This is a genomic window from Hymenobacter psychrotolerans DSM 18569 (assembly GCF_900142395.1).
GTDB classification, from domain to species: Bacteria; Bacteroidota; Bacteroidia; order Cytophagales; family Hymenobacteraceae; genus Hymenobacter; species Hymenobacter psychrotolerans.
Map to the genome: position 1 here is coordinate 1 of NZ_FRAS01000021.1, position 57,396 is coordinate 57,396.

Below are 57,396 nucleotides of genomic sequence, written 5' to 3' on the forward strand. Positions count from 1 at the left end.
ACCCGCTCTGCCTGCCGCCAGGCAGTGTACTGCGTCAGGACCTGGGTCTGGTGGGCCATACCCCGGCCGGCGTGGTGGTGGAGATGCCCCACAAGAAGCCGCCGAAGCGGGAGTTGACCTTCGCTCAGCAGCTGTACAACCACTTGCTGAGCCCCTTACGCGTGGTCATCGAGCATGCCCACCGGAATGAAGCGCTTGCGCATGGTACAGGACACGCTGCGCTTGCGCGGCCAGTGGCGGCGCGACACGGTCATCGTGGTCGCCTGCGGGCTGCACAACCTACGCGTGCGCAGTCCCCTGCGCCTCTACGCGCCCGATAAATTCCCCAAACTGTCCGAATAAGGTTTACTGTTCATTTAATTTTACTCACCTCAATGTCTGTATCGCCCGAGCAAATTCACAAAGCGTTTGAGTACGCTAAAAAAACATATGCCAATGAAATGTCAGCTTCTGAGGCAGCGAAATACTTAGCTAACCACTATAAGCTAAAAGAGTCAACTGCATATGCATTCGTTTATGCATTCCTTAAAATGATGAGTGGACAAGTGTACAAGAGAGGCCTCAGTGTATATGCTACAAATTATTTTCTAGAGGGAATATCAGCTGATTTCGGTGCTGATAAGCTACAAAATGCGTTATCTGCTCTTATGCAGCATATAATCTATTACGAGGACGGCCATAAAACTAACATGCATAAACTGCGTGGTGTACATCGAAGCCTGACAAAAGAAATAGCTAGTATGTAGCCAAAAGGCCGAGCGCCTGCGCCGCGTGCTCACCACCGACCCCGGCATGGGGGTCTTCCGCCACGCCGACGCCGGCTACGAGCTGGCCCAGCAGGTAGCCCAGGAGCGCGGAGCGAAGATTCCGGGACGGGCGTAATAAAAAATAGTGTAAAGATTACGCTTGGTACTTAAAAAGTAAACATGATGAACATCTACATATCTTATAACCATGAGGATGCTGAATTTGCTCGTGAAATTGCTGACCGACTAAAAAATAACGGGCATGATATCACTTTTGATGTAGAGAGCTTAGCGCCAGGCCAGGATTGGAGAAAAATTCTTTCAGATGGCCTTAAGATGGCTGATGCATTTGTTGCTCTCATATCAAAAAGTGCGGTTAACTCCTCATATGTATTAAGTGAAATCGGTGCTGCCAGAGCTTTTGCTCAATTAAATGGTAAAATGTTAGTAATTCCTATTTTACTTGATAATATTGATATTCCGCCAGTATTACGTGATATCATGGTGGCTAGATCTGACGATAGGAATGTAGATCATACTATTTTTGAAATTGAAAGAGCAATTACTGCATTTACTGGCGCAAGAGCTGCTGTCGAACAGAATGAGAGCGAAGTTGCTCAGAAGATAGAATATAATGCTCCAAAATATATAGATGAAGCTATAAGTACATTGAAATCGGCAGAAAGTAGAAATCGTAATTTGGGAATAGGCTGGTATGTTGTTGGTTTTATATCTCTGGTTGGTGGTGCAGTTGCAGCATTTTTTACTATAGCTGAAGTTAGTTCTATGGCGAGTATAGAATGGGTTAGATTTGCATTGCTGACATTGAAAAATATTATTGTAATAGGTCTTTTAGGTGCTTGTGCAAAATATGCTTTTACTTTAGGTAGATCTTATGTTTCTGAAGAATTGAAATGTTCGGATAGACTTCATGCTATTTCATTCGGTAAATTTTTTCTACAGGTATATGGAGCAAAAGCAACATGGCCTGACCTAAAGGAAGCTTTTCAGCATTGGAATATAGATCGAAGTTCTTCGTTTAGTTCGCTAGATACATCTAGCTTTGATCCTAAAGTTTTAGAGTCATTTTTAGAAGTGGCAAAATTGGTTGCGAACAAAAAGGATGGGAAATAACATCATTAAAACTGCATAAACTAAGGTCATGACTTCAACATACTACTACTCGCAAGTAGCAAAACTGGAAAAAGAAAGTGCTGAGTTGCAGAAGAAGATTGCAGACGAAACCAAGAGAGATATTGATAAACAAAAGGAAATAGAGTCAATAAATAGATCTATTACATCAACCACTTCTATTTCAACTTTACAAAGTAAGCAGAGTCAAATACGTAGTAAGCAAAATGATCTAGTAAGTATAAGGACAAGAATTGCTGATCATCATAGGAAGCTTGCTGAGAAGTCTGCCGCTATTGCAACTAATAGACAGCTAGCTATAAAGGAACAGCAAGCAGAACGTAAAAAGCAACAGGATGCCGAAAAGAGGGAGATTGATAAGCAAAGCAAAATACAACAATCAGAGCGGGAGAAGTTAAAAAGAGAACAAGATGATTATAGAAGGAGTTTGCAATTTGATATTGATGAGCAGAAGAGGTTGCTGAATCAACTTGTAGAAGCCAGTTACACTCCTAATGATAGTTTTATTTCATTAAATGATGAGGTTAAACAGTACGACTTGTTTATATCTCATGCTTCAGAAGATAAAGAAGAGTTTGTAAGACCACTGGCTGAAAAGCTAACTGCATCAGGAATTGAAGTCTGGTACGACGAATATTCTATGAGGATTGGTGATAGTTTGCGCAGAAAAATAGATGAAGGGCTGAAAAGCTCTAGGTTTGGCCTAGTTATCTTGTCGTCTAATTTTTTTAAGAAAAATTGGCCTCAGCACGAACTAGATGGGCTTGTTGCAAGAGAAATGCGTGGGACAAAGGTGATTCTTCCAATCTGGCATAAAGTCACTAGAGACGAAGTTGTAGCACAAAGCCCAACTCTTGCAGACAAAGTCGCATTAAATTCATCTATACATAGTTTAGACGATATAGTAAAAGAGCTGAAGACATTGTTGGATAATTGACATCTCAACTGGTGCGAGTCTGTTGCTCTTGCCCTTGTTACCCCATTGCATCTTACTCAACAAACTAATACAACGCCGCCCGAGCCCCGCTCCGGTGGCGTTGCTCGTTCTAACCCCCCAACAACAAAAAAGCAAAACCCCCACTTCCGTTGTTTATCACCCTGCACCGGCACATCACCGGCGCGCGAACCAAACAACGCAACTTATGAACATCGGAATCATCGGCGCCGGCCACATCGGCAGCGCCCTCGCCGGGCGGCTCACCAGCCTCGGCCATTCGGTTTACATTGCCAATTCCCGCGGCCCCGAGACGCTGCAGGACCTGGCCCGGAAAACGGGCGCTACGCCCGTCACGACTGAGGAAGCGGCCCAGCGCGGCACCGACCTTATCGTGGTGACCATCCCGCTCAAGAAAATTCCCGACCTGCCTAAAGACCTCTTCAAAGATGTGCCGGCCGAGACGCCCATCATCGATACCAGCAACTACTACCCCATGCTGCGCGACGGCCAGCTGCCGGAGCTGGAAACCGGCGACCTGACCGAAAGCGGCTGGGTGCAGCAGCACCTGGGCCGCCCCGTCGTGAAGGTGTTCAACAACATCCTCGCCGACCACCTTGCCCAGCCCGGGAAGCCCGCCGGCACGCCCGGCCGCGTTGCCCTGCCCGTGGCCTCGGATGATGCCGCCGCCAAGCGAAAGGTAATGCAGCTGGTAGAGGAGCTGGGCTACGACGCCATCGACGCGGGCACGTTGCGCGAATCGTGGCGGCAGCAGCCCGGTGGCCCCATCTACTGCAACGATTTGCCCGCCGACAAGCTGCGTGAGCAGCTGGCCAGCCTCGGCACCGAGCGCACGCCGGAGCAGCACGCCGGGTTCCTGGCTAACCAGGCCAAGCAGGAGCAGGCCATGGCCGCGCAGGGCATCAAGCTGTAGCAGCTGCCAGCCGGAAAGACCGGCAATAGTAAAGGCCGTCATGCCGAGCTTGCCGAAGCATCTCTACCTCTGGCTAATCAACAGGCCTGGCACAGCTCCGAAGCGGTAGAGACGCTTCGACAAGTTCAGCATGACGGCCTTTGTTGGTCCGCCACTGCCGCACCAGCGGCAACCCGATACTGCGCCGCCCCGGGAAACCAGGGCGGCGCTTTCGTTTCAGGCAGCTGCCCCAAAGCCCCAGCCTCAAACAGCCTCGGCCGAAGCTGTAGCGCACCCGTCATTGCCTGTCGCGGGAGTGTCAACGGCCATAGCGCAGGCGGCAAACCCTATTGCGCATCTGGCAATGGCCGTTGTGCACCTGACATTGCCTGTTGCGCTGGTGGCAATGCTCATTGTACAAGTGGCAAAGCGTATTGCCTTGGTGGCAAAGCGTTTTGCAGAGGTGGCAATGCGTACGGTAGGCCTGACAATGCACATGGCAGAGGTGACAATGAGCATGGCAGGGGTGACAATGCACATGGCACAGGTGGCAATGCCTATTGCGCACCTGACAAGGCCTGTTGCATGCGTGCCGGGCTGATGTCGTAACAACGTTTCCCGATATCCCGCCAGTTAATCCTGAACCGAGGCCGGCAGCCTTGGCGTATCCTGCATATCGGGCTGATTGGGTTGCTGAACCGCTATGTGTTCGGTCCCTCCGATACCAGGCTGCTCGTCGGCTCGTTCGGGGCCTCGTCGGTGCTGCTGGGCGTGCTGCTACTGCTGGCCGTGGTGCTGGTCTTCAGCAACATCACCGCCACCCGCAGCTATTCTGCCAACAGGCACTGGTACAACGTGTGGCGGCGGTATTCGTGGCAGAGCTGCTTCCGGCTGCTCTGCGGCGTTCCGAAGCGGAATAACGGCCTGGGCCCATACGTGCTGGCGGCACCTTAGCGGCCGCTAGCACGTATGCCGGGCTATGCATCCTATTGTACCCTGGCTTCCGCTGTTGTTTGTACCTGCTTTCGGGGCGTTCTGGTGTTTGGTCGTCTTCCTGATTTCCCGCATGGGCTGGAGCCGCCTGGCCAGTATGTATGCCGTGGCCGGAGTGCCCGCCACCGTAGACCGGGAAACCCTTACTTACCTGCTGATTGGTACGGCGAACTACAAAAACGCCGCCCGGGCCGGGATTACCCCGCAGGGTCTGTACCTGACTACCTGGGCGATATTCTTTGTGGGGCACCCGCCGCTGTTGCTGCCGTGGTCGGCATTTGGGCCGGTGCAGGAGCACACGTTTCTGTGGTCTACTCCCTACACCACCGCCATTCGCTGCGGGACTGTTACTGTCAGTTTCCGCTTCAGCAGCAAGCGGCTGCGGGCGGCACTGGCTTCCCTGGAGCCCGTGCCGCCGCAGCCCGGCTCGTAGGCTATAGTCCGCGCTTTTCGGCCAGCAGCTCCCGCACCGTGGTGTAGCGAATATCCGGGTAGCGCGCGTTGTCCAGGGCTTCCAGCTTGGCCTGCCCGCTGAGCATATTGTGCAGGTACTGCATGCCCTGCCACGGCGGAAACACCTCCGTAGGGGAGGGGGCCAGGGTTTTGGTCAGCTTGATCATGGTGCCCAAAAAGCCCAGGCTGCCGACCCGCAGCAATTTAAACGGCTGCCCGGTAGCTGCCGAAACGCTGGCCTGCAGGCCCCGGATACTTTGCACATCACCGGCCACGCGCAGGTAGCGGGGCGTGGTCGGGTCGAGGGCGGCGGCGGCAGTGAAGGCGGCCGTATCTACCATGGTGGTGAAGTCGAGCAGCTGGTCGGCGTCGCCCCAGTACACGATGCGCCCGATTCCGGGCTGCACCAGCGGCGCCTGGCCTTTCAGCAGCTCCATAAACATGCCGTTCAGGATGGAAGTAGCCTGAATCGGAGCCTGATCGAGCCGCCGGTGAAACTCGCGGCGCAAATCGAAGTTGCGGTTGGCGCCTTCGGGCAGGCGGGTGAAGTCGGCGGAGAAGTCTGACGGAATGAAGCGGGGCACGCCTGCTGCCACGGCCGCTTCCAGCAGCTGGGTCTGGGCGTCCACAATCACCGCCCGCAACCCCGACAGCGCCGAAACCACGCAGCTGGCGCCGGTGCAGGCCTGGGTTAGCTGGGCTTTGTTGTCGTACTCCACTTCCACTACCTCCACGCCCTGCAGCTGCAGCGAAGCGGCTTCGGCCTTGCCGCGGGCGCCGGGGCGCACCAGAGCCCGCACGGCGGCTCCGCGCAGGCGCAGGTGGTGCGCAATCAACAGGCCGAGCGCGCCGGTGGCGCCGGCCAGTACAATAGTAGCGGGTGCAGAATGTATGGTGCCCGTGGGCTGGCTATGGGGTTCTATCGACATCAGCGAAGAGGGTGTACGTAGTTCCGGTGCGCCTTGCAGAGGGGAAGGATTGCCGGCGGATGGCAGTAGTACCGGCAACAGCGCCCGAATGTTGTCACCACCCCAGCTTGTCAGTTTCCAGCTACTCCGCGGCGCGGCGAAGACGCTGTAGGCGCTGCCTCACTAGTGTCAGTCAAATGGGGGATATAGTGGTATATGTTTCAATAAATTATAAATAAAAGACAATTGCGATTGACAATGATGTCTGATAACGGTATCTTCCTGTTCTTTTTCAGGTAGTGCCTGCCGGCACTTGCTCAACTGAAAACGCTGCCCGCACCTCCTCTGCTCCGCTGCAGAAGCATTCCTTGTCTGGTGCCTCTGTCTGCCACCGCCACCACCGGCCCCCTCACCTTCTATGGACGCAACGCCCATTCCTCTCCGCTTTGGCATTATGTGCCGGGGCAGAACGCTGGCTGCCTGGCAGCGGCAGGCAGTAGAAATGCTGCTGGCGCTACCCAACGTGACGCTGGCCCTGCTTATTCTGGAAGATGCCGGAGCAAAAGGGAAGGGGCAGCCGCGGCTACCGCTGCAGCAGGTGCTATGGAGCAGCTACCGCCGGATGCTGCGCAAACCCGCCGCTACCCGCCGGGTTTGCATCGGCGACTGGGCCAGCCAGGTTCCGTGCTTTACGTGTGCCCCGCAGCGGGGCTGGTCGGCCGCAGACCTGCACCTAGCCGAGCAGGACGTGCGGGCCATTGCGGCCTACGAACTCGACTTTGTGCTGCAATTCGCCTTCAAAGGGGTGCGGGGCCGCATCCTCGATACGCCTCGCTACGGTATCTGGGCCTTCCACCACACCGATGTGAGCCGGCTGCGGGAGGCGCCGTCGGGTTTCTGGGAAATCTACCACCGCGAGCCGGTCACCGGAGCCGCCCTGCAGCGGCTTACCAACGGCCCGGAACGGGCAGTGCCACTGAAAAAGGGCTACTTCCGCACCAAGTTTCATAGCTACCGCGGCAACATCGATATGGTGTATGGCGAAAGTGCCTACTGGCCGGCTGCCCTGTGCCAGCAGCTGCGCCTGGATGCCGGGCAGTTGAAATACCCGCCAGCCGGTGCCGCCAGGGCAGGCGTTGCGGAGCCGCAGCTGCCCGCGCCGTGGCAGTTGCTGGTGTTCGGCTGGAAAATGATGTCTAGCAACATGCAGCGGGTTTATGGCGCCTTGTTTCTGCAGGCCGAGTTCTGGAATATCGGCGTTATCGAGCAACCGATTCAGGCGTTTCTGCAGCCCCAGCTGCTGCAGGGAGTGGCCATCAATACGGCGCCGCTGCGCAACCGCCACGTCTTCTACGCCGACTGCTTTGGCCGGGAGGAGAACGGCCAGACCCAGATTTATTTTGAGCGCTACGACTACCGGACCGGGCAGGGAACCATTGCGCGGCTCAGCTACCCGTGGCAGCCCGACGAGCAGCCCGCCCCGGTCTTCGACCTGCCGTATCATCTGTCGTATCCGTACCTGTACGGGCCGTACTGTATCCCGGAATCGTCGGAGGCGGAGCAGGTGGCGCGCTACGACCTGCGCCAGCAGCCGGCCCCGCCGGCCCAGCCGCTGCTGCCGGGCGTACCGGGCGTCGATTCGACGCTGTTTGAGCACGAAGGCCGCTACTGGATGATGTACACCCGCCTCGACCGGGACCCCAACCTCAATCTGTTCATTGCCTACGCCGACCAGCCGGAGGGCCCCTGGCAGGAGCACGCCCAGAATCCGGTGCTGACGGATGTGCGCTGTGCCCGGCCCGGCGGTACGCCGTTCCGGCACGAGGGCCGCCTGTACCGCCCCGCCCAGAACTACTCCCGCGGCTACGGCAGCAGTCTGGTCATCAACGAAATAGTGGAGCTGACCCCGACCACTTACGTGGAGCGCCCCGCCGCCGAGCTGACGTCGTTGCACCCCGAGTATTCGGCTGGTATGCACACGGTGGCCGCCATTGGCCCCAACCGCACGGCTATCGACTTCAAGCGCCACGGTTTCAGCCCGAGTGCCCTGCAGCACAACCTGCGGCGCCTGCTGAAACGCTGGCACCCCTGAGCGGCCGGCCGGCACCACGGTCCGTTGTTTTCGGCAGAACTGAACCTTTCAGCCGGTTGGCCCGTTGGCAGCTCGTAATCTGACCGCTCACTATTCTAAAGTTGCTCTACTAGCAGAGCATCCCGAAAATAAGACGTACGTTTACAGCATTAAAGGCAAGTTGCCTCGTGTCACTACCATTGATTCACGCATTTTGAATAATAGTAGAGTTTCGCTGCCAGTTGCTTCGTATTCACCCTTTTTCCTAGCAATCATGCAGACAGGAACCGTAAAATTCTTCAATGAGACCAAAGGCTTTGGTTTCATCAACAACAGCGCCACCGGCCAGGACGTATTCGTTCACGTAACCGGTCTGATCGACGAAATCCGCGACAACGATAAAGTTGAGTTCGAGGTAGAAGAAGGCCGTAAAGGCCTGAGCGCCGTAAAAGTACGTCGCGCTTAGTCTCCTTTCTCTCCTGAAAGAAGCAAAGGAGCATGCCAGCCGGCATGCTCCTTTTTTTGTGCCTGCCACGGTGGCCAGGCCAGTATAGCGGGCCGGCAGCAACTGCAAGCGCGCAATGCCGTAGCGTAGCTATGCACCACATTGTTTATCAAAGCTCCGCAGTAGGGCAGCCCACGGTGGCCGAGCTACGGTACCTGTTGCTGCAGTCGCGCTCCAACAACCTGCGGCTGGGCATTACGGGGCTGCTGCTTTATGGCAATGCAAGCTTTATGCAGGTGCTGGAAGGGGAGGCGGAGCCGGTGCAGCAGGTGTATGCCAGCATCGTAGCGGACCCGCGCCACACGGCGGTGCTCAAGCTCGCCGATGGGCCGATTGAAAAGCAGGTGTTTGCCGACTGGTCTATGGGGTTTCAGCAGCTGTCGGGCCCCGATTTTATGCGCCTGGCCGGGTACATCGACCCATACCGCTCGCGGTTTCTAAATGCGCCCTTGCCGGAGATAGAGGAAGGTATGCTGGTGCTGCTCAAGTCGTTTGTGGTGGATGGCGACGCCCGGCTCTGACGAGTGTGCCGCGCTAGAGCTTCTCGCCGCAGTGCCAGCAATACTCGGCATCGGGGCGGTGGTCGGTGGCCTGGCAGACGTGGCATACCACCTGCTTGAAGGCCGGCGCACTCACCCGCGAGCCCGCCATCTGGGCCGATACAATGCCGGTGGGAACCGCAATAATGGCGTAGCCGAGAATCATCAGGATGGAAGCCAGCGTCTGGCCCAGCACCGTCACGGGCGAAATGTCGCCGTAGCCGACCGTGGTGACGGTGACTACGGCCCAGTAGATGCTCTTCGGAATGCTCGTGAAGCCGTTGTTGCCGCCTTCTACCACGTACAGCAGCGTGCCTACTACCGTTACCAGGGTGAGCACGGCCGTCAGGAATACCATTATCTTAAAGCGGCTGGCCTTCAGAGCCGTCACGATAAACTCGCCTTCGCCCATGAACCGGCCCAGCTTGAAGATGCGGAACACGCGCAGCAGGCGCAGCGTCCGGATAACAAGCAAGTAGCGGCTTCCGGCGAAGATGAGCGTGGCCAGCGTAGGCACAATGGCCATAAAATCGATGATGCCCAGCAGGCTGAAGGCGTAAGCCAGAGGGCGCCGGACCACCACCAGCCGGGCAATGTACTCGAGCAGGAAAACGCCCGTAAAAAACCACTCTATTGCCCGCAGAGCCGTGCCGTACCGCAGGTTGATGCTTTGCACGCTCTCCAGCATCACGGCCACTACGCTGAGCACAATGGCGACGAGCACCGCAATATCGAATGTGCGGCCGGCCGGGGTGTCGGCTTCAAAAATAACGCTATAGGCAGTGCGGCGCCAGCCAGAGGCGGAGCCAGGGGGGCGGATGTCCATACGGATGCAAAGGAACGAGCTACTGGGTAAGTTGCCGCAAGATGCGCCGGATTAGTTATGGGCCAGCAGCCATTCCTGGGCCGCCAGCTCGTCTACAAACAATTCTGCCCGGAAAGGCAGCTTGTCGTAGTCGCCCGGAACCGGCAGATTGCCCTGGTTTTCCAGCTCTGCCAGCAGCATCGGCGACACCAGATAGGCCAGGTACGTGAGCTTGCCGGGCTGGTCGCCGGGCTGCGGAAAAAACGTAGTGAGCAGCTCGGGCCGGAAGCTGATGTCGCGGCGCAAATCAATAAGCCAGTACTGGCAGCCGTGGTCTTTGGCCGCGTCCAGCATCAGGGCATAGGCTTTCTGCGCTTCCGTGGAAGCCAGTGGCCGCAGAATGCGGTTGATGATAAAGTAGACGTCGTCGCGGGAGCTCAGGTCCAGATAGTCCCAGGCAGGAAGAGGGTGATACACTACAGTAGGATGGAGGCGGAAGTCAACTTTACGGCAGGCATGGCGCTTAGTTGGCCCGCAACTCATTCCAACTGCCGGCCAGGTTGTTTCTTTGCCGGCACATTCTCACCTTTGCCATGCAATCTGCCAGCACAGTTCTTCTGGTTCGCCCCGCCCGGTTTGCCTTCAACCCGGAAACGGCCGCGTCCAACTCCTTTCAGCAGCACATACAGGGGCTGGATGCTGCCAGCGTGCAGGCGCAGGCGTTTGCCGAGTTCGATGCCCTGGCCGTGCGCCTGCGCAGCCGGGGCGTGCAGGTGCTGGTAGTGGCTGACACGCCAACGCCCGCCAAGCCCGATGCTGTGTTTCCTAATAACTGGGTGACGTTTCATGCTGATGGGCGCGTGCTGCTATACCCGATGTGCGCCCCCAGCCGCCGGGCCGAGCGCCGGCCCGATATTCTGGAAGCTCTTGCGCACGACTTCCGCATCTCGCAGGTGCTGGATATTTCCGGCAGCGAGCAGCACGGGCGGTATCTGGAAGGAACCGGCAGCATCGTTTTCGACCATGTGCACCGCGTAGCCTACGCCTGCCTCTCCGCCCGCACCGATGCCGGGCTGCTTGAAGAAGTGTGCGCGCAGCTGCAGTACCGGCCCGTGGCGTTTCGGGCGCAGGATGCACAGGGGCACGCCATCTACCACACCAACGTGATGCTGTGCGTCGGGACGCGGTTTGCAGTAGTGTGCCTCGAAAGTATTGCCGATGCCTCGGAGCGCGCTCTGGTACAGGACTCATTGGAGCGCAGCGGGCACGAAATAGTGACTGTTTCGCTGGCGCAGGTAGCGCGGTTTGCCGGCAACATGCTGGAGCTGCAGCCGACTGGCAGCCCCACACTGCTGGCCCTATCGCAGAGCGCCCACGACGCCCTGACGCCGGAGCAGCGCCACGTGCTGAGTTGCTACGCCGACCTATTGCCGCTATCCATCCCGACCATCGAAACTATTGGGGGCGGCAGTGTCCGGTGTATGCTGGCCGAGGTGTTTCTGCCGAAAAAGTAGCCGTGACGGAGTGCCTGGGCAAGTAAAAACGCCAGGCTGCGCGCAGCCTGACGTTTTTGTTTTCTGCCGATATGTAAGCAGCTAGTGCCGGAGCATGGCGGCTTATTCCACTTCCTTCACGAGGCCCAGCACCGCAGAAGTGCGCGCCCGTACCTCTGCCACCAACCCGGGCTTGGTTGCCAACGACTGGCCGAACGATGGAATCATCTCGTGGAACTTGGCTTGCCAGGCTGGCGAAGCTGCCTGCTGCGGAAAGCACTTCTGAATGAGGCTCAGCATAATACTGACGGCCGTGGAAGCACCCGGCGAAGCGCCCAGCAGCGCCGCAATGGAGCCATCGGAGGCCGTTACCATCTCCGTCCCGAACTCCAGTACGCCGCCCTGCTTTTCGTCTTTTTTGATGACCTGCACGCGCTGCCCGGCCACGGCCAGCTCCCAGTCTTGCGGCTGTGCCTCGGGCATATACTCCCGCAGCGCCGCCACCCGGTCCTGCGGCGACTGGCGTACCTGCTGAATCAGGTACTTGGTGAGGGGCAGGTTTTTGAGGCCGGCCATAATCATGGGCCGCAGGTTGTTAAGCTGAATGGAAGCCGGCAAATCGAGGTAGGAGCCCGTTTTGAGGAACTTGGTGCTGAAGCCCGCGTAGGGCCCGAACAGCAGCTCTTTGCGGCCATCAATCATGCGCGTATCCAGGTGCGGCACCGACATGGGGGGCGAGCCGACTGCGGCCTTGCCATATACTTTAGCCTCGTGGCGCGCTATAACGGCCGGGTTGGTGCATTTCAGCCACTGTCCGCTCACCGGAAAGCCCCCGAAACCATCGGCTTCCGGAATGCCGGATTTCTCCAGTAGCGGCAACGAGCCGCCGCCGGCCCCAATGAAAACGAACCGGGCCCGCACCTTCACATCCTGGCCGGTGTTCCGGTCTTTGGCCTTCACGCCCCACGTCCCATCGAACTTGTGGCGGAGCTTGTCTACTTCGTGATGGAAGTGGAACGTGACGCCGGGCTTCTCCTGCAGCAGCCGGAACATGCCGCGGGTCAGGGAGCCGAAATTGACGTCGGTGCCCAGGTCCATGCGGGTGGCGGCCACGGGCTGCTGCGGGTCGCGGCCTTCCATCACCAGCGGCATCCACTGCTGCAGGCGGGCGCGGTCTTCGCTGTATTCCATGCCCTCAAACAGCGCCGACTGGGTGAGGGCGGCGTGGCGCTTGCGCAGGTATTCCACGTTCTCGGGGCCCCACACAAAGCTCATGTGCGGAATGTGGTTGATGAAGCGCTGAATCTCCTTCACGTTGTACTGTTCCGTGAGGTAGGCCCAGAACTGCTTGCTCTCCTCAAACTGCTCGGCTATTTTGAGTGCCTTACTGATGTCGATGGTGCCATCGGGCTTTTCGGGCGTGTAATTCAGCTCGCAGAAGGCCGAGTGCCCGGTGCCGGCGTTGTTCCAGGCGTCGGAGCTTTCGGCGGCGGCCACATCCAGCCGCTCGAAAATGGTGATGGTCAGGCTGGGGTCCAACTCTTTGAGCATCAGCCCCAGAGTTGCACTCATAATTCCGGCTCCAATCAGCACCACGTCGGTGGTGAGGGGAGCTGCGCTGTCGGTCGTGCTCATGGATAGTTCAGAAAATGACTTTGGCAGTACGCGGGAAAGTTGAAAAGGTAGCTTCCTGAAGCAAGAAATACGCGCCCAAAACTTTGGCTGCCCCCGTTACAGCCTGTTGGTGCGGTTGCAGCTGCCTGGCTCTGCAACCGCACCAACAGGCTGTAACGGGGGCAGGCCAACCAAAAAACCGCTTGGCCGGTACAGCACACATAGGCTTGCCACACCACGCACACGCACCATGAAACTCGAAGGAAATACGGTACTGATTACGGGCGGCGCGTCCGGTATCGGCCTGGCACTGGCCGAGCGGTTTGTGAAAGCCGGCAGCAAAGTAATTGCGGTAGGCCGGCGCGAAGACAAGCTGCGCGAGGCGCAGCGCCACCTGCCCGGCCTCCACATCTGGGTTTGCGACGTGGGCCGGGCTACCGAGCGGCTGGCATTACTAGCCTGGGTGCAGCAGGAATTTCCGCGCCTGAATGTGCTGGTGAACAATGCGGGCATTCAGCGCCGCGTGCGGCTCACCGAGCCCAGCGACTGGGAAACGCAGCAGCAGGAGCTGGCCATCAACCTGGAAGCGCCTATTCACCTGAGCACGCTGTTTGTTCCGCATCTGCGGGAGCAGCGGCAGCCGGCCATTATCAACGTCACGTCGGGGCTGGCGTTTGCGCCGCTGGTGGCGGCTCCGGTGTATAGCGCCACCAAGGCGGCGCTGCATTCGTTTACGCTGTCGTTGCGGCAGCAGCTGGCCGCTACGCCGGTGCGGGTGCTGGAAATCGTGCCGCCGGCCGTCAATACCGACCTGGGCGGCCCCGGCCTGCACACCTTCGGCGTGCCCGTCCATGACTTCGCCGACTCCGTAATGCAGCGCTTGGCAGCAGGGGAGGAGGAAGTCGGCTACGGTACCTCCGAGGAAGCCCGGCGCGCCTCACGGGAGCAACTGGATGCCCGCTTCAAGCTGATGAACGGCCACTGATACAGCCCGCTTACTGGTGCAAAAACGCCCCGTCTGGCTAACCAGGCGGGGCGTTTTTGATGTAGACAACGTGCGGAAAGCGTTGGGGCTAGGTGCCTTGCAGAGCGTGCCATTCGTGGTCGAGCATGCTCATTTCAATCAGGCTCCAGTATTCGTCTTCGTACTTGAGAATGTCGCGCGAGAGGCCTTCCTGCTGCATTCCGGCCTTTCCGTAGCACCGGATAGCAGCCGTGTTGAAGTCGTACACGCCCAAATCGATGCGGTGCAGGCCCAGCTCCTCGAACCCGATGCGCAGCACGGCCTTCATTATGCCCTGGCAGATGCCGCGGCGCCGGGCGGTGCTGTTGCCAACCAGCACGCGGCTGATGCGGGCCGCGCTGTTTTTGCGGCTGATACCGCCCAGCGAAATATGCCCCACTACCTCGCCGGTTTTGGTTTCGATGGCCTTGTAAATCAGCGCGTCGGAAGTGGCGGGGTCGTTGGTGTCTGCGAGGTACCAGGCGAGTTTGTCCTCGGTGAGCGGGAAGCTGAACAGGGAACCCGACCAGTTCATGAGCAGCTTGGGGTCGGTAATCCAGCTGATGAGTTGCGTGAAATCGGCAGGCGTAAAGTATTCCAGTCTGATCATGCAGAAGGCAGGGAAGAAGTAAGGAGCCGCTGCGCGCCCATAGGCGGCAGGCAGATAAGTCGGCTAAGATAAGCCCCCGGCCGACCAGAATAGTTCGCCGTTTTTGCGGAAGCCCTATGTTTTTGACAGAAGAGAAAAATAGTAAAGCAGCGCCATGTGAAAATGCAATAAGGTGCTGTTTTCCCTGCTGCCGCCCAATCATCACCTTCGACGGCTGATTCGCTGAAATTAGCTGCCAGAGAAGCCCGAGCATGGGTGGTGGCGCCCCCATCGAAACCACATCCGTTTCCTGGAACCACAGCCTGAGCGAAGTGCTGGGCGCCCTGCTCCGGCAGGGGCTGGAAGTCACGCACTTCGACGAGTATGACTATTCGCCCTACAACTGTTTCGCGGAGCTGGAGCAAACCGGCGAGCGGCAGTACCGCCTGAAGCACCTGCCCGGCAAACTGCCGATGGTGTACTCGGTGGTGGCCCGCCGCAAATAAAGCGGCCGTAGTTGCCTACACTTCCGCCACTGGCACAAAGCGCGCACCCAATTCCAGTAGCTCGGCGCGGGCCTGCTGATAGCCTTCGGCACTGATGGCGCGGGTGGCTTCCTCCACGAAGAACACCTCAAAACCCTGCTGCAGCGCGTCTTTGGCGGAGAAATACACGCAGTAGTCGGCCGCCAGGCCCGCCAGGTACACCTGCGTCACGCCGCGGCCGCGCAGGTAGTCGGCCAGGCCGGTGCTTTTGCGGTGGCCGTTGTCGAAGAAGCCGCTGTACGAGTCGATGTCGGGGTTGGTGCCTTTGCGGAAAATGGCCTCAATGCGGTGCTGGTCGAGGGCAGGGTGGAAGTCGGCGCCGGGCGTGCCCTGCACGCAGTGGTCGGGCCACAGGGTCTGGGGCAAGCCGTACAGCTCGGTCTGCTCGAACGGCTGGCGGCCGGGGTGGCTGCTGGCGAAGCTGCCGTGCCCGGCCGGGTGCCAGTCCTGGGTAGCCACTACCAGCTCGAAGCGGGGCTGCAGCGCATTCACGAGCGGAATAATGGCCTCCCCACCGGACACGGCCAGCGCCCCGCCGGGCACAAAATCATTTTGAATATCAATCAGCAGCAGCGCTTTCATATCAGGGATGAGTTAGAAGCCAGAAGTAGCGGCAAAGATGGAGCAGGACTGGCAGAAATGCCGAAGGCTATACGGGAAAAATGCAATGCCAGTGGTGGAGCCCTGCCGGCGCGTACTCCTGAAACAAGTGATTTTGCCTGCCGAAACCCCGTAGTATCTGAGCGGAGCCGCCCTGCGCGCGAGCCGCTGGCAACGTTCCCGATAACGATTGCGCAGATATTGCCGCCGGTTCGTGCAGCCCTGGCCAACAATTGGGTTAACCTTAACAACCAGTCACCTGCTCCCGGCGGCACGGGCATCCCGGAAAACTGCTTTTTCGGGCTGAATAATCCTGCCGCTTCCGCTATTCCCACCTCGTATGAAACAGCTTTGCGTTGTATTCCTGGCCGTGCTGCTGCTGGCCTTCCGCCCGGCCGCCGATAGCCGCAAACCCACCATTTTCCTGGTTGGCGACTCCACCATGTCGGACAAGCCGCTGGACAAGGCCGAGCGTGGCTGGGGCATGTATTTCAAGTCGTATTTCGAGGAGGGCGTTGCCGTGCAGAACCACGCCATGAACGGCCGCAGCACCCGCAACTTCCGCCACGAAGGCCGCTGGGCCAAGGTGCTGGAGCAGGTGAAGCCCGGCGACTGGGTGCTGATTCAGTTCGGCCACAACGACTCCAAGCAGGAAGATACCGCCCGCTACGCCGCGCCCCAGACGGCCTACCGCCAGAACCTGACCCGCTACGTGCAGGAAGCCCGCGCCAAAGGTGCCAATCCGGTGCTGCTGACGCCGGTGGGCCGCCGCTACTTCACCGAAGCCGGCAAGCGCAAAGACGACCACGGCCAATACCCTAGCGTGGTGCGGGAAGTGGCCAAAGCCCAGAAAGTGCCCCTGATTGACCTGCACGAAACCAGCTGGGCCCTGTACAGCCAGCTCGGCGACGCCGACACCAAGCCCCTGTTCTGGAGCTACCAGAACGGCGCCAACAACACCAAGCTCGACAACACCCACTTCTCGGCTTACGGTGCTGAACGGGTGGCGCAGCTGGTGGCCCAGGACGTGAAAAAGCTCAACCTCGGCCTCGCCAGCCACCTCAAGCCGCTGGGTTTCGCCGGCAAGTACGCTTTCGACCTGCCGGTGGTATTGCAGCCGGTTTTCCGCAAAGACACCTTCAACATCGTGAAGTACGGGGCCGTGGCCGATGGCCAGACGCTCAACACCGACGCCTTCCGCAAAGCCATTGAGGCCTGCAGCCAGCAGGGCGGCGTGGTGCTGGTGCCGCGCGGTCTGTGGCTCACCGGCCCGATTCAGCTGAAAAGCAACGTGAACCTGCACGTACAGCGCGGCGCGCTGGTGCAGTTCAGCAGCAAGCTTTCCGATTATCAGCTTATCAAAACCAACTGGGAAGGCGAGGATGCCGTGCGCAACCAGTCGCCCATCTACGGCTTCGACCTCGAAAACATTGCCATTACCGGCGAAGGCACCTTCGATGGGGCCGGCGACGCATGGCGCATGGTGAAAAAGGAAAAGCTCAGTTCCGGCCAGTGGCAGAAGCTGGTGAAATCGGGTGGCGTGCTCGATGCGAAGGGCAGCGTGTGGTACCCTACCGCCGGCTCCCTGAAAGGCTCTACCCTCAACAAACCCTGGACCCTGACGGCCGGGCAGGAGCCGGACTTCAGCAAATACGCCGAGTTCAAGGATTTCCTGCGGCCCAACATGCTCAGCCTGCAGCGCTGCAAGCAGATTCTGCTCGAAGGCTTCACCATTCAGAACTCCCCGGCCTGGACTATTCATCCGCTGCTCTGCGACAACATTACGGTGCGCAACGTGACGGCCCGCAACCCCTGGTACGGCCAGAACACCGATGCCCTCGACCTGGAATCGTGCCGCAACGGCCTGGTGGAAAACTGCACCTTTGACGTGGGCGACGACGGTATCTGCATCAAGTCGGGCCGCGACGAGGAAGGCCGCAAGCGCGGCGTGCCCACCGAGAACTTCATCATCCGCGACACGAAAGTGTACCACGCCCACGGCGGCTTCGTGATTGGCTCCGAAATGTCGGGCGGCGCGCGCAACATCTTCGTCAACAACTGCACTTTCATCGGGACGGATGTGGGGCTGCGCTTCAAAACGACCCGCGGCCGTGGCGGCGTGGTCGAGAACATCTTCGTGGATGGCGTAGACATGACCGACATTGCCGGCGAGGCCATCCTGTTCGATATGTACTACGCGGCCAAAGACCCCGTGCAGGCATCTGGCGAGGCGTTTGCTATTCCCGAAATCAAGGCTGAGCCGCTGAACGAAGGCACCCCGCAGTTCAAGAGCTTCCGCATCAAAAACGTGGTCTGCAAAGGCGCGGCCACCGGCATTCTGGTGCGCGGCCTGCCCGAAATGAACATTCAGGACATCGAAATTGAAAATGCCGTGCTGGAAAGCAAAGCCGGGCTCGTGTGCCAGGAAGGCAACGGCATCCGCCTGAAAAACGTGGCACTATTCTCTGCCGATACCAAGCCCGTGATGGAAGTGCAGAACAGCCAGAACATCACCCTCGACAACATCAAGTACCGGCCCGGCGCCGACCTGCTGCTGCGCGTGACGGGTAGCCGGAGCAAAGCCGTGAAGCTGGTGAATACCGACACCAAAGCAGCCAAAAAGGGCCTGGAAACCGGTGAGAAAGTGGCCAAGAAAGCCGTGACGGTTTCGAAAATGTAAGCCGACTGCCCGCTTCAGCGGCACTCTGCCACCGGCGCCCGCCCACCACGTTTGTCTATTTTCATTCCGCCCATGACCTTCCGCCCTTTCCTGCTTTCCGGCCTGCTGCTGACTACTGCTGCTGCTACCGTGCAGGCGCAAACCGCGCCGGCCGCTGCCCGGCCCATGTCGCAGCGCATGACCGATGCGTTTATCAGCTGGCACCCGGATTCCATCCTGATTGGCAACCGCAAAACCGCCCGCTGGGACTATGAGCAGGGCCTGATGCTGAAGGCCATGGAACGGGTGTGGCAGCGCACCGGCGACGCCCGCTACTTCACCTACATCCAGAAAGACCTCGACCAGTTCGTGCGACCCGATGGCACCATCCGCACCTACAAGCTCGAAGACTACAACCTCGACAACCTGACCACCGGCCACGTGCTGCTCACGCTGGGCCAGATGTCGGTGCCGCAGGCCGAGAAGTACCAGAAAGCCGCGCAGCTGTTGCGCAAGCAGCTGGACGGGCAGCCGCGCACCAAGGCCGGCGGCTTCTGGCACAAGAAAATCTACCCCAACCAGATGTGGCTCGACGGCCTGTACATGGCCGAGCCGTTCTATGCCGAGTACAGCCAGGTGTTCAATCAGCCGGCCGGCTTCGACGACATTGCCAAGCAGTTTGCCCTGATTGAGCAAAACCTGGTAGACCCGAAAACCGGCCTGATGTACCACGGCTACGACGAAAGCCGGGAGCAGCAGTGGGCCAACAAAACCACCGGCCAGAGCCCCAACTTCTGGGACCGGGGCATGGGCTGGTACGCCATGGCGCTGGTAGACGTGCTCGACTATTTCCCGCAGAACCACCCCCAGCGCCCCATGCTGGTGAAAGCCGCGCAGCGCCTGGCGCCGGTGCTGGCCAAGTATCAGGACGCCAAAACCGGCACCTGGTCGTTGGTTGTGGACCAGGCTGCGCGCAAAGGCAACTACGCCGAGGCGTCGGGCAGCAGCATGTTTGTGTACTTCCTGCAGAAGGGCGTGCGCATGGGCTACCTCGATAAGAAGTACGCCGACGCGGCCCGCAAAGGCTACGATGGCCTGCTGAAAACCTTCGTGGCTGAAACGAGCGGCGCGCTGGCCTTCAATGGCACGGTGAGCGTGGGCGGCCTGGGCGGCAAGCCCTACCGCAACGGTAGCTACGAGTACTACCTGTCCGAACCCCTGCGCAAAAACGACCTGAAAGGGGTGGGGCCATTCATTCTGGCCAGCATTGAGATGGAAATAGCCGCCGAAAGCCGCCTCGGCAAAGGCAAAACCGTGGCCGTCGATAACTACTTCAACCACGAGCTGCGCCAGAGCAAGCTCAGCGGCCAGCAGGAAACCTGGCACTACACCTGGGACGACCGCACGCACGGCGGCTTCTACTTCTGGGGCCAGCAGTTCCGCGACCTGGGCGCCAAAACCACCACCATTGCCACGGCTCCGACTGCCGCCGCACTGAAGGGCGTGGACGTCTACATCATCGTGGACCCCGACACCAAAAAGGAAACCGCGAAACCCAACTTTGTGCAGCCCGCCGACGTGCAGGCCCTCACGAAATGGGTGAAGGATGGCGGCACGCTGGTACTGATGGCCAACGACACGAGCAACTGCGAAATTCCGCGCTTCAACACGCTGGCCGCCGCCTTCGGGATGCAGTTCAAGCCGCTGAACCTGAATATGGTGAAGGGCAATGAGTTTGAGCAGGGCCGCGTGAATCTGCCGGCTGGCAACGCCGTGTTCAAAACCGCTAAATCAGCCTACATCAAGGAACTGGCGCCGCTGGATGTGAAAGCGCCGGCCACGCCGCTCGTGAAGATGGGTGAGCACACCGTCATTGCGACGGCCAAAGTCGGCAAAGGCACCGTGTTTGCCGTCGGCGACCCATGGCTCTACAACGAGTACGTGGATGGCCGCAAGATTCCGGCTACGTTCGAGAACTTCAACGCAGCCAAAGACATAGCTACCTGGTTGCTGCAATAGCCGGCTAGCTACGCAAAACGCGCCCCGCAGCCATCAAAGCCCAGAGAGTGAATGGGCCGGGCCGCGGGGCGCGTTTTTTTGTGGCCGGTGGCCAGCGTGTGCCGCTAGGTGCGCGCTACGCTCAGGGGCTGCTGCTGGCCGCTGAGCCGCGTGGAGGAGCGCACAATCAGCTCGGTCGGAATCTTCACGGTTTCGATGGGCAGTGCCCGCTGCTTGCGCTCAATCAGGTCGATGAGGCGCTCGGCGGCTACCTGCCCGATTTCAGTGGCCGGCTGCACCACCGTGCTCAGCGACGGGTCCAGCAGGTCGGCCACGTTGAGGTTGGTGAAGCCAATCAGCGACACGTCTTCCGGAATCTGCAGCTGCCGCTGGCGCAACGCCTGCAGGCAGCCCACGGCCAGCCGGTCGGAAGCCGTGAAGAAGGCATCCGGCGGCGACTCCAGGCGCATCAGCTCGTCTACCATCGGGCCTACTTCATCGGACCCGAAGGTGCCGTAGCGCACCAGCGTATCGTCGAATTCCAGGCCGTATTTCTCCAGCGCCGCGCGGTAGCCGGCCAGCCGTTCCCGCGTGATGCTCAGCCAGGGCTGAATGGTGAGGTGCGCAATGCGCCGCCGGCCCGACTGAATCAGGTGCTCGGTGGCCGAAAAGGCCCCTCCGAAGTTGTCGGCCACAATCTGGGTGGCTTCCAGCTCCGGCGAAACCCGGTCGAAGAGCACCAGCGGCACGTTTTTTTCCTGCAGATCCTTCAGGTGCGACACGTCGGACGTTTCGCTGGAAAGCGAAATCAGCAGCCCGTCTACCTTCCGCGACGAAGCCTGCTGCACGTTGGCCACCTCCCGCTCGTACGACTCCTGGCTCTGGAAAATGATGACGTGGTAGCCCCGGTTATAAGCAATGGCCTCGATGCCGTTGATGGCCTGCGAAAAGAAGTAGTTGGCAATCTGGGGCACTATCACGCCGATGGCGCGGCTGGCGCTGCCTTTCAGGCTGAGGGCAATGGGGTTGGGCCGGTAGTTGAGTCGGGCGGCACACTCCATCACCAGGCGCTTGGTTTCGGGGTTAATTTCGTAGGAGCCCCGCAATGCGCGCGATACAGTAGAGGTGGAAATATTCAGCTCGCGGGCAATGTCTTTTATGGTGAAGGTTTCCAACGGATAGGTGGGATTTAGCGGGTGGGTGAGGGCTGACTTACCAAAATGCAAGAACCGCACACGGCGGGACAGGAGTGCTTCCGGGGCTGAAAATAGAAATAGCTGGCCGATTTCGCTGCAACCCCCTTTTTAAGGTACGCAAATCCGGGCGTTGGCAACGTTCCCGATAACGTTTGCACGAATAAACATTGTGCTATTCTTCCATTTGGCTCGCACAACGCATAACCTTATAAGAGCTGATTGGCACGGCAGTGTACGAAAGATACACCTCCATTCTTCGAAAAGTTTATAACCCCACCTCCATGAGCATTCCCACCGCCTTTGACCTTACCGGTAAAGTAGCCCTCGTAACGGGCTGCAACAAAGGCATTGGTCAGGGTATGGCGCTGGGGCTGGCCGCTGCCGGCGCCGACATCATCGGCGTGTCGGCCACGCTGGCCCTGCAGGGCTCCGAGACAGAGCAGAAAGTGCAGGCCCTGGGCCGCCGCTTCACCGCCTACCAGGCCGATTTCAGCCAGCGGGCTTCCGTGGATGCTTTTCTGCAGCAGGTGCAGCAGGATTTCCCGCGCATCGATATTCTGATCAACAACGCCGGCACCATTCAGCGGGCCCCCGCCGCCGAGCACGCCGATGAGCTCTGGGACAATGTGCTGGCCATTAACCTGGACGCACCGTTCCGGATTGCGCGCGCCATCGGGGGGCGCATGCTGGCGCAGGGCTCGGGCAAAATCATCTTCACGGCTTCGCTGCTCACGTTCCAGGGCGGCATCAACGTGCCGGGCTACGCGGCCAGCAAGGGCGCTATTGGCAGCGTAGTGAAGGCGCTGGCCAATGAATGGGGCGGCCGCGGCGTCAACGTCAACGCCATTGCGCCCGGCTACATCGCCACCGACAACACCGAGGCCCTGCGCCAGGACCCGGAGCGCAGCCAGAGCATTCTGGGCCGCATTCCGGCCGGCCGCTGGGGCAAGCCCGAAGATTTCCAGGGCCCCACTGTGTTCCTGGCCTCTTCGGCTTCCGACTATGTGCACGGCACCATCCTCACCGTCGATGGCGGCTGGATGGGACGATAGAGTACCTGAACAAGCTGAGTAACTGAGTGGTCTGCTCGCTTCTATCCGAACCGGCGGCCTCTCACCACCACGTAAACCACCCCTCCGAATGAACCAACGATATGCCATCGGGCCGCGCGAGACAGCGGCGATGAACACCGAGCAGCTGCGGGAGAATTTCCTGATTGAAACTCTGTTTGTGCCCGGCGAAATCGAGTTGGTATACACGCACTACGACCGGATGATGGTGGGGGGCGTGGTGCCCACGGCCGAGGCCATTGACCTGCCCAACCCCGGCAACCTGAAGGCCGAGTACTTTCTGGAGCGCCGGGAGCTGGGCATTCTCAACATCGGCAGCGCCGGCACCGTGACGGTGGACGGCACTACGTATGAGCTGGGCCGCCAGGACTGCCTGTACGTGGGCAAAGGCGCCAAAGACGTGCGCTTCGCCAGCACCGATGCCACGCAGCCCGCTAAGTTCTATCTGCTTTCGACGCCGGCCCACGCCACGCACCCCACCACCCGCCTGAGCCAGGCCGAGGCCACGCCCGTAACGCTGGGCGAGCTGGAAACGGCCAATCAGCGCACCATCTATAAGTACATCTACGCCGAAGGCATTCAGAGCTGCCAGCTGGTAATGGGCCTCACGCAGCTGCACGCCGGCAGCGTGTGGAACACCATGCCCGCCCACACCCACGACCGGCGCATGGAAGCCTACCTCTACTTCGACATGCCTCAGGGCCAGCGCGTGCTGCACCTGATGGGCCAGCCCCAGGAAACCCGCCACCTGTGGGTAGGAGAGGGGCAGGCTATTCTGTCGCCGCCGTGGTCTATCCACTCGGGCTGCGGCACGGCCGGCTACACCTTCATCTGGGGCATGGGCGGCGAAAACCGCGAGTACACCGACATGGACCCGGCTCCCATCGACCAGCTGCGCTAAGCCAGCTACTTCCTGAAGCTTCTTCATCCAAAAATTCCCACACATCATGAAAAGAAAACTACTGTTGCTCGCGCCGCTCATGGTGTGTGCAGCTGCCCCCGCCTGGGCGCAACAGCGCCGCGTGCAGGGGGTCGTGAAATCAGATAAAGGTGAGGCTCTGCCCGGCGTAACGGTGGTAGTGAAAGGCACCACTAACGGCGCCTCTACCGACGGCGACGGCCGCTTCAGCCTCTCGCTGCCCGAGGGCACTGCCGCCACGCTTAGCATCAGCTACATCGGCTACGTGTCGCAGGATGTGCCGGTGGGCAGCAAAACCGACTTCGAGATTTCGCTGAAGGAAGACAGCAAGGTGCTGGATGACGTGGTGGTAATCGGCTACCAGGCCGTGCCGCGCCGCGACGTAACCGGCTCGGTTTCGTCGGTGAGCGCGCAGCAGATCAAAGACATTCCGGTAAACTCGGCCGCTGAGGCCCTGACCGGCCGTCTGGCAGGTGTGCAGCTGACCTCGGCGGAAGGCACGCCCGGCAACCTGAACGTGCAGGTGCGCGTGCGGGGCGGGGGCTCCATCACGCAGGACAACTCGCCGCTGTACGTGGTGGACGGTATCCAGATTGAAAACGCCCTGTCGGTAATTGCGCCGCAGGATATTGCCTCGGTTGACGTACTGAAGGACGCCTCCGCTACGGCCATTTACGGCGCCCGGGGTGCCAACGGCGTAGTTATCATCACCACCAAAAAAGGCATCGAAGGCCGCACCGTGGTGAGCTACAACGGCTTTGCCGGTTTCCGCCGCATCAGCAGCAAGCTGGACGTGCTGAACCCTGCGCAGTACCTCGACTACCAGTTTGAGCGCGCCAGCGTGATTGGCAACAGCTCGGGCGGCCTGACGACGTTCAAGAACCTGTTCGGCAGCTCCAATTTCCAGAGCGACACCATCAGCCGGGCCCGCAACTCTCCTTTCCTCAACTGGCAGGATGAGGTGTTCGGCCGCGACGCCTTCCAGCAGACGCACAACGTGTCTATTGCGGGCGGCGTGAAAGGCACCACCTACTCGCTGAGCCTGACCCGCAACGAGGAGGACGGCATTCAGCGCGGCTCCGACTACGTGCGCAACCTGATCAACTTCCGTTTCGACACCAAGGCCAGCGAGCGGCTGAAAGTGGGCATGAACGTGCGCTTCAACGACCAGGGCACCAACGGCGCGGGCACTTCTACCACCGGCTCCAACACCACCTCGCGCCTGCGCAACACGGTGCAGTATCAGCCGCTGTCGGTGCCCCGCGCCGATGGCAGCGTGATTGACATTTCGGCGTTTGACCCCGAGTTCTTCGAGACTTCGACGCTCGTTAACCCGGTTATTGCCATCGACAACGAGTACCGCAACGACAAGCGCCGCACGCTCAACATCGGCGCCAATGCCGCCTTCCAGATTATGGAGGGCCTGACGTTCCGCTCCACGGCGGGCTTCGACATCACCAACCGCAACCTGAGCACCTTCAACGGCCGCTACTCGCCCACCATCCGGCAGGCTTCGGGCGGCTACGCCAACCTGCCCTTCGCCACCATCACGACCGAGACGCAGGAAACGCTGAACAACTCCAACGTGCTGGACTACAGCAAGAAAACGGGGCTGCACTCGTTTGGCGTGCTGCTGGGCCACGAAATCTATCAGCAGAAAAACGTTCAGCAGTACATCCAGACCAACTTCCTGCCGCTGGACATTACGGCGGAGCGGGCGCTGGCCAACATCAACCAGGGCGTGCTGCCCGCCGGCCAGACCGCGCAGCCGGTACTGCCCCAGACCAGCATTCCGCAGATTTACCGCTTGCTTTCCGGCTTCGGTCGTCTGACGTACTCTTACGACGATAAGTACCTGTTTACGGGTACGTTCCGGGCCGATGGCTCCTCGAAGTTCTACACCGGCAACAAGTGGGGCTTCTTCCCCGGCGCTTCGGTGGCGTGGCGCATTTCGCGTGAGGAGTTCTTTAAGGAGGTTACGGCTGTATCGGACCTGAAGCTGCGCCTGAGCTACGGTGAGGCCGGCAACAACCGCATCAACGACTTCCTCTACGACCAGCTGTTCCAGGCGGGCAGCGCACCGTATTCGCTCAACAACAACATCGTGCTGGGTTCGGCCGCTACCACGCTGCCCAACCGGGACCTGAAGTGGGAATCCACGACGTCGCGTAACATTGGGGTTGACCTCGCGCTGTGGGACAACCGCGTGCAGGTAACGGCGGATGCCTACTACAACACCACCCACGACCTGCTCATCAACCGCCCGATTCCGCCGTTCCTAGGCTACACCTCGCAGCAGCGCAATATCGGCTCTACCACCAACCGTGGTATCGAGCTGCAGGTAATCGGCACCATCGTCCGGAACGAAAACTTCACCTGGACGGCCACGGCCAACGGCGCCATCAACCGGGGCCGCATTGAAAGCCTGGGCGAAGGGCTGACTGAAATTCCGGGTATTGCCTCGGGCTGGGCCGGTACCGCCCTCAACCAGGACTTTGTGGCACAAGTGGGCCAGCCAATCGGCCAGATCTACGGCTACGTGACGGACGGCTACCTCACTGCCGACGACTTCACGGGCTACGTACCGGCTACCACGCCGGGCGGCATTGGCTCCTGGACGCCCCGCACCGACCAGCCGCTGCTCAACAACCTGGGCCTGATTGGCGAAACCGCCTTCCGGCCGGGTCTGATCAAGCTCAAGGACCTGAACGGCGACGGCAAGATTGATGCGCAGGACCAGACGGTTATCGGCAACACCAACCCCAAGCTGGTGGGCGGCCTGAACCAGCAGTTCACCTACAAGAACTTCGACGCCAGCATCTTCCTGAACTTCGTGCTGGGCAACAAGGTTTACAACGCCAACAAAATCGAGTTTACGACGAACACGGCCAACACGGCCTTCAACAACGTGCTCGACATCATGGCCGACCGGTACCGGATTCTGGAGGCCGACGGCAGCCCGATTACCACGCTCGACCGGTTGCGCGAAGTAAACCAGAACGCCAACATCTGGACGCCGACCCGCGGCTACTTCATGCACTCGTGGGCCGTGGAAGATGGCTCGTTCCTGCGCGTCAACAACCTGACCCTGGGCTACACGGTGCCTAAAGCCGTAACGCAGCGCGCCAAAATCAACAACCTGCGCTTCTACGTGACGGCCAACAACCTCTACACCTTCACCAAATACACGGGCTACGACCCGGAGGTGAGCACCCGCCGCGCCAGCCCACTGACGCCGGGCGTCGATTACGCCGCCTATCCGCGTAGCCGCGCCTTCCTGTTCGGCGTGAACCTGTCTCTGTAATTCCCACTCGCTTCTTGCCTCAGATTATGAAATCGTTCATTCCTTTCCGAGCCGCGGTAGCCGCGGTAGTCCTGGCGGGTGGTGCCGGACTGGTGTCTTCCTGCAAAGACTACCTCGATATTGAGCCGGTAGCCCTGAACACCACGGCGTATACCTTCAGCACCGTAGCCGGGGCCACCGCCGCCGTCATCGGCGCCTACGACCCGCTGTCCGGCGACCAGGCGTACGGCACCCGCATCAGCATGTACTTCCCCTACGATTCCGACGAGATGATCGGGTCGGCGGGGCCGGCCGACGGGGCCCGCCGCAGCATTGCGCGCTACACCATGCTGCCCACCAACACCGAAATCACCAACCCCTGGAACCAGCTGTACCAGGGCGTGGAGCGCTCCAACATCTGCATCCAGCAGATTCCGCAGATGGACCTCTACACCAACGGCTCGGCGGCCGATAAGGACGCCCTGCGCCGCCTGCACGGCGAGGCCCTGACGCTGCGGGCCCAGTACTACTTCGAGCTGGTGCGCAACTGGGGCGATGTGCCGGCCCAGTTCACGCCGTCGGTTTCGGGCCAGGACTTCAACCTGCCGAACGCCGACCGCAAAGCCACGCTGACCAAGCTCATCGAGGACCTGCTGCTGGCCGAGGAGCTGGTGCCGTGGCGCACGGCCGCCGGCCCCGCCAACGAGCGGATTACCAAAGGCGCTGTGAAAGCCCTGCGGGCTCGTCTGGCGCTGTTCCGGGGTGGCTACTACGCCAACGCCCGCACCGGCCAGATGGAGCGCGCCCCCGACTACCAGGACTATTACCGCATTGCCCGCCAGGAGTGCGCCGAGCTGATGGCTAACCGGGGCGAGCACAACCTGAATCCCAGCTTCCTGGAGGTGTTCAAGAGCATCAACGAGAAGCGCGCGGAAGCGGCCAACGAAATCCTGTTCCAGGTGGGCATGTCGACGGCTACGGCCGGCTCGGGCAGCAAGCTGGGCTACTACAACGGCCCGCGCCTGCAGAACACTACAGGCATCTACGGCTCGACGCAGGGTGCCGTTACTATTGCGCCGCCTTACTTCTACGCGTTCGACTCCACCGACACGCGCCGCGACGTTACGATTACGCCCTACGGCATCGGTACGGGTACCAACTTCCAGTCGGGTGTGGCGCTGAACTCCGTCACGGACGGCAAATTCCGCCGAGACTGGCACGTGCCGCCCGTAACCGGCTCCGTCAACTACCTCGACTACAACTGGCCCCTGATTCGCTTCGCCGACGTGCTGCTGATGTACGCCGAAGCTGAAAACGAGCTGAACGGCCCGACTGCTTCGGCGCAAAGTGCACTGCTGGAAGTGCGCGGCCGTGCTTTCGGCGGCGACCGGACCAAGGCGCAGGCTACTCTCACCGCGGCTGGTTTCAGCCTCGCCGGCAAAGACAACTTTTTCAATGCGCTGGTAAACGAGCGGTATCTGGAGTTCGGCAGCGAAGGCATCCGCAAGTACGACCTGATCCGCTGGAACCTGTTCGCTACCAAGATTGCCGAGGTGAAAGCCAACATCGAGAAGATGGCCCGGGGCGAAGCGCCTTACCAGAACGTGCCGCTGTACATGTACTACCGCACGCCGGCCGCCGGCCCCGTGCAGTGGACCCGCTCGTTCTACCGTCCCTCACCCACGCCCAACACTGCGCCGGCCGGTACCGTGCGCGTGAACTGGCGCCAGGCCATCAATGGCGCTTACGTTGCCAACACCAAGCCCGTAGGCACTTCCTACGTGCTGACGCCGGGTGGCAATGCTGATGTGAGTGTGGCCAGCGGCCTGGCCGCCGAGTACGTGCCCAACCGCGGCAAAGAGCTGCTCCCGATTCCGCAAAGCACGCTCAGCTCCGACCCGGCGCTGGTGCAGAACTTCGGCTACTAACGCCTTTCCGGTTTTCGTTATGCTCCTCGCCTCCAACCGCCTGTTTCTCGAAGACGATGCCCAGCCCTGGGAAACCGTGGGCGAAGGCGTGCGCCGCAAGGTGCTCACCTACGACAGCCAGCTGATGCTGGTGCGGGTGGAGTTTGAGGCGGGGAGCATCGGGCCGCCGCACCGGCATGTGCACACGCAGATGACGCACATCGTCAGCGGCCGGTTCAACGTGACCGTCGATGGAAAAATGCGGGTGCTGCAGGCCGGCGACACGTTTCATGCGCCCTCCAATGTGGTGCACGGCGTGGTATGCGTGGAAGCAGGCGTGCTGCTTGATGCCTTCAGCCCGATGCGGGAAGATTTTGTGTAGTGGCTGAGCCATTTGAATTTATGAGACTACTGAGGAAACTACTGCTCCTGCTGACGGGGATAGGGGGGATGGGGATCTTTTCAGCCCGGGCCCAGCAGGTGACGGTGGCAGCGGATGGTTCGGGCCAGTTCCGGACCATCCAGGCTGCTCTCAACAGCTTGCCCAACGAGGCCGCCAGGCCGCGCACGGTGTACATCAAGAATGGCACCTACCGCGAAAAGGTGATGCTCGATGGCAAGCAGAACATCACGCTCAAGGGCCAGAGCGAAAAGGGCGTGGTACTCACCTACGCCCAGGCCCGCGACGAGTGGCGCTGCGACCCGGTGGCCGGCCAGGACGACTGGGGTGTGGCCACGCTGAACATGCGCAACTCGCCGGATATCACGCTCGAAAACCTCACCATCATCAACAGCTACGGCTTCGATGCCAAAGGTGACGTGGAAATACCCTGCGCCACGGCTCCGGGCGGCAAGCGCACCATCGGCAAAAACGGCCACCAGATGGCTCTGCGCACCATGCCCGGCACCACCCGCCTCACCGTGAAGCACTGCACGCTGCGGGCGCTGGGCGGCGACACGGTGAGCCCCTGGGATGTGGACGCCGGCATGTACTACTTCAAGGACTGCACGCTGGAAGGCGGCGTGGATTTCTACTGCCCCCGCGGCTGGGCCTTCGCCGAAAACTGCCGCTTCATCTGCCACAACACCTCGGCCGCCATCTGGCACGACGGCTCCGGCAATCAGGAGTCGAAAACGGTGCTCAAGAACTGCTCGTTTGAGGGCGATGCCGGCTTCAAGCTGGGCCGCTTTCACCGCGAGGCGCAGTTCTTCCTGGTGAACTGCAAGTTCTCGCGCGACATGGCCGACGCCGACATCTACCAGGCCAGCTCGGGTCCGGGTGCGAAGCAGTGGGGCCGCCGCGTGTATTACCAGAACTGCCGCCGCGAAGGGGGCGACTACGCCTGGCACAAAGACAACCTGAGCACCGCCCCCGGCGCCCTGAAAGCCTCCAACATCACGGCCGACTGGACGTTTGGCGGCCGCTGGTATCCGGTATCGGGCAAGCCTGCCACGGTAGCGTTGCCCGCTTACGACCCCACAGCCAAAGACCGGTACTCCGCATTGCCCCAGGCGGCTTCTACTGCCCCGGCAGGATCTGCTGCTGCCGCGCCTTCCACCGACAGCGTGGCCGAGAAGATGCTGGTGTATCAGCGCAGCGTAGGAGGCTGGCCCAAAGCCGTTGGCAGCGCCAAAGTAGACTACAGCAAGCCGCTGTCGGCAGCAGTGCGGGCCAGCACGCTGGCCGATGCCGGCCGCAACGACGCCACCATCGACAACGACGCTACCACCCGCGAAATCCGCTACCTGGCCAAGGCCTTCAAAGCCACCGGCAAAGCAGAGTATAAGGCAGCGGCTGAGAAAGGAGTCCGGTTTCTGCTGCAGATGCAGTACGCCAACGGCGGCTTTCCGCAGTACTACCCCGACAAGAGCAACTACCGCCACCAGATAACCTACAACGACAACGCCATGGTGAAGGCGCTGCAGGTACTGCGGGACCTGAGCCGCCGCACCAACGACCTGGACGCGCTGAACGCCAGCCTGACCGAGCCCGCCACCCAGGCCGTGGCACGCGGCATCGACTGCATCCTGAAAACGCAATACGTGCAGCGCGGCAAGCTCACGGCCTGGTGCGCCCAGCACGACGAGGTAACCCTGCAGCCTGCCAAGGCCCGGGCTTTCGAGCTGGCCTCGCTCAGCGCCATGGAATCGGTGGGCATCGTGCGGTTTCTGATGGATACCGAAAACCCGACGCCCGCCATCCGGCAGGCCGTGGAGGCCGCCGTAGCCTGGCTCGATGCCGTGAAGCTGACCGGCTACGCCGTGAAAGACCAGCCCGACGCCCGCCAGCCCAAAGGCTTCGACCGGGTGATAGTGCCGGAAGCCGGCTCCACCATCTGGGCCCGCTTCTACGACCTGGAAACCAACCAGCCGATTTACGTGGGCCGCGAATCCAAGCCCCAGGCCAGGCTGGCCGACATTGAGTATGAGCGCCGCACGGGCTACGCCTACGCCGGCGTCTGGCCCGAAAAGCTGCTGAACCGCGAGTATCCGCGCTGGCAGCAGAAATGGAACACAACCGCCAGCCCCGCGCCGGGCAGCACAAAGTAAGACTTGTTATGTCGCATCTATCCCAACAACTGATAGCTCAGGCCGCCGCTACCACTGCCGTAGCGCTGCCTCAGCCGGCGCATTTCCAGCTGCCGGAGAAGGTTCTGCAGTTCGGCACCGGCGTGCTGCTGCGCGGCCTGCCCGACTACCTCATCGACAAAGCCAACCGCCAGGGTATCTTCAATGGCCGCATTGTGGTAGTCAAATCCACTGACGGCGGCGACATCGACGCGTTTCGCCGCCAGGACGGGCTGTACACGCTCGGTATCCGGGGTATTGAGGATGGCCGCGAAGTAGAAGAAAACGTGGTGTGCTCGGCCATCAGCCGGGTGCTGTCGGCCAAAAGCCAGTGGGCCGAAATTGTGGCCTGCGCCGCCAATCCGGAGCTGCAGGTGGTGATTTCCAATACCACGGAAGTCGGCATCCAGCTCACCACCGACGACATTCAGCAGAGCCCGCCGCAGTCTTTCCCCGGCAAGCTGCTGGCGTTTCTGCTGGCCCGCTACCAGGCCTTCGGCGGCGACAAAGACAAGGGCTTGGTGATAGTGCCCACCGAGCTGATTGCCGACAATGGCACCAAGCTGGAAGGCATTCTGCTGGAGCTGGCCCACCGCAACGGCCTCGACGCCGAGTTCATCGACTGGCTGGAAACCGCCAACCAGGTCTGCAACTCGCTCGTGGACCGCATTGTGCCCGGCCGCCCCGACGAGGCCACCCAGCAGGCACTGGCCACCCAGCTGGGCTACCACGACAACTTGCTGACCATCTCGGAAGTATACACGCTCTGGGCCATTGAAGGCGACGAGCGGGTGAAGCGCATTCTGAGCTTCGAGCAGGCCGATGCCGGCGTCATCGTGCAGCCCGACATCAACCTGTTTCGGGAGCTGAAGCTGCGCCTGCTCAACGGCACGCACACGCTCAGCTGCGCGCTGGCGTTTCTGGCCGGCTTCCCAACGGTGCGTGAGGCGATGGAAGACGAGCAGATGGCCGGCTTCATCCGGAACCTGATGCTGACGGACCTGCTGACCGGCATTCCGTACGCCGTGGAAGAGAAAGTAGGCCAGCGTTTCGGCCGCCAGGTACTCGACCGGTTCCGCAATCCGGCTATTGAGCACCGCTGGCTGTCCATCAGCATGAACTACACCATGAAGATGCAGATGCGCAACGTGGCTACGCTGCTGCACTTCTACCAGCAGCAGCAGGCCGTGCCGCACTACATGGCGCTGGGCTTCGCGGCCTATCTGCTGTTCATGCGCGGCACGCACGAGCAGGCCGGCAACTGGTACGGGGAGGCCCACGGCCAGCACTACCTGATTCAGGACGAAAAAGCCGCCTATTTCGCCGACCTGTGGGCGCGTCTCGAACCGGCCACGCTGGTCCGGACGGTGCTGCACAACCAGAACATCTGGGGCCACGACCTGGCCGCGCTGCCCGGCTTCGCTGACAGCGTGAGCCACTACCTGAGCCAGATGCTGCAGCACGGTGTACGCGCCACGCTGGCTACGGCCCTGGACAAAGCCCTGGCAGTGTAAGGACCGGGCCGGGCTTACGCCGTACCGGAGAGTACATGAAGCTAAGCCCGCCGCCCGCCGCTACATTCCGGTCAAGAAAGAAGAAAACAACCCAATGAAACATCTGGTAGCCAAAATCCATCCGCAGGACAACGTACTGGTCGCGCTGACTGACCTGCCCGCCGGCACGCCCGTCACCTGGGAGGGCACCACCGTCACGACCACCGAAAAGATTCCGGCCAAGCACAAGCTGGCCCTGCAGTTTCTGGCCCCCGGCGACCCGGTACATATGTACGGGGTGCTGGTGGGTAAAGCCGCCGCGGCTATTGGCGTGGGCGGCCTGCTGACCACGGCCAACATTCGCCACGCCACCGACAGCTACGACGAGCACGCCCAGCACCGCGCCGAGTGGCAGGCGCCCAGCGTGGAAAAGTGGCAGGACCGCACCTTCATGGGCTTCCACCGTGCCGACGGCAGCGTGGGCACCGCCAACTACTGGCTGGTGATTCCGCTGGTGTTCTGCGAAAACCGCAACATTCAGGTACTGGAAGAAGCCCTGGTGAATGACCTCGGCTACGCCCGCCGCAAGAGCTACCAGCCCCAGACCCAGGAGCTGATTTCGCTTCTGCAGGCCGGCAAGTCGGTGGAAGAAATTCTGGCCACCGACCTGCATTCTGCGGAGGACGGGCACCAGAAAGCCAAGCTGTTCCCGAACGTGGACGGCATCCGCTTTCTGCAGCACGAAGGCGGCTGCGGCGGCATCCGGCAGGATGCCCAGACGCTCTGCGGCCTGCTGGCCGGCTACATCACGCACCCCAACGTAGCAGGAGCCACAGTGCTCAGCCTCGGCTGCCAGAACGCGCAGGTGAGCATGCTGCAGGACGAAATCAACAAGCGCAGCCCCAACTTCAGCAAGCCGCTGTTTGTACTGGAGCAGCAGAAGCTGGGCACCGAGGAAACGCTCATCAGCATGGCCCTGCGCCAGACTTTTGCGGGCCTGATGCAGGCCAACCAGCAAACCCGGCAGCCGGCCCCGCTCAGCAAGCTGTGCATCGGGCTGGAGTGCGGCGGCTCCGACGGCTTCTCCGGCATCTCCGCCAACCCCGCCGTGGGCCACGTGTCCGATATGCTGGTGGCCCTGGGCGGTTCCGTGATTCTGGCGGAGTTTCCGGAGCTGTGCGGCGTAGAGCAGGAGCTGGTAGACCGCAGCGTCGACTCGGCCACGGCCGAGCGGTTCAGCTCCCTGATGAAAGCTTACGGCGACAGCGCCATTGCCGTGGGCTCGGGCTTCGACATGAACCCTTCGCCCGGCAACATCCGCGACGGCCTGATTACGGACGCCATGAAATCGGCCGGGGCGGCGCGTAAAGGCGGTTCCTCGCCCGTGGTAGCCGTGCTCGACTACCCGGAGCCTGTCACGAAGCCCGGCCTCAACCTGCTCTGCACCCCCGGCAACGACGTGGAATCAACGACGGCCGAAGTAGGCTCGGGCGCTAACGTGGTGCTGTTCACCACCGGCCTCGGCACGCCTACCGGCAACCCCATTGCGCCCGTGGTGAAAATTGCGACCAACACGGCCCTGGCCAAGCGCATGCCCGACATCATCGACCTGAACACCGGCACCGTTATCGACGGCGAAGAAACCATTGAGCAGGCCGGGGAGCGGATTCTGGACTACGTCATCCGGGTGGCCAGCGGCGAGGAAGTAGCCGCCGTGCGCCACGGCCAGACCGACTTCATTCCGTGGAAACGCGGCGTGAGCCTGTAGTATAAAACCCAACGCGTGGTGGTCAGCTACCGGCATCGTTTGCGGCGGTTAATCCGCGTAAACGGCTCGAAATCTGGCCGGAAGCTGCCCGCATCTGAATACCTTTAGCCCGCTTGCCCCGCCTGCGTACAAGCACCGCCCATCATAATTCCCCCTGATTATGAAGCCTTTTCTGAATAACGATTTCCTGCTGCAGACCGCTACGGCCCAGACGCTCTACCACGAGTACGCGGCGGCCATGCCCATCATCGACTACCACAATCACCTGCTGCCCGACCAGATTGCCCAGGACAAGCAGTTCGATACTATCACCCAGATCTGGCTCTACGGCGACCATTACAAGTGGCGCGCCATGCGGGCCAATGGCGTGCCGGAGCGCTACATCACCGGTGACGCCTCCGACTGGGAAAAGTTCGAGAAATGGGCCGAAACCGTGCCCCAGACGGTGCGCAACCCGCTCTATCACTGGACGCACCTGGAGCTGCAGCGCTACTTCGGCATCACGGAGCTGCTGAACGCCGGCAGCGCCCGCCGCATCTACGACCAGTGCAACGAGAAGCTGCGCACGCCGGAGTACTCGGTGCAGAACCTGCTGCGCCGCATGAAGGTGGAAACGCTCTGCACCACCGACGACCCGGCCGACTCGCTGGAACATCACCGCGCGCTGGCCGCCAGCGGCTTTGAGGTGCGCGTGCTGCCTACGTTCCGCCCCGACAAGGCCATGGCCGTGGACGATGCCGCTTCCTACAACCAGTACCTCGACAAGCTGGGCGAAGCTGCGGCCGTGGAAATCCGCACGTTCTTCGACCTGCAAACGGCCCTGCGCCTGCGCCACGACTACTTCGCCGCTCTCGGCTGCCGCCTCTCTGACCATGGGCTGGAGCAGATTTACGCCGCCGACTACACCGAGTCGGACTGCAACGACATCTTCGCCAAGATTCGGAGCGGGGAGGAGCTGGCGGCCGATGAGGTGCTGCGCTTCAAATCGGCGATGCTGGTGCTGCTGGCCGAAATGGACTGGGAGAAAGGCTGGACCCAGCAGTTCCATTTGGGTGCGCTGCGCAACAACAACGCCCGCATGCTGCGCCAGCTTGGTCCCGATACCGGCTGGGACTCCATCGGTGACTTCCCGCAGGGCCGTGCCCTCTCGAAGTTTCTCAACCGCCTCGACGAGCAGGACAAGCTGGCCAAAACCATCATCTACAACCTGAATCCGGCCGACAACGAGCTGATTGCCACCATGATTGGCAACTTCAACGACGGTTCGGTGGCCGGCAAGGTACAGTTCGGTTCCGGCTGGTGGTTCCTGGACCAGAAGGACGGCATGGAAAAGCAGATCAACGCCCTAAGCAACATGGGCCTGCTGAGCCGCTTTGTGGGCATGCTCACCGACTCGCGCAGCTTCCTCTCGTACCCGCGCCACGAGTATTTCCGCCGCGTGCTCTGCAACCTGTTCGGCAACGACGTGGAAAACGGCGAGCTGCCGGAAGACCTCGAAGGCCTGGGCCAGATCATCCGCAACATCTGCTACGGCAACGCCAGGCAGTACTTCGGTTTTGAGGCGGTAGCAAAGCCCGCCGAAGCCGCCACGGTATGAGTGAAAGTGCGCGTCATGCAGAGGCGCAGCCGAAGCATCTCGCGTGCTGACGTAGGATTGCCATAGCAACCTCAGCACGCAAGATTCCTCGCAAGCTCGGAATGACGTTCCCAAGACCCCAAGCTCCCAAGTTCCCAAGTCCCCAACATGAAGCAAGTTGTCACCTTTGGTGAAATCATGATGCGGCTTTCCCCGCCGCTCAACTACCGCATTCCGCAGGCCAGCTCGCTGGAAATCACCTACGGCGGCGGCGACGCCAACGTGGGCGCCGCGCTGGTGCACCTGGGCATGCCGGCCGCGCACGTAGGCTGCTTTCCCGATAACGCGGTAGGCCACGCGGCGGTGCAGGCGTTCCGCGCCCACGGCGTGGATATGAGCCACTGCGTGTTCCGGGGCGAGCGGCTGGGCCTGTATTTCCTGGAAGTAGGCGCCTCACTGCGGGCCAGCCGCATCGTGTACGACCGGTACAACTCGGCTTTTGCCAACCTGCAGCCGGAGTGGTTCAACTGGGATGACATCCTGAAAAACGCCCAATGGCTGCACTGGACGGGTATCACGCCCGCCATTTCGGCCTCTGCGGCCCAGGCCACGCGCGAAGCCATTCAGGCAGCCCGCCGGCTCGGCATCATGGTGTCGGCCGATGTGAACTACCGCCGCAACCTGTGGCAGTACGGCCAGAAAGCGCAGGATGTGATGCCCGAGCTGGTGGCCGGCTGCGACATGGTGGTGTGCACCGAAGGCGACGCCGCCGACCTGTTCGGTATCAAAGCCGATGAGGGGGCCGAAAACAGCTTCGTGTCGATGAGTGAAAAGCTTATCGAGCGTTTCCCGCAGATCAAGCAGGTAATTGCCACCAAGCGCAAAACCCAGAGTGCCTCGCATGAGCGCATCAAAGGCATGGCGTACGTGAACGGCGCCTACTACCAGACCCTGTACTTCGACATCAACCCCGTCGTGGACCGCATCGGCGGTGGCGACTCGTTTATTTCGGGTTACATCTACGGGCAGCAGCACTACCCCGCGGTAGAGGAGGCCCTGACCTTCGCCACGGCCGCTTCGGCCCTCAAGCACACCATCCACGGCGACGTCAACCTCGTAACGGCCGCCGAAGTGGAGCACATCATGGCCGGCAACACCACCGGCCGGCTGCTCCGTTAATTCATAAGTAGTTGATTGATAGCTGTTAGCTGCTGGCAGCAACAAATGGTAAATAACTATCAACCAACAACGAGCACTACCTGATACCTCTCCACATGCCGCGTTTTTCCGCCGACCATATTCTCGCTACTGTTTTGCACACGCCCATCGTGCCGGTGTTCTACCACGCCGATGCCGCGTATGCCGAGCGTATTCTGCAGGCCTGCTACGAGGGTGGCCTGCGGGTGTTTGAGTTCACCAACCGCGGTGCCAACGCCCTCGACGTATTCCGGCAGCTGGTGCCGTTTGTGCACGAAAACTGCCCGGAAATGCTGCTCGGCATCGGTACCATCTACACCGCCGCCGATGCGGAGCGGTTTATAGAGGCCGGCGCCGATTTTGTGGTGCAGCCCTGCATTACGGCGGAAGTGGCCGACGCCTGCCGCCACCACCAGACGCCCTGGCTGCCGGGCACCATGACCGTGCGCGAAGTATACGAAGCCATGCAGCTGGGCGCGGCCATCGTGAAGGTATTCCCCGGCAACGTGGTCGGGCCCGGCTTTATTAAGAGCCTGCGCGGCCCGATGCCCACCGTGCCCCTGATGGTAACGGGCGGCGTGGAGCCTACCACCAAGAGCCTGCGCGAGTGGTTTGGCGCGGGCGTAAACGTGGTAGGCATGGGCTCCCAGCTGTTCAAAAACGACGATCCGGCCGTGCTGAAGCAGCTGCTCACCGATTTACTTGCTTTCCTGCCGACTATCAGGAAATAAGCCTTGCCTTTCCGGCTGCCACCCGGCAGCTACTGCCACTCCTTTCCGCGGCTATTTGCTCACTGTTTTTCCACCCGCCCGATGATTCAAGCTCCCCCCGCTGCTTCGGCCCCAGTCACTGACCCGATTGGCAAATACCGCTGGACTATCTGTTCACTGGTATTCTTTGCCACTACCGTCAACTACCTCGACCGGGCCGTTATTTCGCTGCTCAAGCCTTACCTCGAAACCGAGTTTCACTGGAACGCCGGTGACTACGCCAACATCGAAATTGCGTTCAAGCTGGCTTACTCGCTGGGCATGCTGGGCGTGGGGCGCGTTATTGATAAGCTCGGCACCAAGATTGGCTACGCACTGTCCACCTTTCTGTGGAGCGTGGCAGCCATCGGGCACGCCTTTGTGAGCAGCACGCTGGGGTTCAGCGTAGCCCGGGCGTTTCTGGGCGTTACGGAGGCCGGCAACTTCCCGGCCGCCATCAAAACCACGGCCGAGTGGTTTCCGCAGAAGGAGCGGGCCCTGGCTACCGGCATCTTCAACTCGGGCTCCAACGTGGGCGCTATTATCGCGCCGCTTACCGTGCCGCTCATTGCCGAGTCCATTGGCTGGCGCTGGGCCTTCGTGATTACCGGGGCCATCGGGTTTGTGTGGCTGATACTGTGGTTTATCTACTACGAAGTGCCCGCCCGCCAGGCCCGCCTCAGCAAAGCCGAATTCGACTACATCCACAGCGACGTAGACGATATGGCCGCCGCCGCTATTACCACCGAGCCAAAAGTATCGTGGTTCAAGCTACTGACCTTCCGCCAGACCTGGGCCTTCGTGCTCGGCAAGTTCCTGACGGACCCGATTTGGTGGTTCTACCTGTTCTGGTTGCCCGACTTCCTGAGCAAGCAATACGGTTTGAAAGGCACTGATATTGCGCTGCCGGTAGCCATGGTCTACATTCTGTCCAGCGTGGGCAGCGTGGGCGGCGGCTGGATTCCGCTCAACTTCATCAAGAAAGGCTGGGCACCCTTCCGGGCTCGCAAAACCAGCATGCTGCTGATTGCGCTGTGCGTATTCCCGATTGTATTCGCGCAGCGTCTGGGCCAGATAGACATGTGGCTGGCGGTGCTCGTGATTGGTATTGCGGCCGCTGCGCACCAGGCCTGGAGCGCCAACATCTTCACCACGGTTTCGGACATGTTCCCGAAGCGGGCCGTGGCCTCCGTGACTGGCATTGGTGGCATGGCCGGTGGCCTGGGCGGCATTGCCCTCACGGCGCTGGTGCAGAAGCAGATGTTCGTGCACTATGAAAGCATCGGCCAGCTTGACAAGGCCTACTTCATCATGTTCTGGATTTGCGGTGCCGCATACCTGCTGGCGTGGCTGCTGATGCATTTCCTGGCGCCGCGCATGAAGAAAATTGACATCGACGCGTAACACGGCAACGACCTGCTTCCATGAAACGACTTCTCACTTTTGCGCTGCTGCTCCTGCTTGGAGTAGCGGCCTTCGCTCAGGCCACCGACAACAAAAAGGACCAGGCTGCCGCCAAAGAAGTGGAGGCGCTGGAACGCCAACGCTTTGAGGCGCAGGTAAAAAAAGACTACCCGCTGCTGGAAAAGCTGTTTGCCGATGACCTGGTGTATACCCACGCCAACGGCAAGCAGAACAACAAAACCGAGTACCTGCAAAGCATCCGCGACGGCAAAAGCGTGTACGACAAGATTGAGGTGCAGGCCCTGAACGTGCGGGCCTACAACGATGGCAAAACTGCCGTCGTGAATGGCACCATCATCATCACGCAGCCCAACAAGCCCGACGGCACGCCTAACGTGGCCCACCTGAAATATGTGGTGGTACAGGTGAAGGATGCTAAAAAAGGCTGGCAGGTAGTGCTCTGGCAGAGCCAGAAGCAGCCGGAGGCGAAAAGCTAAACGGAGCTACATGCTCCAATGAGGCCGGCCAGACACCGGCCTGTTAAGAAAATGCGGCGGCTGAAAGAGGGGAGTGGAGGTTAGGGGCCACGAACCATCCGGAAGGCCGCCGCACCCTTACTACGCCCCTCCGCTATCCTTCCCACTCCATGAGTATCACGAATGAAAACGCTATAGCCCAGCCAGTTGGTACTACCCTGGAGCGCTATATCATGCGCAAGCAGGCCGAATTTGCTTTTGCCACCGGCGAGCTGAGCCAGCTGCTGCGCGACATTGCGCTGGCCGGCAAAATCGTAAACCGCGAAGTAAACCGCGCGGGCCTGACCAGCATTATCGGGGGCATGGGCCAGCAGAACGTGCAGGGCGAGGCGCAGCAGAAACTGGACGTAGAAGCCAATATCCGCTTTATCCGGGCCCTCACTAACGGTGGCGAGGCCTGCGCCGTGCTGAGCGAGGAAGAGGACGACATCATCCATACCGGCAACTGCCAGGGCAAGTACGTAGTGGCCATCGACCCGCTCGATGGCTCCAGCAACATCGACGTCAACATCAGTATCGGTACCATCTTCAGCATCTACCGGCGCGTAACGCCGGTGGGGCAGGAGGCCACCCGCAAAGACTTTCTGCAGGGCGGGCGCAAGCAGGTGGCGGCCGGCTACATTCTGTACGGCTCCAGCACCATGCTGGTGTACACCACCGGCCACGGTGTGGTCGGCTTCACCTACGAAAACTCGCTGGGCGAATTCTTCCTCTCGCACCCCAACATCACTATTCCGGCCGGCGGCACTACGTTTTCCTGCAACGAAGGCAACTGGTTCGACTATGCCCAGTACGTGCGCGACTTCCTGACGCAGTGCAAGCAGCAGCGCATGAGCGGCCGCTACGTAGGCTCCCTGGTGGCCGACTACCACCGCAACCTGTTCACGGGTGGCATCTACCTGTATCCGCCTACGGCCAAAAATCCGCAGGGCAAGCTGCGGCTGCTGTATGAGGGCTACCCGCTGGCCTTCGTGATTGAGCAGGCCGGCGGCCGGGCCGAAACCGGAGCCGGAGCGGTGCTCGATATTGAGCCGACCGAGTTCCACCAGCGCGCCCCGCTGTACGTGGGTTCCGCCAATCTGGTGCAGGACCTGGTGGCCCTGGCCGCCGTTGAGGCCACGCCCGCGTAGCAACTCCCGCTTTCGGTTTCACTTCTTCGCTCTCGCACTTTCTCCCATGAACCAGACGCTACACGACTTTTCCCGGCGGGATTTTCTGCAGAAATCGGTGCTGGCTACGGCTGGCCTGCTGACGACCGGACCGCTAGGCGTGCTGGCCGCGCCGGCCGCCAAAAAACGGCGCGTGGCCATGGTGGGCACCGGCCACCGTGGCACCGGCATGTGGGGCACGCAGCTGCTCAAGGAACACGGCGACGTTATCGAGTTTGTGGGCCTCTGCGACAGCAACAAGGGCCGGCTCGAAACGGCCAAGAAGATGATGGGCGTCTCGTGCCCCACCTTCACTGATTTCGAGCTGATGATGCGCAGGCAGAAGCCCGACATTCTGCTAGTGACGACCGTGGACTCCACCCACGATGAGTTCATTATCAAGGGCATGGAAATGGGCGCCGACATTGTGTCGGAGAAGCCCATGACCACCGACGAAACCAAGTGTCAGGCCATTCTGGACGCCGAGAAGCGCACCGGCAAAAAGGTCACCGTCACGTTCAACTACCGCTACTCGCCGCACCGCCAGAAAATCTACGACCTGATCCGGCAGGGCGCCATCGGCACGGTGACGTCCGTCGATTTTCACTGGTACCTCGACAACCGCCACGGCGCCGACTATTTCCGCCGCTGGCACCGCCTCACCGAGAAAAGCGGCTCGCTGTGGGTGCACAAAGCCAGCCACCACTTCGACCTGCTAAACTGGTGGCTGCAGTCGGAGCCTGAGACGGTGTACGCGAAGGGCGCGCTGGAAAACTACGGCAAGAATGGCCCGTTCCGCTTCAGCAACTGCCGCCCCTGCCCGCACAAAGCCCAGTGTCCCTACTACTGGGACCTGACCAAGGACGCCCGCCTGATGGCCCTCTATGCCGCCAACGAGCAGCACGACGGCTACCTGCGCGACGGCTGCGTGTACAAGGAAGATGTCAATATCTACGACAAGATGGCGGCCACCATCGGCTACGCCAACGGGGTGCAGGTCAGCTATTCACTCACGGCGTACTCGCCCTACGAAGGCTACCGCATTGCCTTCAACGGCACCAAAGGCCGCATCGACGCGTGGATTAAAGAGTCGGGAGCCATGAAAATGGAGCCGTACGACGAGATAATGCTGGCGCGCAACTTCGGGCCGGTCGAATACATTCAGGTACCGCAGGCCGAAGGGCACGGCGGCGGCGACGTGCTGCTGCGGGAGCGGATTTTCCGCACACCCGACGCGCCCGACACCTGGCGGCAGGCCGCTGGCAGCCGCGACGGCGCTATGGCCATTCTGGTGGGCATCGGGGCGCGCAAAAGCATAGCCAGCGGCCAGCCCGTGCGCATCGCCGACCTGACCACGCTCCGTCCGCAAGCCGTAAAAGCCTAACCCTGGCGCAGGCTGTAGCCTTCGGCCGGGTACTTTTTTCAACTCCTACTTTGTGGCGCAGGAGCTGCGCCACCACCACACTGCTCTTCTTTCCCTATGCCTAAAATCATTTCGCCCCAGGTTGAGTTCGGCACCTTGCTGAGCCAGATGAAAGCCGTTACGCCGGAAGTATTCACGCCGGACGGGCAGTTTCTGAACCTGCTGGAAGGCCGCTGGCAGGAACCCGGCAAGCCCCGGCCGTTCACCTCGCCCATTGATGGCACCGAGCTCGGCAGCCTGCCCATGCTCGACCACGCTACGGCCCTGCGCGCCGTGCAGGCCGCCAAAAAGGAAGCCGCCGAATGGGCCGGAGTAGACCTGGATGAGCGCAAGCGCCGCGTGCAGGACTGCCTCGACCAGCTACGCCAGCAAGTGGAACTGACCGGCAAGCTCATCATGTGGGAAATCGGCAAAACCTACAAGCTCGGCTTCACGGATATTGACCGCGCCATTGAGGGCGTGCAGTGGTACGTTGATAATATTGAGGGCATGCTGGGCAGCCGCAAGCCGCTGGGCCTCGTGAGCAACATTGCTTCCTGGAACTACCCGATGTCGGTGCTGCTGCACGCGGTGCTGGTGCAGGCGCTGTGCGGCAACTCGGTCATCGCCAAAACGCCTACGGATGGCGGCTTCATCTCGCTGAGCCTGACCTTCGCCATTGCGCGCCGCTGCGGCCTGCCCGTGACGCTGGTGAGCGGCTCGGGCGGCGAGCTAAGCGACGTGCTGGTGAAAAACGACGCCGTGGATTGCCTCAGCTTCGTGGGCGGGCGCTACAACGGCCGCAACATTGCCGACGCCCTCAGCTCGGAGCACAAGCGCTACATGCTGGAAATGGAAGGCGTGAACACCTACGGCATCTGGAACTTCAGTGACTGGGATGGCCTCTCCGACCAGCTCAAGAAGGGCTACGACTACGGCAAGCAGCGCTGCACGGCCTACGTACGCTTCGTGGTGGAGCGCCGCCTGTTCCCGCAGTTTGTGGAAACCTACTGGAACACCATTAAGGGCCTGAAAGTGGGCAACCCCACGCTCGTGGACAGCGCCGACGACAAGCTGCCGGATCTGGCCTTTGGGCCGGTCATCAACAAAGCCCAGGCCGAAGATCTGGACCGCCTCTACGCCGACGCCCTGAAAACCGGCGCCACGCCTATTTTCGAAGGCAAGCTCGACGACAGCCTGTTCCTGCCCGGCCAGGACCGCTCGGCGTACCGTGCCCCGCGGGCCCTCGTGAACCTGCCCCGCCAGAGCGAGCTGTATTTCAAGGAGCCCTTCGGCCCGATTGACAGCATTGTGCTGGTAGATAGGGTAGAGGAGCTGGTGGGCGAAATGAACATCAGCAACGGGGCCCTGGTGGGCGCGCTGGCCTCCGACGACGAGAAGTGGGCCAAGCGCACGGCCAAAGAAGTGCGGGCCTTTAAGATGGGCATCAACAAGCTCCGCTCGCGCGGCGACCGGGAAGAAGTGTTCGGGGGCCTCGGCGAGTCGTGGAAGGGCGCTTTTGTGGGTGGTGCGCTGCTGGTAGAAGCCGTAACGGAAGGCGACAAGCCGGTGCTGGGCAACTACGAGGATGCCATTCTGCTGCCGGAGAAAATCTAGTTCAACATAAGGTATAAGGTATAGGAAGCAGCGCCCCAACCGGCCGGTACACTCCGGGCTGGTTGGGGCGCTGCTTCTTTCCGCCGCTAGCCCGGCTATTCGGCGAACGGGAAGGTTTGCAGAGCCTCCCAGGGGCCGCCCCGGTAGGCCCAGAGTTGCAGCCCCGTTCCGGTGGCCTCAAACGGCTGGAAGCTTGCCGCAAGCTCCTGGTGCAGCGTGCGGGCTACGGCGGGCTCTACCTTGTTCTGCACCGTGATATGCGGCTGAAGCTTTTGCTGGTCCTGCGGCGTCAGGTGAGGGTGCCAGAGTGTCTGCAGCTCCTTGTGCAGGGTGCGCAACTCCTGGTTTTCGAGCGTGTACGCCACCCCACGGCCCAGAAAGCGCAGCCCGGTTACGGCCAGTGCCAGCGGCTGCAGCTGTGTGGCCAGGGTAGTGAGCTGAGAGGCTATGGCGTTGAAATCAGGGCCGGGAAGGTGATGAAACAGCGTGAGGTGGGCCTGCAGGAAGTTGCGCTCCGGCGGAAAGTAGCGGCTGCGCAGTTCATCGAAAAATCGCTGCGAATCGGCGTCGAGGGCCAGCGTGAGGATAAGGGGAGCAGAATAGTCGGGCATACCCTGGCAAACTGCCTATAGCCGTGTAGGGTTGGGCCGGAACCAGCAAAAGTGCCCGGAATGCGTCTTCCGGGCACTTTTAAGAACTTTCAGAAGCACCTACTGATTTCCGTCCTGGCTCAGCATCACCGGCACCGTCTGCGTAGCATCGTCTTGCTGCACGCGCAGGTAATACAGGCCGGCTGGGAGGCCGCTTGCCTCAACCGGAATGGCCATCATGCCTGCTTCAGGCCGCAGATTTCGCACACGCTGGCCGGTCGCATTGAGTAGCTCCACACGGGTTGCGGCGTCGCTGGCGGCCGGAAGCTGCACGGTAAAGCGGCCGTTGGCGGGATTTGGGAAAGTGCGCACCAGCGTTTTGCCCGTCATCGTCACTGCCTGCGCCGGCGAGTAGCTGATGGTGCCATCCGTGTCGCGCATGCCCAGGCGGTAGTAGGAGCGGCCCGCCAGCGGAGCCCCGTCCAGGGTGCTGTAGCTCTGGCCGGCCGGGCGGTTGCCGGCCTTCACGGTCTGTACTGTCTGCCAGTCGGTGCCGCCGCGGCTGCGCTGAATCAGGAACGCATCGGCGTGGTCTTCGCTGGCAGTAGCCCAGTTGATGCGCACCGTCTCGTTGCTGGCTTTGGCCGTAAAGCTTTTCAGCGTGACGGGCAGGGGTAGAGCGCCGGGCAGGCTCACGGCGTCGCCGCGCGAGCAGCCGAATGCCGAGCCGTAGGAGCTGCCCGTATAGTTGCCCGTCAGCCGGTCAATCTTATAAATGGTGCCGCCATCCGCATCCACGGCGTAGATGTTGCCGTCGCGGTCCGTGAACATGGAGCCGATATTCTGCTGGGTTGGAATGGGCGTGGCGGGCTGGGTGGTGGTGCCTACCGGGTTGGTAGCCGGCGTACTGATGCTGATGAACCGGTCGTTCTGCCCAAGGTAGCTGATGAGGGTGCCGGAGCGCACATCGTACACCCAGTCCTGAATACCGCCTTCCGGCACGGGTAGTGTGCCGTTGCTGGTCAGGAAAGCCTGTACTTCGGCCTGGTAGCCGGCAATAACGGCGGCCGTGGCCGGATCCGACGTATCGAGGCGGTTCCAGACCGGCGGGGTTGCCGGGAAGGTGGGAAGCGCGATAACCCCCACGTACAGCCGCAAATCGGAGACGCGCACCGGCCGCAGGAACGGAAACGGAACCGAAAAATCGAAGACGTAGAACACCCGGAAGGTCGCGCCGGCCACGTAGTAGTTCGAGCTGGCGTCCCCGTCCCCGATAAAGTTCAGGGTAAGGCGCGCATCATAAAAGCCCGATTCGCCGGATTGCGTCGGAGTCGTGACGTCGCCGGGGGAGGCGGGCGGCGCCACGGGCCCCAGGTTGGTGGCCTGCGCCGTGGCCAGGTCTACGCGGTAGAGGCTGGGCGGAGTGTTGAAGTTGCTGACCGTAATGGGTTGCAGCACCCGCAAGCCGTACACCACACTGCGGTTGTTGTCATCGGAGCCCAGCGCGTTCAGAATGATGGGAGTGCCACCATCCGTGACGGTCCCGATGGGCGTGAGCGAGCCGTCGGTGTTCACCTGCTGCAGCACCGAAGGGTTGCCGGCGCTGGCTGGGCAGGGCGAGGTTACGGCAAAACTGTTGGTCGGGAGCTGGGCCAGCAAATCATGACCATAGGCGAGCAGAAGAAAAGCGAGTAGTGTTTTTCTCATGGCGGGAAACATGATTACAGGTGAAAATGGGGAGTTGGGCGCTGCTGTCAAAAAGCCAGCTTCCCGAATTGAAGCCCTTTACTGCGTTTTTCTCAAAATGGATATATAAAAGATACGAGAATAATTTGTCTATATATAGCTGATTTTCATTGTGTAGCACAGAAGTGCCACTACAGCAGGCGTGTGAGCTGCTGCGGGCTGCTGGCTGGCTTCTCTGCATATTTGCCGCGTCATCGTTTCGCGTTCTGCTGTGCCGCCTATGTCTTACTATTCGCTTCTTATCCGCAACTGCGGCCAACTACTCACGCTGGCCGGTGTACCGGCGTCTGGCCCCCTCACCGGCAGCGCCCTGCGCGACTGGCAGGTGCTGGCCGATGCCTACGTGGCCTGCGCCGACGACCGGATAGTGGCAGTGGGCCCGATGGCTGAGCTGGATACCGCCCGCGTCGGGCCCGATACGCAGATAGTGGACGCGGGAGGGCGCGTGGTGATGCCGGGGCTGGTGGAATGCCATACGCATCTGGTGTTTGGCGGCAACCGGGCCCACGAGTTCCAGCGCAAGCTGCAGGGCGAATCCTACCTCGATATTCTGGCCAGCGGCGGCGGCATCCTGAGCACTGTGCGCGCCACACGCGCCGCCTCCGACGCGGAGCTGCTGGCCAATGCCCTGCACCATCTGGAAGGCTTCCGGCACTACGGCGTGACGACAGTAGAAGCCAAAAGCGGCTACGGCCTCGACGCCGAAACGGAGCTGCGGCTGGTGCGGGTAGCCCAGGAAGCCGGCCGGCAGCAGCCCGCGCAGGTGGTGCCCACCTTTTTGGGCGCCCACGTGCCCGGCCCCGAGTACAAGGGCCGCCCCGCCGACTACCTGCAGATGCTGGCCAACGACGTATTGCCCCACCTCAACCCGGCCGAAGTGCCCTTCGTGGATATTTTCTGCGAGGAAGGAGCCTTTAGCGTCAGGGAGTCGCGGCAGTTTCTGGAGCAGGCCCGGGCTCTGGGCTTCCAGCTGAAAATCCACGCCGAGCAGCTCCACGACCTGGGCGGCGCCGCTATGGCCGCCGAGCTGGGCGCCGTCAGCGCCGACCACTGCGACTATCTGAGCCAGGATGACGCGGCGCGCATCGCGGCCAACGGCCGGACGGTGGTAGTGCTGCTGCCGCTGGTGCCGCTGTTTCTACGGCAGGAGGTGTACGCGCCCGGCCGGCGTCTCATCGAAGCGGGCGTGCCCGTCGCCATCAGCACCGATTTCAACCCGGGTTCCTGCCCCAGCAAAAACCTGTGGCTGGCTTTATCAGTGGCCTGCCTCAAGATGGGGCTCACCCCGAAGGAAGCCCTGGCTGCGGCCACCCTCAACGCCGCCTGGGCCCTCAATCTGCAAGCGGAAACCGGCAGCCTGGAGCCGGGCAAGCGCGCCGACCTGCTGGTGCTGAACGTGGCCGACTACGAGGAAATACCGTACTGGCTGGGCGAAAACCCCGTGCAGCAAGTCGTGATAAGCGGCAAGGTACAGTAGCTGATCTGCTAACAAAAAAGGAGCCGCTGTGAGCGGCTCCTTTTTTGTTAGTATTACAATAATCGGGTACTTATAATTGCCGAATCTCAGCAACAAGCTCGGCCTCTGTAACCGCGCGCAGGCTGGGCGTAAAGACCTGATTAGCCACTACGGTAGCCGTTTGCTTGCCGAAGTATAACTGGTCAGCTTCTCGCCGTAACACCACTGCCGTTACGGAATAACCTTGTGGAACAGAATAATTATAATAGGTGCTATTCGATTGATTATAAGATTGTATCACTGAATTGAGTGTGTTGAAAACCAGATATACTTCCGTATTGCTGGTAGTAATAGGTACGGCCGTCTGTACCTGCACCGTAGTAGTGGGTAGAGCCCCCACAAACCGGTCAATATTTACCCAGTTCAGATTTCTCACATTGTTATTATAAAAATAAGAACCGAGAAGAACCTGATACCCGGATGGTACATTGATAGGTGGGTTAGGACTACCCGGGTTCTGGATCTGAATACTGTCTATAGATATCCGGGTAGCGGAGTCTTGAGATGAAACAAGGGCCCAGTTACCGAGCCGCGAGGAGTTACTGCTATCTGGCTGTCCAGTGAACAACTGCATGCCGTTTCTAGAGCTCTGGGCTACGGGAAACCGGGTTCTTAACCGCAGGCGCGAAAATCTCGCTAGATCCAGCGGCTGTCCATCCTGGAAGAAGGAAACGTTAAACATACCGCCCGACTCCAGTACCCGGTTGTAGGAGATAGTCGGGGTATGCGAAAAAATCATTTCGCTCCGTTTAGTTACTTCCCGAACCTGAACCACTATCTGACTAGCAGACAAAGGCTGTCCGTTTCGTTTTACTAGGCCCGCAGGAATTTCTATTTGGGAGCCTGCCGCCGTAGATACAGTAGAATTAGTATTCGGATCTACGATAAACTTTTGCACGGGCGCAGCATACTTATCCAGCACACTTGCAATGGTGCTGACCTCAGATGGTTCACAGTCGACCTGAAGCAGGTCAGCGTCTTTCTTGCAGCCACTACATAACAGCAGGCCAGCGGCCAGCAAGGCAAAGAATTGCGTTTTCATAAGTAGGAAAGATGAAAAGTGGAGAATACAACCTGGCAGCAGCCGGCCGGTGGCCAGTCGGGCAGCGTTAGCGCAGGTTGAGGGAAAAGCCGGTAAGCAGGCCCACCGCAAAAGGACGACGGGCGGGCAGCGGAGTGGACGTATTCGTATCAGAAATAGAAAGCACGGAGTAGCGGCCCATGGGCTGGGCCAATAGCGTCAGGCGGGGCGTCAGGGCATAGCGTACGCCCAGGCCGGCACTCAAACTCAGGCCCAGCCGCCGGTATGGGGCGCTCCCCGAGGACCAGTTTTGTTGCTGCTCGCAGGTGCAGGCAGTGCTGCCGCTGGTGCGTCCGCCGGCATACACGTCCAGCGAAGCGCCGGCCTGTGCTTCGTACTGCAGGCGGCCCCGGCCACCCAGCTGGTACTGCACCTGCACCGGCACCGTGAAATAGCGGTACACGTCGCGTTGCTTTACTGCCCGGGTAACCGTGATAGAGTCGCGCCGCTGCCGCTGCTGGAGCAGCAGGTTGAGCTGGGTGCGGTATTCCGCGTAGCCGATTCCGCCGGCCAGGTAAAGGCGCGGAGTGAGAGCATAGCGGGCCTGCACCTGAGCCGCAAAAGCCGCTGCCGGCCGCTCATACTGGCTAATGCCGTTGGCGGAGTCGGAAGCCAGCTGCCGGTAAGAGAGCGTAGGGCCGGCCAGCACTTCCAGCGCCCAGCGGCCCGGACGGTGCGGTACCACCGACGCCAGTTCCACGGCCTGCACAGCCGGAGCACCAAGGGCTTGCCGCTGAACTGGTACTGCCCGGAGCGAAAGAGGAAGCAGTGCGCTGGTTCGGGCCAGAGCGCCAGAGGCAGAATAAGGCAGGTTCGCCGGCTCCACGACTCGGCTGGCTTCGACTGAAGATGAGATGCTTTGACCGGACTGTGGCGCCACGGCTGCGGCAACGCCCGGTTCCGGTAGCACAGCCGGCGGCTCGGTGCCGGCCGTAGCGGCAGCCAAAGTGCGTGTGCCCGGAAGTCCGCGGCTGGTGGTGGCAGTGGCGGCAAGGTCTAATGAATAGGCTGCTACGGGCCTTGCAGCGGCAGAGCGGCTACTCATATGTACCGAGGCCCCCGTTTTTTCGGCTGCTGCTCCGGCAGCAGAAGGTCGGGCAGAGGCGGGCTGCGCAGAGGTGGAAGGCGCCGATGCTGCTGCCAGCAAGGTAGAACGGCGCTCCTGCCGCGGTGTGCGGCTGGTAGTGGCTATTCGGGAGCCGACGGCGGAGCTGCCGGCGGCGTTCTGGCGGGCAGCCTGAGCCGTAGCAGCCTGAAGCTGGGCAGGCGCTGTAGCTGAAACAGGCGCTTCAGCCGAAACAACCGCCTGCTCACGCTTCATAATAGAGCCGGCGCGGGTTGGTGAAGTGGTTTTTCGCTGGCTTTCGGGAGTGAAAACCGGGTTGCTGGAACGCGCCTTGTCAGTTGCCGGCCGGCCGGCCAGCTCCCGCTGCGTGCCGGAAGGCCGCACAACCAGCACCGTTGTTGCCACGCCAAGCAGCAGCAACAGCAATGCTGCCGCCAACCACCGGCGGCGGCTTCGCAACGCGGGCCGTGGGGCCGGCGGCACCGGTGGTAGTGGCGGCAACTGCTGCCGGATGCCCTGCCACACGTCCTCCGACGGGTGGCTGCCGTAGTCCTGCAGCTTGCGCCGGAGGTCCTCAAACAGTTTTTCCGAATCGTGTTCCGTCATGACAGTGGACAGTTGTTATGGGCCAAAAGCCGTTCTTCCAATAGCCGGCGCGCCCGGGAAAGCTGCGACTTGCTGGTACCTTCCGAAATGCCCAGCATTTCCCCGATTTCCTGGTGCGAATAGCCTTCTATGGCGTAGAGATTGAGCACGGTGCGGTAGCCCGTAGGCAGCGTGTTGATGAGCGTTACCACTTCTTCCGCCGAAAGCTGGTCGAGCGGCGTGCCGTCCGGATGAGCTACTTCGGCGGCTTCGTCATATTCTACCTGCGCGGCCCGCTGGCGGTGCCGGTGGTAGGCTGTGAGCGACGTGGTGACGGCAATCCGGCGGGCCCATGCCTCGAAAGGACCTTGCCCCCGGTATTGGTCGAGGCGGGTGAAAATCTTGACAAACGTGACTTGCAGCGCGTCCTCAGCCTCGGCCCGGCTGGGGCAGTAGCGCAGGCAAACACCCAAAAGCCGGTACGCCAGCCGTTCGTACAGCTCCCGCTGCGCCGCCGGGTGGCCGCGCCGGCAGTCGGCCAACAGGTCTTCGAGGGGTTGCGGCATGCGTGGAATTGAGAACGAAGAATAGGGGCCAGCAAGCTTCTGACCCCATGACCGGCCTCAGCGTAGCCGGGTTGCGTGGGGTGAAAAATAATTTCAGCCTCTTCAACAATCGAGCGCAGAAGCCGTCGGTACTGCTGAAAAGCCGGCCCGGGTGGTGCCGTTTTTCAAGACTCCGGCCGGCAATATGTAGATTCAGCCCGCTATTCCACTTACCCGATTTTCTGCGCCATGACGCTCCCCATCTATCAGGTTGATGCCTTCTCAGCCCGGCCCTTTGCCGGCAACCCCGCCGCCGTGTGCCCCCTGCGCGAGTGGCTGCCCGCCGAAACCATGCAGGCCATTGCCGCCGAAAACAACCTCGCCGAAACGGCCTTTTTCGTGCCCCGGCAGGGCCATGAGTATGAAATCCGGTGGTTTACGCCGGCCGTGGAGGTAGAGCTGTGCGGCCACGCCACGCTGGCTTCGGCGCACGTGCTGCACCAGCATCTGGGGTTTCAGGGCCCGGAAATCGTGTTCCACTCGCAGAGCGGTCCGCTGCGGGTGCTGCGCGAAACTGATGGCCGCCTCACCCTGGACTTCCCCAGCCGCCCGCCCCAGCCGCTCACCGGCCACCCCGATGGCCTCGCCGACGGCCTTCGGGCTACGCCGCTGCAGGTGCTGGCTGGCCCCGATCTTATTGCCGTGTTCAACTCCGAAGCGGAAGTGCGGAGCCTGCGCCCCGATCAGGCCCGGCTGGCCCGGATAGAGTACCGCGGCATCATCGCCACGGCTCCCGCCGCCGACTCGGAAACCGACTTCGTGTCGCGCTTTTTCGGGCCCCGCGTGGGCGTGCCCGAAGACCCGGTTACTGGCTCGGCGCACACTACGCTTATTCCATATTGGGCGGCGCGGTTAGGCAAAACCACGCTTAAGGCCCGGCAGGTATCGGCGCGGGGCGGCGAGCTGTGGTGTGAGCTGCTGGGGGAGCGGGTACATATCAGCGGCTGCGCCGTGACGTATCTGCGCGGTGAGATTGAGGTATAAAAATCCTGATTAACTGAGGATACAAACCCGAAAAGGCCGCCCCGCAGTTGCTGTCTGACCTAATTGGACAGCAACTGCGGGGCGGCCTTTTTACTGCTGAAACGCCGGGCGAAAAGCTAGCGGAGCGCCACGCCTACTTTGAAGCCAGCCGGAATATAGAAACCGGCGTGACCGTAGTCGGAAGGGCCGGAACGGTAGCCGCTTGCGGTGCGCTTAGCGCCTTCGCGGCTTCGGCTGGTGCGCCAGCCGGCACCCACGTACAGATCCAGAAACACCCGACCGGGCGGCAGTGGGGCCTGGTAGCCCAATTGTGCCGAGGCCCCGTAGCGGCTGATGGTTTCGGTGCGCCGCAGGTCGCGGTATTCGTAGCGCGGCAGGCCGGTTGGGTCCAGCACCTCAGTCCAGCCCTGCTCGTCGTGAGAAACGGCGAAGCGCTGAAAAACCGGCCCCGCGCTGACGTACAAACCGGCCGGATACACTGCTTTGGAGGCGCGGATGTACCAGCGGTGCTGCACCTGCAGGCCGGCACCCCGCACCGTTTCGTTGCGGGCTTGCTGGCGAGTTGCTACCTCCATATCGGGCTGGCCGGTGGGGCCGGCGTAGAGCTGGGGCGTGACAATGAGGCTATGGCGCGGCTGCTGATTCCAGCGTCTTTCCACTTCCAGCCAATAGCCACTCATTACCAGATGCTGCGGCGCCGCTTTCAGCAGCAGGTTGAGCTGGAAAGTACTTTCCTGCGCTGCCGCCCCGGTCACGCGCAATAGCAGACCGGTTCCGATAAGGCAATGGTAGAGTCGCATCAGGGCTGGGGCGTGATGGGCAGCAGGCTCAGCTGCTGAAGCGTGGCGCCGGTGTAGCTGTACTGGTAGAGGCCGGCCGCCCCGATGGCCAGGAGCGTCCCATTATCGGGAATGACATCGACCACCTGAATCGGGAAGAACTGCTTCTGGGTGAGTACCGGCGCCTGGCTGGTGTCGAATACCTTCAGCCCGTCGATGTCGCAGACAAACAGCTGGTTGCCGTCTACGCCCAGGCCCTGCGGGCCCAGCATCGGGTAGGTTTGAGCCAGGCGCGGCTGGCTCAGGTTGGTCAAGTCAATCACCTGCAGCTGGTTGACGCCGCCCCCGCAGCTACGGCCGCTGCGCAGGGTTACGTAGGCGTAGCGGTTGTCTACCACCACCGGGTCGCAACTCACTACATGCTGGTAATACGCCACCTGGCGGGGCGTTTGGGGCGTGGCGGCATCAAAGATGTACATGCCGCGCTGCGTGCCCAGAAACAGGTAATGGTCTTTGGGATAAATCGTTTCGACCCCGAACTGCAGCTGAATGCGGGTGCCGGGCGCGGGCTGCGTCGGGTTGCCCAGGCTGAAAGTCCGCAGGCTCTGCTCATCCACGGTGTAGAGCGTCTGGCCCAGGATAGCGAATCGGGCCAGGGAGCCACCTTTGCCGGTAGTGCCCGGCGCCGATGTAGGACTGGCACTGTTAAATACGACAGGGGCATCGTTGCGGCCCCACCACGTGGTGCTTCTGGGGCTGGCCGTATACGGAACCTGTATCTTTTTCCAGCCTACGACCACCGTATTGGCCGGCCGGTTTTCGGGCATGCATTCCACGGGCATAGGCGCCATTTCGGGCATCGGCAGCTCGCGGAAGGCGTCGCGCACCCGGTCCTGCACCTGGGCCTGCGCCGGATTCGTTATATCAATCGTGACCAGGTCGGGGCCGTTGTCGGCGTAGAGCAGGTTGCCTTTCACGGCAATGTCTACGTTGCCGGGAATCCGGATGAAGCTGACGATGCGCGGCAGGGCCGGGTTCTGGTTGTCGATGACGTGCACGCCCTCATACCGCTCGTTGATGAACAGATACCGACCATAAAGGTAGATTTTGCCGGTATTGTGCAGGGCCCGCGCCGACAGCGTGGTTACTGACTGCTCCAGCACGGCGCGGTCCATGAGCTGGGGAGCATAGCCGTCGTAGTAGCTGGTGGGTTCGGGCTCGTCGGTGGAGGAGCAGGCCTGCAGGGTAAGGAGCAGCAGCAGGCCGGATAGATACGTAAAGAGTTTGGGCATACCTCGCGTTGCTAAGGGTAACGGATGAAAGCGTGGAAGCCGGCTTTAAGCTGGCCGTACCTCTTTCAGAGTCGCTGCTCAAACGGGAAGTTGCAATCCGGTCGAAATATCCTGCTACTTATCGGCGGAGTCTCTGGCTGTCAGCGCAGTTGCTCCCGGGTGTAGCCGCCGCGCTCCACTACCTGCTCCACAAACAGGGCCTTGCCCGGCACATTCAGCAGCGCCTGATACAGCGGTTCGGGCACGCCGGTGTAGCGCACCAGTCCGCCGTGGCGGTATTCGATTTCCAGCGTTTGGGTGGCTTCGTCGTAGCCGACGGCTTTGAGCGAGGTAGAGCGGATAGGGCGGCGCTGCATAGACTAGCTGGAGGTAGTCAGCAAGATACGCCGCACGCGCCAACGGCAGCGCAATACAGCCGGGAAATCAGGCCGCCGGCTTTTTGCGGGCCGGCGCTTTCCTGACGGTGGTGGCAGCGGCCAGCTTGCCGGGGTTGTCGGCCAGGAATTTGCCCCAGCTTTTGCCGCCGGCTTTCACGTTGTTGCCTTTCTGGTAGTGGTGGCACATGGCCACGGCCAGCGCATCGGTGGCATCCAGAAATTTGGGCGCTTCTTCCAGGGGTGGCAGCTTCAGGGTCTGGCGCAGCATGTGGGCCACCTGCTCCTTGGTGGCGTTGCCGGAGCCCGTCACGGACTGCTTGACCTTGGTGGGCGCATACTCCACGTACGGAATCTGGCGGGCGAGGCAGGCGGCAATGGCCACGCCCTGCGCCCGGCCCAGCTTGAGCATACTCTGCACGTTCACACCAAAAAACGGCGCTTCAATGGCCAGCTCATCGGGCAGAAACTCGTCAATCAGCTCGGTCATCCGCTCAAAAATCTTCTTGAGCTTGAGGGCATGGTTGGTGCCCAGCTTGCGCATATCAATGACGTCGTACTGCAGCATGCGCACGCGCTGGCCCTGCACCTCAATCACGGCATAGCCCATTATCTGCGTGCCGGGGTCGACACCCATAATAACTTTGGGCAGCAGATCAGTGGGAGCGAGGGGAAGAATCATGCGCGGTGGTGGGCGGAGAAGAGAAGGTGGTAGAGCTGTCGTTGATTTTCGTCGGTAACTTGCCGCATTCAACCCAGTACCCTGCCGCCATCTTGTCCGCTCACCTACAAAACTACGTCCAAAAGCCGGAAGTTGCTGCCTCACGGTGGCGCTGGCTGGTGGTGGCCGGCAAGCTGCTCATCACGGCCCTCACGCTGGGGCTGCTCTACCATTCGGTGTTTGCTGATGTAGCCACGGCGGCGGCGTGGCGCGGACTGCTGGCGGCTACGTTCACGGGCGCGGGGCGCGGGCCGGTGCTGCTGGCGTTGCTGCTGGTGCCCGTAAACTGGGGCATGGAAGCCTGGAAATGGTGGCGGCTGGCCCGGCATCTGGAGCCCGTTTCGTTCCGGCGCAGCTTCCGGGCGGTGCTGGTGGGCCTTACGCTCGGCTTCGTGACGCCCAACCGCGTAGGCGACTACGCCGGTCGCATTATCGAGCTCAAAAGCCGCCGCCTCGATGCGCTGGGTGCCGTGTTTCTGGGCCGCTACGCGCAACTCGTCGTGACGGTGCTGGCGGGCACTGCCGGGCTGCTGTACTTTCTGCTGGCCTTCTATCTGGAAGGCTACGCAGCCTCGAAGCTAGGCGTGGTGGTGGCTGTAGTGCTGCTGAATGCGGCTATATTGCTGCCCCTGTACCGCTCCCGCCTGTTGCTGGCGGTGCTGTCGGCCATCAGGCCTTTGCGCCGCTTCCGCCGGTTTCTGGCCGTCATGCCCACGTATCCGGCCCGCGCCATTCACGCGGTGCTGGCGCTTTCGGGGCTGCGGTACATGGTATTTTGCCTGCAGTTTGGGCTGCTGCTGAAGGCGTACGGCACGCAGGCGCCGCTACTGCCCGGGGCTGCGGCCGTAACGGCCACGTTTCTGCTCAAGTCTTTGGTGCCCTCGCTCAACGCGCTGGCCGATGTAGGCGTGCGCGAGTTGTCGGCCACGCACCTGTTCGGGCTGCTCGGCGAGCCGGCGCTGCCCGTGCTCAGCGCCAGCCTCAGCCTCTGGATCCTCAATATTGCCCTGCCCAGCGCCACCGGACTGGTATTTGTGCTGCGCCTGAAGGTGCTGCGCAAACGCAAGGCTGCCAGCCCCGCGGCGGATGAGGCCGACTCCCGGACTCCGGCCGCATGAGCACGTGGCTGGGACTTGTGCTGCTGGCTGCGCCGGCGCTGTATGCGGCTCAAATGCTGAGGTTCCGCCGCGCCTGGGACAAACTGCCGGTACCCAAGCTGCCGCCACTTCCGGCTCCGGGCCAACACGAAGAACGGCCTCGTTTCTCCGTACTGATAGCCGCCCGCAATGAAGCCGAGAACCTGCCGCTGCTACTGGCCGACCTGCGCCGACAAACCTTGCCCGCGCCGCAGTTTGAGGTGCTGATTGTAGACGACCACTCCACGGATGCCACAGCCGAAGTAGCTGCCGCCGATAGTGGGGCGGTTGAGGTGCGCGTTATCCGGCTGGCAGAAGTGCCGGGTGCCGGAACCGGCAAAAAAGCCGCGCTGCAGGCCGCGCTGGCCCAGGCCCGTGCCCCCTGGGTAGTATGCACCGATGCCGACTGCCGCCTGCATCCCGACTGGCTCCGCAGCTACGCCGCGCTGCTGGCCGAAGCCGGGCCGGAAGTGCGTTTCGTGAGTGGGCCGGTTCTGCTGACTGGCCCTGAAACGTGGTTAGCCAGCCTCTCCGGGCTGGAATTTGCGGGCTTAGTGGGCACGGGCGC

General features: G+C 61.2%; 51 protein-coding genes and 1 pseudogene (1 of these 52 only partly in view). 36 read left to right on the forward strand and 16 right to left on the reverse strand.

Features of this window, described 5'->3' with window-relative positions:
- The first annotated feature begins 186 nt into the window (after positions 1–186).
- The 8 genes and pseudogenes from BUE15_RS22050 (at position 187) to BUE15_RS16560 (ending at position 5,171) form a co-directional block, all read left to right on the forward strand.
- Positions 187–342, forward strand: a complete 156-nt coding sequence (locus BUE15_RS22050; RefSeq protein ID WP_170865158.1) for a hypothetical protein — start codon at positions 187–189, stop codon at positions 340–342.
- A gap of 32 nt (positions 343–374) precedes the next feature.
- Positions 375–746 carry a hypothetical protein gene (locus BUE15_RS16525; protein WP_073287635.1) on the forward strand — a complete coding sequence of 124 codons (372 nt, stop codon included), beginning with the start codon at positions 375–377 and terminating at the stop codon, positions 744–746.
- Between the two features lie 13 nt (positions 747–759).
- Positions 760–882 (forward strand): annotated as a pseudogene (locus BUE15_RS21705) (hypothetical protein); the annotation flags it as partial.
- A gap of 44 nt (positions 883–926) precedes the next feature.
- Positions 927–1,880: a toll/interleukin-1 receptor domain-containing protein gene (locus tag BUE15_RS16535; protein WP_073287637.1), complete on the forward strand. Its 954-nt coding sequence runs from the start codon at positions 927–929 to the stop codon at positions 1,878–1,880.
- A gap of 28 nt (positions 1,881–1,908) precedes the next feature.
- Positions 1,909–2,835 carry a TIR domain-containing protein gene (locus tag BUE15_RS16540; RefSeq protein WP_073287639.1) on the forward strand — a complete coding sequence of 309 codons (927 nt, stop codon included), beginning with the start codon at positions 1,909–1,911 and terminating at the stop codon, positions 2,833–2,835.
- A 94-nt stretch (positions 2,836–2,929) separates the two neighbouring features.
- On the forward strand, positions 2,930–3,766 hold the full coding sequence (locus BUE15_RS16545; RefSeq protein WP_262987468.1) for an NADPH-dependent F420 reductase: 837 nt from the start codon (positions 2,930–2,932) through the stop codon (positions 3,764–3,766).
- A gap of 684 nt (positions 3,767–4,450) precedes the next feature.
- Complete coding sequence (locus tag BUE15_RS16555; protein ID WP_139252363.1) at positions 4,451–4,699, forward strand: hypothetical protein; 249 nt, start codon at positions 4,451–4,453, stop codon at positions 4,697–4,699.
- A gap of 25 nt (positions 4,700–4,724) precedes the next feature.
- A complete protein-coding gene (locus tag BUE15_RS16560) occupies positions 4,725–5,171 on the forward strand; it encodes a hypothetical protein (protein ID WP_139252364.1) in 447 nt (148 codons plus the stop codon).
- A gap of 1 nt (position 5,172) precedes the next feature.
- Here the strand turns inward: BUE15_RS16560 and BUE15_RS16565 are convergent, their stop codons facing one another.
- Positions 5,173–6,120: an NmrA family NAD(P)-binding protein gene (locus tag BUE15_RS16565; protein ID WP_073287649.1), complete on the reverse strand. Its 948-nt coding sequence runs from the start codon at positions 6,118–6,120 to the stop codon at positions 5,173–5,175.
- Between the two features lie 397 nt (positions 6,121–6,517).
- Between BUE15_RS16565 and BUE15_RS16570 the strand changes: the two genes are divergently transcribed.
- The 3 genes from BUE15_RS16570 (at position 6,518) to BUE15_RS16580 (ending at position 9,196) form a co-directional block, all read left to right on the forward strand.
- Positions 6,518–8,191: a glucosamine inositolphosphorylceramide transferase family protein gene (locus BUE15_RS16570; RefSeq protein WP_073287651.1), complete on the forward strand. Its 1,674-nt coding sequence runs from the start codon at positions 6,518–6,520 to the stop codon at positions 8,189–8,191.
- A 253-nt stretch (positions 8,192–8,444) separates the two neighbouring features.
- Positions 8,445–8,636, forward strand: coding sequence for a cold-shock protein (locus tag BUE15_RS16575; protein WP_073287653.1), 192 nt, complete (start codon positions 8,445–8,447; stop codon positions 8,634–8,636).
- Between the two features lie 131 nt (positions 8,637–8,767).
- A complete protein-coding gene (locus tag BUE15_RS16580) occupies positions 8,768–9,196 on the forward strand; it encodes a BLUF domain-containing protein (RefSeq protein ID WP_073287655.1) in 429 nt (142 codons plus the stop codon).
- A gap of 13 nt (positions 9,197–9,209) precedes the next feature.
- Here the strand turns inward: BUE15_RS16580 and BUE15_RS16585 are convergent, their stop codons facing one another.
- Positions 9,210–10,040, reverse strand: coding sequence for an ion transporter (locus BUE15_RS16585; protein WP_073287657.1), 831 nt, complete (start codon positions 10,038–10,040; stop codon positions 9,210–9,212).
- 51 nt (positions 10,041–10,091) lie between these two features.
- The gene (locus tag BUE15_RS16590; RefSeq protein WP_073287659.1) at positions 10,092–10,496 is read right to left on the reverse strand and encodes a hypothetical protein; all 405 of its coding nucleotides are present in this window, start codon (positions 10,494–10,496) and stop codon (positions 10,092–10,094) included.
- A 116-nt stretch (positions 10,497–10,612) separates the two neighbouring features.
- Here BUE15_RS16590 and ctlX point away from each other — a divergent pair, with 116 nt between their 5' ends.
- Entirely contained in the window at positions 10,613–11,533 is a 921-nt protein-coding gene (gene ctlX / locus BUE15_RS16595) for a citrulline utilization hydrolase CtlX (RefSeq protein ID WP_073287661.1), read from the forward strand.
- Positions 11,534–11,635: 102 nt separating this feature from the next.
- Here the strand turns inward: ctlX and BUE15_RS16600 are convergent, their stop codons facing one another.
- Complete coding sequence (locus BUE15_RS16600; RefSeq protein WP_073287663.1) at positions 11,636–13,147, reverse strand: malate:quinone oxidoreductase; 1,512 nt, start codon at positions 13,145–13,147, stop codon at positions 11,636–11,638.
- A 229-nt stretch (positions 13,148–13,376) separates the two neighbouring features.
- On the opposite strand from BUE15_RS16600, the gene BUE15_RS16605 reads away from it, so the two are divergent.
- Positions 13,377–14,111, forward strand: a complete 735-nt coding sequence (locus BUE15_RS16605; protein ID WP_073287665.1) for an SDR family oxidoreductase — start codon at positions 13,377–13,379, stop codon at positions 14,109–14,111.
- An 88-nt stretch (positions 14,112–14,199) separates the two neighbouring features.
- Here BUE15_RS16605 and BUE15_RS16610 read toward each other — a convergent pair whose 3' ends face one another.
- Positions 14,200–14,739, reverse strand: a complete 540-nt coding sequence (locus tag BUE15_RS16610; RefSeq protein WP_073287667.1) for a GNAT family N-acetyltransferase — start codon at positions 14,737–14,739, stop codon at positions 14,200–14,202.
- A gap of 251 nt (positions 14,740–14,990) precedes the next feature.
- Between BUE15_RS16610 and BUE15_RS16615 the strand changes: the two genes are divergently transcribed.
- Complete coding sequence (locus BUE15_RS16615) at positions 14,991–15,224, forward strand: hypothetical protein (protein WP_073287669.1); 234 nt, start codon at positions 14,991–14,993, stop codon at positions 15,222–15,224.
- Between the two features lie 15 nt (positions 15,225–15,239).
- Here BUE15_RS16615 and pncA read toward each other — a convergent pair whose 3' ends face one another.
- Positions 15,240–15,845: a bifunctional nicotinamidase/pyrazinamidase gene (gene pncA, locus BUE15_RS16620; RefSeq protein ID WP_073287671.1), complete on the reverse strand. Its 606-nt coding sequence runs from the start codon at positions 15,843–15,845 to the stop codon at positions 15,240–15,242.
- A 358-nt stretch (positions 15,846–16,203) separates the two neighbouring features.
- Here pncA and BUE15_RS16625 point away from each other — a divergent pair, with 358 nt between their 5' ends.
- Together BUE15_RS16625 and BUE15_RS16630 are read left to right on the forward strand one after the other, a co-directional pair.
- Positions 16,204–18,543 carry a glycosyl hydrolase family 28 protein gene (locus tag BUE15_RS16625; protein ID WP_073287673.1) on the forward strand — a complete coding sequence of 780 codons (2,340 nt, stop codon included), beginning with the start codon at positions 16,204–16,206 and terminating at the stop codon, positions 18,541–18,543.
- Between the two features lie 72 nt (positions 18,544–18,615).
- Entirely contained in the window at positions 18,616–20,541 is a 1,926-nt protein-coding gene (locus BUE15_RS16630; RefSeq protein ID WP_073287744.1) for a glycoside hydrolase family 88/105 protein, read from the forward strand.
- 104 nt (positions 20,542–20,645) lie between these two features.
- Here the strand turns inward: BUE15_RS16630 and BUE15_RS16635 are convergent, their stop codons facing one another.
- Positions 20,646–21,695, reverse strand: coding sequence for a LacI family DNA-binding transcriptional regulator (locus BUE15_RS16635; RefSeq protein ID WP_073287675.1), 1,050 nt, complete (start codon positions 21,693–21,695; stop codon positions 20,646–20,648).
- A gap of 302 nt (positions 21,696–21,997) precedes the next feature.
- On the opposite strand from BUE15_RS16635, the gene kduD reads away from it, so the two are divergent.
- The 16 genes from kduD (at position 21,998) to BUE15_RS16720 (ending at position 44,353) form a co-directional block, all read left to right on the forward strand.
- Positions 21,998–22,768, forward strand: coding sequence for a 2-dehydro-3-deoxy-D-gluconate 5-dehydrogenase KduD (gene kduD, locus BUE15_RS16640; RefSeq protein WP_073287677.1), 771 nt, complete (start codon positions 21,998–22,000; stop codon positions 22,766–22,768).
- 88 nt (positions 22,769–22,856) lie between these two features.
- The gene (kduI, locus tag BUE15_RS16645) at positions 22,857–23,687 is read left to right on the forward strand and encodes a 5-dehydro-4-deoxy-D-glucuronate isomerase (protein WP_073287678.1); all 831 of its coding nucleotides are present in this window, start codon (positions 22,857–22,859) and stop codon (positions 23,685–23,687) included.
- Between the two features lie 46 nt (positions 23,688–23,733).
- Entirely contained in the window at positions 23,734–27,009 is a 3,276-nt protein-coding gene (locus tag BUE15_RS16650; protein ID WP_073287680.1) for a SusC/RagA family TonB-linked outer membrane protein, read from the forward strand.
- Positions 27,010–27,035: 26 nt separating this feature from the next.
- Positions 27,036–28,916, forward strand: coding sequence for a RagB/SusD family nutrient uptake outer membrane protein (locus BUE15_RS16655; RefSeq protein WP_073287682.1), 1,881 nt, complete (start codon positions 27,036–27,038; stop codon positions 28,914–28,916).
- 19 nt (positions 28,917–28,935) lie between these two features.
- Complete coding sequence (locus BUE15_RS16660; RefSeq protein ID WP_073287684.1) at positions 28,936–29,277, forward strand: cupin domain-containing protein; 342 nt, start codon at positions 28,936–28,938, stop codon at positions 29,275–29,277.
- A 68-nt stretch (positions 29,278–29,345) separates the two neighbouring features.
- Entirely contained in the window at positions 29,346–31,445 is a 2,100-nt protein-coding gene (gene pelA / locus BUE15_RS22215) for a pectate lyase (RefSeq protein WP_211617680.1), read from the forward strand.
- A gap of 8 nt (positions 31,446–31,453) precedes the next feature.
- Positions 31,454–32,977: a tagaturonate reductase gene (locus BUE15_RS16675; protein WP_073287748.1), complete on the forward strand. Its 1,524-nt coding sequence runs from the start codon at positions 31,454–31,456 to the stop codon at positions 32,975–32,977.
- Positions 32,978–33,071: 94 nt separating this feature from the next.
- On the forward strand, positions 33,072–34,724 hold the full coding sequence (locus tag BUE15_RS16680; RefSeq protein ID WP_073287686.1) for a UxaA family hydrolase: 1,653 nt from the start codon (positions 33,072–33,074) through the stop codon (positions 34,722–34,724).
- 160 nt (positions 34,725–34,884) lie between these two features.
- A complete protein-coding gene (uxaC, locus tag BUE15_RS16685; protein WP_073287688.1) occupies positions 34,885–36,321 on the forward strand; it encodes a glucuronate isomerase in 1,437 nt (478 codons plus the stop codon).
- A 147-nt stretch (positions 36,322–36,468) separates the two neighbouring features.
- Positions 36,469–37,479 (forward strand): sugar kinase, encoded by a 1,011-nt coding sequence (locus BUE15_RS16690; protein ID WP_073287690.1) that lies wholly within the window; start codon positions 36,469–36,471, stop codon positions 37,477–37,479.
- Between the two features lie 95 nt (positions 37,480–37,574).
- Positions 37,575–38,228 (forward strand): beta/alpha barrel domain-containing protein, encoded by a 654-nt coding sequence (locus tag BUE15_RS16695; RefSeq protein WP_073287692.1) that lies wholly within the window; start codon positions 37,575–37,577, stop codon positions 38,226–38,228.
- Between the two features lie 81 nt (positions 38,229–38,309).
- The gene (locus BUE15_RS16700; RefSeq protein ID WP_073287694.1) at positions 38,310–39,650 is read left to right on the forward strand and encodes an MFS transporter; all 1,341 of its coding nucleotides are present in this window, start codon (positions 38,310–38,312) and stop codon (positions 39,648–39,650) included.
- A 20-nt stretch (positions 39,651–39,670) separates the two neighbouring features.
- Entirely contained in the window at positions 39,671–40,147 is a 477-nt protein-coding gene (locus BUE15_RS16705) for a nuclear transport factor 2 family protein (RefSeq protein WP_073287696.1), read from the forward strand.
- A 149-nt stretch (positions 40,148–40,296) separates the two neighbouring features.
- Positions 40,297–41,316 carry a class 1 fructose-bisphosphatase gene (fbp, locus tag BUE15_RS16710; protein ID WP_073287698.1) on the forward strand — a complete coding sequence of 340 codons (1,020 nt, stop codon included), beginning with the start codon at positions 40,297–40,299 and terminating at the stop codon, positions 41,314–41,316.
- A 46-nt stretch (positions 41,317–41,362) separates the two neighbouring features.
- Complete coding sequence (locus BUE15_RS16715) at positions 41,363–42,718, forward strand: Gfo/Idh/MocA family protein (RefSeq protein ID WP_073287700.1); 1,356 nt, start codon at positions 41,363–41,365, stop codon at positions 42,716–42,718.
- A 96-nt stretch (positions 42,719–42,814) separates the two neighbouring features.
- Positions 42,815–44,353: an aldehyde dehydrogenase family protein gene (locus BUE15_RS16720; protein WP_073287702.1), complete on the forward strand. Its 1,539-nt coding sequence runs from the start codon at positions 42,815–42,817 to the stop codon at positions 44,351–44,353.
- Positions 44,354–44,448: 95 nt separating this feature from the next.
- Here the strand turns inward: BUE15_RS16720 and BUE15_RS16725 are convergent, their stop codons facing one another.
- Positions 44,449–44,964, reverse strand: a complete 516-nt coding sequence (locus BUE15_RS16725; protein ID WP_073287703.1) for a 2'-5' RNA ligase family protein — start codon at positions 44,962–44,964, stop codon at positions 44,449–44,451.
- Positions 44,965–45,063: 99 nt separating this feature from the next.
- Entirely contained in the window at positions 45,064–46,650 is a 1,587-nt protein-coding gene (locus BUE15_RS16730; RefSeq protein WP_170865294.1) for a T9SS type A sorting domain-containing protein, read from the reverse strand.
- A 259-nt stretch (positions 46,651–46,909) separates the two neighbouring features.
- Between BUE15_RS16730 and hutI the strand changes: the two genes are divergently transcribed.
- Positions 46,910–48,166: an imidazolonepropionase gene (hutI, locus tag BUE15_RS16735; RefSeq protein ID WP_073287707.1), complete on the forward strand. Its 1,257-nt coding sequence runs from the start codon at positions 46,910–46,912 to the stop codon at positions 48,164–48,166.
- A 70-nt stretch (positions 48,167–48,236) separates the two neighbouring features.
- On the opposite strand, the gene BUE15_RS21710 is transcribed toward hutI, so the two are convergent.
- The 3 genes from BUE15_RS21710 to BUE15_RS16745 form a co-directional block, all read right to left on the reverse strand.
- Positions 48,237–49,247, reverse strand: a complete 1,011-nt coding sequence (locus tag BUE15_RS21710) for a hypothetical protein (RefSeq protein WP_139252365.1) — start codon at positions 49,245–49,247, stop codon at positions 48,237–48,239.
- Positions 49,248–49,314: 67 nt separating this feature from the next.
- A complete protein-coding gene (locus BUE15_RS16740; protein WP_073287709.1) occupies positions 49,315–50,958 on the reverse strand; it encodes an outer membrane beta-barrel protein in 1,644 nt (547 codons plus the stop codon).
- Positions 50,955–51,503, reverse strand: a complete 549-nt coding sequence (locus BUE15_RS16745) for an RNA polymerase sigma factor (RefSeq protein ID WP_073287710.1) — start codon at positions 51,501–51,503, stop codon at positions 50,955–50,957. The genes BUE15_RS16740 and BUE15_RS16745 overlap by 4 nt, the downstream gene beginning before the upstream one ends.
- A 228-nt stretch (positions 51,504–51,731) precedes the next feature.
- Between BUE15_RS16745 and BUE15_RS16750 the strand changes: the two genes are divergently transcribed.
- Positions 51,732–52,526, forward strand: coding sequence for a PhzF family phenazine biosynthesis protein (locus tag BUE15_RS16750; RefSeq protein WP_073287712.1), 795 nt, complete (start codon positions 51,732–51,734; stop codon positions 52,524–52,526).
- Between the two features lie 116 nt (positions 52,527–52,642).
- Here the strand turns inward: BUE15_RS16750 and BUE15_RS16755 are convergent, their stop codons facing one another.
- The 4 genes from BUE15_RS16755 to ruvC form a co-directional block, all read right to left on the reverse strand.
- On the reverse strand, positions 52,643–53,326 hold the full coding sequence (locus tag BUE15_RS16755) for a hypothetical protein (RefSeq protein ID WP_139252366.1): 684 nt from the start codon (positions 53,324–53,326) through the stop codon (positions 52,643–52,645).
- Complete coding sequence (locus BUE15_RS16760) at positions 53,326–54,597, reverse strand: LVIVD repeat-containing protein (RefSeq protein ID WP_073287715.1); 1,272 nt, start codon at positions 54,595–54,597, stop codon at positions 53,326–53,328. Before BUE15_RS16760 ends, BUE15_RS16755 begins: the two co-directional genes overlap by 1 nt.
- A 140-nt stretch (positions 54,598–54,737) precedes the next feature.
- A complete protein-coding gene (locus tag BUE15_RS16765) occupies positions 54,738–54,953 on the reverse strand; it encodes a KTSC domain-containing protein (protein WP_073287717.1) in 216 nt (71 codons plus the stop codon).
- A 67-nt stretch (positions 54,954–55,020) separates the two neighbouring features.
- Entirely contained in the window at positions 55,021–55,653 is a 633-nt protein-coding gene (gene ruvC, locus BUE15_RS16770) for a crossover junction endodeoxyribonuclease RuvC (RefSeq protein WP_073287719.1), read from the reverse strand.
- A gap of 92 nt (positions 55,654–55,745) precedes the next feature.
- On the opposite strand from ruvC, the gene BUE15_RS16775 reads away from it, so the two are divergent.
- Together BUE15_RS16775 and BUE15_RS16780 are read left to right on the forward strand one after the other, a co-directional pair.
- Positions 55,746–56,810, forward strand: a complete 1,065-nt coding sequence (locus tag BUE15_RS16775) for a lysylphosphatidylglycerol synthase domain-containing protein (protein WP_073287750.1) — start codon at positions 55,746–55,748, stop codon at positions 56,808–56,810.
- A protein-coding gene (locus BUE15_RS16780) for a glycosyltransferase (protein ID WP_084549133.1) crosses the window boundary here: on the forward strand, positions 56,807–57,396 show its 5' portion. The gene runs 568 nt beyond the window's last position; the window shows 590 of its 1,158 coding nt (coding positions 1–590); the start codon lies at positions 56,807–56,809; its stop codon lies beyond the right edge, outside the window. Before BUE15_RS16775 ends, BUE15_RS16780 begins: the two co-directional genes overlap by 4 nt.

Excerpts from the sequence above, each read along its gene's own strand:
- BUE15_RS16745 (WP_073287710.1), bottom strand. The coding sequence starts at position 51,503 with ATGCCGCAACCCCTCGAAGACCTGTTGGCCGACTGCCGGCGCGGCCAC.
- ctlX (WP_073287661.1), top strand. The coding sequence starts at position 10,613 with ATGCAATCTGCCAGCACAGTTCTTCTGGTTCGCCCCGCCCGGTTTGCC.
- BUE15_RS16575 (WP_073287653.1), top strand. The coding sequence starts at position 8,445 with ATGCAGACAGGAACCGTAAAATTCTTCAATGAGACCAAAGGCTTTGGT.
- BUE15_RS16580 (WP_073287655.1), top strand. The coding sequence starts at position 8,768 with ATGCACCACATTGTTTATCAAAGCTCCGCAGTAGGGCAGCCCACGGTG.
- BUE15_RS22050 (WP_170865158.1), top strand. The coding sequence starts at position 187 with ATGAAGCGCTTGCGCATGGTACAGGACACGCTGCGCTTGCGCGGCCAG.
- BUE15_RS16565 (WP_073287649.1), bottom strand. The coding sequence starts at position 6,120 with ATGTCGATAGAACCCCATAGCCAGCCCACGGGCACCATACATTCTGCA.
- BUE15_RS16740 (WP_073287709.1), bottom strand. The coding sequence starts at position 50,958 with ATGACGGAACACGATTCGGAAAAACTGTTTGAGGACCTCCGGCGCAAG.
- BUE15_RS16560 (WP_139252364.1), top strand. The coding sequence starts at position 4,725 with ATGCATCCTATTGTACCCTGGCTTCCGCTGTTGTTTGTACCTGCTTTC.
- BUE15_RS16610 (WP_073287667.1), bottom strand. The coding sequence starts at position 14,739 with ATGATCAGACTGGAATACTTTACGCCTGCCGATTTCACGCAACTCATC.
- BUE15_RS16720 (WP_073287702.1), top strand. The coding sequence starts at position 42,815 with ATGCCTAAAATCATTTCGCCCCAGGTTGAGTTCGGCACCTTGCTGAGC.
- BUE15_RS16660 (WP_073287684.1), top strand. The coding sequence starts at position 28,936 with ATGCTCCTCGCCTCCAACCGCCTGTTTCTCGAAGACGATGCCCAGCCC.
- BUE15_RS16730 (WP_170865294.1), bottom strand. The coding sequence starts at position 46,650 with ATGAGAAAAACACTACTCGCTTTTCTTCTGCTCGCCTATGGTCATGAT.
- pelA (WP_211617680.1), top strand. The coding sequence starts at position 29,346 with ATGGGGATCTTTTCAGCCCGGGCCCAGCAGGTGACGGTGGCAGCGGAT.
- BUE15_RS16690 (WP_073287690.1), top strand. The coding sequence starts at position 36,469 with ATGAAGCAAGTTGTCACCTTTGGTGAAATCATGATGCGGCTTTCCCCG.
- BUE15_RS16705 (WP_073287696.1), top strand. The coding sequence starts at position 39,671 with ATGAAACGACTTCTCACTTTTGCGCTGCTGCTCCTGCTTGGAGTAGCG.
- BUE15_RS16585 (WP_073287657.1), bottom strand. The coding sequence starts at position 10,040 with ATGGACATCCGCCCCCCTGGCTCCGCCTCTGGCTGGCGCCGCACTGCC.
- BUE15_RS16700 (WP_073287694.1), top strand. The coding sequence starts at position 38,310 with ATGATTCAAGCTCCCCCCGCTGCTTCGGCCCCAGTCACTGACCCGATT.
- BUE15_RS16625 (WP_073287673.1), top strand. The coding sequence starts at position 16,204 with ATGAAACAGCTTTGCGTTGTATTCCTGGCCGTGCTGCTGCTGGCCTTC.
- BUE15_RS16725 (WP_073287703.1), bottom strand. The coding sequence starts at position 44,964 with ATGCCCGACTATTCTGCTCCCCTTATCCTCACGCTGGCCCTCGACGCC.
- BUE15_RS16535 (WP_073287637.1), top strand. The coding sequence starts at position 927 with ATGATGAACATCTACATATCTTATAACCATGAGGATGCTGAATTTGCT.
- BUE15_RS16675 (WP_073287748.1), top strand. The coding sequence starts at position 31,454 with ATGTCGCATCTATCCCAACAACTGATAGCTCAGGCCGCCGCTACCACT.
- kduD (WP_073287677.1), top strand. The coding sequence starts at position 21,998 with ATGAGCATTCCCACCGCCTTTGACCTTACCGGTAAAGTAGCCCTCGTA.
- BUE15_RS16615 (WP_073287669.1), top strand. The coding sequence starts at position 14,991 with ATGGGTGGTGGCGCCCCCATCGAAACCACATCCGTTTCCTGGAACCAC.
- BUE15_RS16605 (WP_073287665.1), top strand. The coding sequence starts at position 13,377 with ATGAAACTCGAAGGAAATACGGTACTGATTACGGGCGGCGCGTCCGGT.
- BUE15_RS16525 (WP_073287635.1), top strand. The coding sequence starts at position 375 with ATGTCTGTATCGCCCGAGCAAATTCACAAAGCGTTTGAGTACGCTAAA.
- BUE15_RS16655 (WP_073287682.1), top strand. The coding sequence starts at position 27,036 with ATGAAATCGTTCATTCCTTTCCGAGCCGCGGTAGCCGCGGTAGTCCTG.
- BUE15_RS16600 (WP_073287663.1), bottom strand. The coding sequence starts at position 13,147 with ATGAGCACGACCGACAGCGCAGCTCCCCTCACCACCGACGTGGTGCTG.
- BUE15_RS21710 (WP_139252365.1), bottom strand. The coding sequence starts at position 49,247 with ATGAAAACGCAATTCTTTGCCTTGCTGGCCGCTGGCCTGCTGTTATGT.
- uxaC (WP_073287688.1), top strand. The coding sequence starts at position 34,885 with ATGAAGCCTTTTCTGAATAACGATTTCCTGCTGCAGACCGCTACGGCC.
- BUE15_RS16695 (WP_073287692.1), top strand. The coding sequence starts at position 37,575 with ATGCCGCGTTTTTCCGCCGACCATATTCTCGCTACTGTTTTGCACACG.
- fbp (WP_073287698.1), top strand. The coding sequence starts at position 40,297 with ATGAGTATCACGAATGAAAACGCTATAGCCCAGCCAGTTGGTACTACC.
- BUE15_RS16650 (WP_073287680.1), top strand. The coding sequence starts at position 23,734 with ATGAAAAGAAAACTACTGTTGCTCGCGCCGCTCATGGTGTGTGCAGCT.
- ruvC (WP_073287719.1), bottom strand. The coding sequence starts at position 55,653 with ATGATTCTTCCCCTCGCTCCCACTGATCTGCTGCCCAAAGTTATTATG.
- BUE15_RS16760 (WP_073287715.1), bottom strand. The coding sequence starts at position 54,597 with ATGCCCAAACTCTTTACGTATCTATCCGGCCTGCTGCTGCTCCTTACC.
- BUE15_RS16680 (WP_073287686.1), top strand. The coding sequence starts at position 33,072 with ATGAAACATCTGGTAGCCAAAATCCATCCGCAGGACAACGTACTGGTC.
- BUE15_RS16765 (WP_073287717.1), bottom strand. The coding sequence starts at position 54,953 with ATGCAGCGCCGCCCTATCCGCTCTACCTCGCTCAAAGCCGTCGGCTAC.
- BUE15_RS16750 (WP_073287712.1), top strand. The coding sequence starts at position 51,732 with ATGACGCTCCCCATCTATCAGGTTGATGCCTTCTCAGCCCGGCCCTTT.
- BUE15_RS16755 (WP_139252366.1), bottom strand. The coding sequence starts at position 53,326 with ATGCGACTCTACCATTGCCTTATCGGAACCGGTCTGCTATTGCGCGTG.
- pncA (WP_073287671.1), bottom strand. The coding sequence starts at position 15,845 with ATGAAAGCGCTGCTGCTGATTGATATTCAAAATGATTTTGTGCCCGGC.
- BUE15_RS16570 (WP_073287651.1), top strand. The coding sequence starts at position 6,518 with ATGGACGCAACGCCCATTCCTCTCCGCTTTGGCATTATGTGCCGGGGC.
- hutI (WP_073287707.1), top strand. The coding sequence starts at position 46,910 with ATGTCTTACTATTCGCTTCTTATCCGCAACTGCGGCCAACTACTCACG.
- BUE15_RS16715 (WP_073287700.1), top strand. The coding sequence starts at position 41,363 with ATGAACCAGACGCTACACGACTTTTCCCGGCGGGATTTTCTGCAGAAA.
- BUE15_RS16630 (WP_073287744.1), top strand. The coding sequence starts at position 18,616 with ATGACCTTCCGCCCTTTCCTGCTTTCCGGCCTGCTGCTGACTACTGCT.
- BUE15_RS16540 (WP_073287639.1), top strand. The coding sequence starts at position 1,909 with ATGACTTCAACATACTACTACTCGCAAGTAGCAAAACTGGAAAAAGAA.
- kduI (WP_073287678.1), top strand. The coding sequence starts at position 22,857 with ATGAACCAACGATATGCCATCGGGCCGCGCGAGACAGCGGCGATGAAC.